The 55,606-nt window shown below is 65.5% G+C and carries 56 protein-coding genes and 1 tRNA gene (2 of these 57 cut by a window edge); 23 read left to right on the top strand and 34 right to left on the bottom strand.

Annotated features, from left to right (window positions below; all coding sequences use genetic code 11):
- The 6 genes in view from M8312_RS08455 to M8312_RS08430 are tightly spaced (at most 31 nt apart) and all read right to left on the bottom strand, a layout consistent with a single transcriptional unit that may run on beyond the window.
- Nucleotides 1-299: the 5' portion of a disulfide bond formation protein B gene (locus tag M8312_RS08455; protein ID WP_250117277.1), read on the bottom strand. The gene continues 196 nt to the left of window position 1, outside the view; 299 of the gene's 495 nt are visible here — the first part of the coding sequence; the start codon lies at nt 297-299; the stop codon falls past the left edge of the window.
- A 10-nt stretch (nt 300-309) separates the two neighbouring features.
- Nucleotides 310-1,653, bottom strand: coding sequence for a S41 family peptidase (locus M8312_RS08450; protein WP_250119743.1), 1,344 nt, complete (start codon nt 1,651-1,653; stop codon nt 310-312).
- Between the two features lie 31 nt (nt 1,654-1,684).
- A complete protein-coding gene (locus M8312_RS08445) occupies nt 1,685-2,839 on the bottom strand; it encodes a murein hydrolase activator EnvC family protein (protein WP_250117276.1) in 1,155 nt (384 codons plus the stop codon).
- A gap of 4 nt (nt 2,840-2,843) precedes the next feature.
- A complete protein-coding gene (locus M8312_RS08440; RefSeq protein WP_250117275.1) occupies nt 2,844-3,266 on the bottom strand; it encodes a 23S rRNA (pseudouridine(1915)-N(3))-methyltransferase RlmH in 423 nt (140 codons plus the stop codon).
- 9 nt (nt 3,267-3,275) lie between these two features.
- Nucleotides 3,276-3,656: a ribosome silencing factor gene (gene rsfS, locus M8312_RS08435; RefSeq protein ID WP_250117274.1), complete on the bottom strand. Its 381-nt coding sequence runs from the start codon at nt 3,654-3,656 to the stop codon at nt 3,276-3,278.
- Nucleotides 3,637-4,299 (bottom strand): nicotinate-nucleotide adenylyltransferase, encoded by a 663-nt coding sequence (locus tag M8312_RS08430; RefSeq protein ID WP_250117273.1) that lies wholly within the window; start codon nt 4,297-4,299, stop codon nt 3,637-3,639. The genes rsfS and M8312_RS08430 overlap by 20 nt, the downstream gene beginning before the upstream one ends.
- A 58-nt stretch (nt 4,300-4,357) precedes the next feature.
- Here M8312_RS08430 and M8312_RS08425 point away from each other — a divergent pair, with 58 nt between their 5' ends.
- Nucleotides 4,358-5,338, top strand: a complete 981-nt coding sequence (locus M8312_RS08425) for a DUF3667 domain-containing protein (protein ID WP_250117272.1) — start codon at nt 4,358-4,360, stop codon at nt 5,336-5,338.
- On the opposite strand, the gene M8312_RS08420 is transcribed toward M8312_RS08425, so the two are convergent.
- The 3 genes from M8312_RS08420 to ftsH all read right to left on the bottom strand — a co-directional run bounded on the left by M8312_RS08420 (nt 5,339) and on the right by ftsH (nt 8,202).
- On the bottom strand, nt 5,339-5,713 hold the full coding sequence (locus M8312_RS08420) for a hypothetical protein (protein ID WP_250117271.1): 375 nt from the start codon (nt 5,711-5,713) through the stop codon (nt 5,339-5,341).
- Nucleotides 5,714-5,801: 88 nt separating this feature from the next.
- On the bottom strand, nt 5,802-6,179 hold the full coding sequence (locus tag M8312_RS08415) for a hypothetical protein (protein ID WP_250117270.1): 378 nt from the start codon (nt 6,177-6,179) through the stop codon (nt 5,802-5,804).
- Nucleotides 6,180-6,249: 70 nt separating this feature from the next.
- Nucleotides 6,250-8,202, bottom strand: coding sequence for an ATP-dependent zinc metalloprotease FtsH (gene ftsH, locus M8312_RS08410; protein ID WP_250117269.1), 1,953 nt, complete (start codon nt 8,200-8,202; stop codon nt 6,250-6,252).
- Nucleotides 8,203-8,400: 198 nt separating this feature from the next.
- Between ftsH and M8312_RS08405 the strand changes: the two genes are divergently transcribed.
- Nucleotides 8,401-9,255, top strand: a complete 855-nt coding sequence (locus M8312_RS08405; RefSeq protein ID WP_250117268.1) for a serine hydrolase — start codon at nt 8,401-8,403, stop codon at nt 9,253-9,255.
- Between the two features lie 37 nt (nt 9,256-9,292).
- Here the strand turns inward: M8312_RS08405 and M8312_RS08400 are convergent, their stop codons facing one another.
- From M8312_RS08400 to ptsP, 5 genes are all read right to left on the bottom strand, one after another.
- A complete protein-coding gene (locus tag M8312_RS08400; protein WP_250117267.1) occupies nt 9,293-9,958 on the bottom strand; it encodes a hypothetical protein in 666 nt (221 codons plus the stop codon).
- A 28-nt stretch (nt 9,959-9,986) separates the two neighbouring features.
- The gene (tilS, locus tag M8312_RS08395) at nt 9,987-10,973 is read right to left on the bottom strand and encodes a tRNA lysidine(34) synthetase TilS (protein ID WP_250117266.1); all 987 of its coding nucleotides are present in this window, start codon (nt 10,971-10,973) and stop codon (nt 9,987-9,989) included.
- Nucleotides 10,964-11,857, bottom strand: coding sequence for a tetratricopeptide repeat protein (locus tag M8312_RS08390; RefSeq protein WP_250117265.1), 894 nt, complete (start codon nt 11,855-11,857; stop codon nt 10,964-10,966). Before M8312_RS08390 ends, tilS begins: the two co-directional genes overlap by 10 nt.
- A 64-nt stretch (nt 11,858-11,921) precedes the next feature.
- Nucleotides 11,922-12,746, bottom strand: coding sequence for a helix-turn-helix domain-containing protein (locus M8312_RS08385; RefSeq protein ID WP_250117264.1), 825 nt, complete (start codon nt 12,744-12,746; stop codon nt 11,922-11,924).
- A 93-nt stretch (nt 12,747-12,839) separates the two neighbouring features.
- A complete protein-coding gene (gene ptsP, locus M8312_RS08380) occupies nt 12,840-15,104 on the bottom strand; it encodes a phosphoenolpyruvate--protein phosphotransferase (RefSeq protein ID WP_250117263.1) in 2,265 nt (754 codons plus the stop codon).
- Nucleotides 15,105-15,165: 61 nt separating this feature from the next.
- Between ptsP and M8312_RS08375 the strand changes: the two genes are divergently transcribed.
- Nucleotides 15,166-16,419, top strand: coding sequence for a glycoside hydrolase family protein (locus M8312_RS08375; RefSeq protein ID WP_250117262.1), 1,254 nt, complete (start codon nt 15,166-15,168; stop codon nt 16,417-16,419).
- 4 nt (nt 16,420-16,423) lie between these two features.
- Here M8312_RS08375 and M8312_RS08370 read toward each other — a convergent pair whose 3' ends face one another.
- The 3 genes from M8312_RS08370 to M8312_RS08360 form a co-directional block, all read right to left on the bottom strand.
- Nucleotides 16,424-17,344 (bottom strand): J domain-containing protein, encoded by a 921-nt coding sequence (locus M8312_RS08370; RefSeq protein ID WP_250117261.1) that lies wholly within the window; start codon nt 17,342-17,344, stop codon nt 16,424-16,426.
- 71 nt (nt 17,345-17,415) lie between these two features.
- Nucleotides 17,416-18,426, bottom strand: a complete 1,011-nt coding sequence (locus M8312_RS08365; protein WP_250117260.1) for an NAD(P)H-dependent flavin oxidoreductase — start codon at nt 18,424-18,426, stop codon at nt 17,416-17,418.
- On the bottom strand, nt 18,423-19,667 hold the full coding sequence (locus tag M8312_RS08360; RefSeq protein ID WP_250117259.1) for an aspartate kinase: 1,245 nt from the start codon (nt 19,665-19,667) through the stop codon (nt 18,423-18,425). The genes M8312_RS08365 and M8312_RS08360 overlap by 4 nt, the downstream gene beginning before the upstream one ends.
- 58 nt (nt 19,668-19,725) lie before the next feature.
- On the opposite strand from M8312_RS08360, the gene ubiG reads away from it, so the two are divergent.
- Nucleotides 19,726-20,445: a bifunctional 2-polyprenyl-6-hydroxyphenol methylase/3-demethylubiquinol 3-O-methyltransferase UbiG gene (gene ubiG / locus M8312_RS08355; RefSeq protein ID WP_250117258.1), complete on the top strand. Its 720-nt coding sequence runs from the start codon at nt 19,726-19,728 to the stop codon at nt 20,443-20,445.
- On the opposite strand, the gene M8312_RS08350 is transcribed toward ubiG, so the two are convergent.
- Entirely contained in the window at nt 20,426-21,703 is a 1,278-nt protein-coding gene (locus M8312_RS08350) for an MFS transporter (RefSeq protein ID WP_250117257.1), read from the bottom strand. The genes ubiG and M8312_RS08350 overlap by 20 nt on opposite strands.
- A gap of 200 nt (nt 21,704-21,903) precedes the next feature.
- On the opposite strand from M8312_RS08350, the gene M8312_RS08345 reads away from it, so the two are divergent.
- Nucleotides 21,904-23,385: an ATPase domain-containing protein gene (locus M8312_RS08345; RefSeq protein ID WP_250117256.1), complete on the top strand. Its 1,482-nt coding sequence runs from the start codon at nt 21,904-21,906 to the stop codon at nt 23,383-23,385.
- A complete protein-coding gene (locus tag M8312_RS08340; protein WP_250117255.1) occupies nt 23,382-25,415 on the top strand; it encodes an ATP-binding protein in 2,034 nt (677 codons plus the stop codon). The genes M8312_RS08345 and M8312_RS08340 overlap by 4 nt, the downstream gene beginning before the upstream one ends.
- Nucleotides 25,416-25,419: 4 nt before the next feature.
- On the opposite strand, the gene M8312_RS08335 is transcribed toward M8312_RS08340, so the two are convergent.
- The 4 genes from M8312_RS08335 to M8312_RS08320 form a co-directional block, all read right to left on the bottom strand.
- Complete coding sequence (locus M8312_RS08335; protein ID WP_250117254.1) at nt 25,420-26,091, bottom strand: glutathione S-transferase family protein; 672 nt, start codon at nt 26,089-26,091, stop codon at nt 25,420-25,422.
- A 62-nt stretch (nt 26,092-26,153) separates the two neighbouring features.
- The gene (locus tag M8312_RS08330; RefSeq protein WP_250117253.1) at nt 26,154-26,597 is read right to left on the bottom strand and encodes a hypothetical protein; all 444 of its coding nucleotides are present in this window, start codon (nt 26,595-26,597) and stop codon (nt 26,154-26,156) included.
- 71 nt (nt 26,598-26,668) lie between these two features.
- Nucleotides 26,669-27,469 (bottom strand): undecaprenyl-diphosphate phosphatase, encoded by an 801-nt coding sequence (locus tag M8312_RS08325; protein WP_250117252.1) that lies wholly within the window; start codon nt 27,467-27,469, stop codon nt 26,669-26,671.
- Between the two features lie 3 nt (nt 27,470-27,472).
- Nucleotides 27,473-28,447, bottom strand: a complete 975-nt coding sequence (locus M8312_RS08320; protein ID WP_250117251.1) for a complex I NDUFA9 subunit family protein — start codon at nt 28,445-28,447, stop codon at nt 27,473-27,475.
- 125 nt (nt 28,448-28,572) lie between these two features.
- Between M8312_RS08320 and M8312_RS08315 the strand changes: the two genes are divergently transcribed.
- Nucleotides 28,573-28,659: transfer RNA gene (locus M8312_RS08315), tRNA-Leu, on the top strand.
- A gap of 160 nt (nt 28,660-28,819) precedes the next feature.
- Nucleotides 28,820-31,339 (top strand): cation-translocating P-type ATPase, encoded by a 2,520-nt coding sequence (locus tag M8312_RS08310; protein WP_284070166.1) that lies wholly within the window; start codon nt 28,820-28,822, stop codon nt 31,337-31,339.
- A 77-nt stretch (nt 31,340-31,416) separates the two neighbouring features.
- Here the strand turns inward: M8312_RS08310 and M8312_RS08305 are convergent, their stop codons facing one another.
- Nucleotides 31,417-32,514 (bottom strand): alpha/beta hydrolase, encoded by a 1,098-nt coding sequence (locus tag M8312_RS08305; RefSeq protein ID WP_250117249.1) that lies wholly within the window; start codon nt 32,512-32,514, stop codon nt 31,417-31,419.
- Between the two features lie 648 nt (nt 32,515-33,162).
- Between M8312_RS08305 and M8312_RS08300 the strand changes: the two genes are divergently transcribed.
- Nucleotides 33,163-34,512 carry a hypothetical protein gene (locus M8312_RS08300; RefSeq protein WP_250117248.1) on the top strand — a complete coding sequence of 450 codons (1,350 nt, stop codon included), beginning with the start codon at nt 33,163-33,165 and terminating at the stop codon, nt 34,510-34,512.
- Between the two features lie 185 nt (nt 34,513-34,697).
- Here M8312_RS08300 and M8312_RS08295 read toward each other — a convergent pair whose 3' ends face one another.
- Nucleotides 34,698-35,651 (bottom strand): LysR family transcriptional regulator, encoded by a 954-nt coding sequence (locus M8312_RS08295; RefSeq protein ID WP_250117247.1) that lies wholly within the window; start codon nt 35,649-35,651, stop codon nt 34,698-34,700.
- Nucleotides 35,652-35,665: 14 nt separating this feature from the next.
- Here M8312_RS08295 and M8312_RS08290 point away from each other — a divergent pair, with 14 nt between their 5' ends.
- The 5 genes from M8312_RS08290 to M8312_RS08270 all read left to right on the top strand — a co-directional run bounded on the left by M8312_RS08290 (nt 35,666) and on the right by M8312_RS08270 (nt 38,961).
- Nucleotides 35,666-36,670, top strand: a complete 1,005-nt coding sequence (locus tag M8312_RS08290) for a zinc-dependent alcohol dehydrogenase family protein (protein ID WP_250117246.1) — start codon at nt 35,666-35,668, stop codon at nt 36,668-36,670.
- 102 nt (nt 36,671-36,772) lie between these two features.
- Nucleotides 36,773-37,156, top strand: a complete 384-nt coding sequence (locus M8312_RS08285) for an SDR family NAD(P)-dependent oxidoreductase (RefSeq protein WP_250117245.1) — start codon at nt 36,773-36,775, stop codon at nt 37,154-37,156.
- A gap of 56 nt (nt 37,157-37,212) precedes the next feature.
- A complete protein-coding gene (locus tag M8312_RS08280; RefSeq protein WP_250117244.1) occupies nt 37,213-37,779 on the top strand; it encodes an SDR family NAD(P)-dependent oxidoreductase in 567 nt (188 codons plus the stop codon).
- A gap of 90 nt (nt 37,780-37,869) precedes the next feature.
- Nucleotides 37,870-38,709: an alpha/beta fold hydrolase gene (locus M8312_RS08275; RefSeq protein WP_250117243.1), complete on the top strand. Its 840-nt coding sequence runs from the start codon at nt 37,870-37,872 to the stop codon at nt 38,707-38,709.
- Between the two features lie 144 nt (nt 38,710-38,853).
- Complete coding sequence (locus M8312_RS08270; RefSeq protein ID WP_250117242.1) at nt 38,854-38,961, top strand: DUF2474 domain-containing protein; 108 nt, start codon at nt 38,854-38,856, stop codon at nt 38,959-38,961.
- A gap of 6 nt (nt 38,962-38,967) precedes the next feature.
- On the opposite strand, the gene M8312_RS08265 is transcribed toward M8312_RS08270, so the two are convergent.
- Nucleotides 38,968-39,990 (bottom strand): S1C family serine protease, encoded by a 1,023-nt coding sequence (locus M8312_RS08265; RefSeq protein ID WP_250117241.1) that lies wholly within the window; start codon nt 39,988-39,990, stop codon nt 38,968-38,970.
- Between the two features lie 28 nt (nt 39,991-40,018).
- Nucleotides 40,019-41,776 (bottom strand): chloride channel protein, encoded by a 1,758-nt coding sequence (locus tag M8312_RS08260; protein WP_250117240.1) that lies wholly within the window; start codon nt 41,774-41,776, stop codon nt 40,019-40,021.
- 18 nt (nt 41,777-41,794) lie between these two features.
- On the opposite strand from M8312_RS08260, the gene M8312_RS08255 reads away from it, so the two are divergent.
- The 3 genes from M8312_RS08255 (at nt 41,795) to M8312_RS08245 (ending at nt 45,045) form a co-directional block, all read left to right on the top strand.
- Nucleotides 41,795-41,953, top strand: a complete 159-nt coding sequence (locus M8312_RS08255) for a hypothetical protein (protein WP_250117239.1) — start codon at nt 41,795-41,797, stop codon at nt 41,951-41,953.
- A gap of 298 nt (nt 41,954-42,251) precedes the next feature.
- Nucleotides 42,252-44,396 (top strand): TonB-dependent receptor plug domain-containing protein, encoded by a 2,145-nt coding sequence (locus M8312_RS08250; RefSeq protein WP_250117238.1) that lies wholly within the window; start codon nt 42,252-42,254, stop codon nt 44,394-44,396.
- A gap of 232 nt (nt 44,397-44,628) precedes the next feature.
- Nucleotides 44,629-45,045, top strand: a complete 417-nt coding sequence (locus M8312_RS08245; protein WP_250117237.1) for a hypothetical protein — start codon at nt 44,629-44,631, stop codon at nt 45,043-45,045.
- 50 nt (nt 45,046-45,095) lie between these two features.
- On the opposite strand, the gene M8312_RS14515 is transcribed toward M8312_RS08245, so the two are convergent.
- Nucleotides 45,096-45,371, bottom strand: coding sequence for a DUF6894 family protein (locus M8312_RS14515; RefSeq protein WP_502957398.1), 276 nt, complete (start codon nt 45,369-45,371; stop codon nt 45,096-45,098).
- A 97-nt stretch (nt 45,372-45,468) separates the two neighbouring features.
- Between M8312_RS14515 and M8312_RS08240 the strand changes: the two genes are divergently transcribed.
- From M8312_RS08240 to M8312_RS08220, 5 genes are read left to right on the top strand one after another with little or no spacing between them, the layout of a single operon-like run.
- Nucleotides 45,469-45,714 carry a MoaD/ThiS family protein gene (locus M8312_RS08240; protein ID WP_250117236.1) on the top strand — a complete coding sequence of 82 codons (246 nt, stop codon included), beginning with the start codon at nt 45,469-45,471 and terminating at the stop codon, nt 45,712-45,714.
- A 3-nt stretch (nt 45,715-45,717) separates the two neighbouring features.
- Nucleotides 45,718-46,182: a molybdenum cofactor biosynthesis protein MoaE gene (locus M8312_RS08235; RefSeq protein ID WP_250117235.1), complete on the top strand. Its 465-nt coding sequence runs from the start codon at nt 45,718-45,720 to the stop codon at nt 46,180-46,182.
- A complete protein-coding gene (gene moaB / locus M8312_RS08230) occupies nt 46,182-46,721 on the top strand; it encodes a molybdenum cofactor biosynthesis protein B (RefSeq protein WP_250117234.1) in 540 nt (179 codons plus the stop codon). Before M8312_RS08235 ends, moaB begins: the two co-directional genes overlap by 1 nt.
- Nucleotides 46,718-47,191 (top strand): cyclic pyranopterin monophosphate synthase MoaC, encoded by a 474-nt coding sequence (gene moaC, locus M8312_RS08225; protein ID WP_250117233.1) that lies wholly within the window; start codon nt 46,718-46,720, stop codon nt 47,189-47,191. The genes moaB and moaC overlap by 4 nt, the downstream gene beginning before the upstream one ends.
- On the top strand, nt 47,188-48,375 hold the full coding sequence (locus M8312_RS08220) for a molybdopterin molybdotransferase MoeA (protein ID WP_250117232.1): 1,188 nt from the start codon (nt 47,188-47,190) through the stop codon (nt 48,373-48,375). The genes moaC and M8312_RS08220 overlap by 4 nt, the downstream gene beginning before the upstream one ends.
- Here the strand turns inward: M8312_RS08220 and mobA are convergent.
- Nucleotides 48,364-48,942, bottom strand: coding sequence for a molybdenum cofactor guanylyltransferase (gene mobA / locus M8312_RS08215; RefSeq protein WP_250117231.1), 579 nt, complete (start codon nt 48,940-48,942; stop codon nt 48,364-48,366). The genes M8312_RS08220 and mobA overlap by 12 nt on opposite strands.
- A gap of 118 nt (nt 48,943-49,060) precedes the next feature.
- Between mobA and M8312_RS08210 the strand changes: the two genes are divergently transcribed.
- Nucleotides 49,061-50,269, top strand: coding sequence for an alginate export family protein (locus M8312_RS08210; protein WP_250117230.1), 1,209 nt, complete (start codon nt 49,061-49,063; stop codon nt 50,267-50,269).
- A gap of 77 nt (nt 50,270-50,346) precedes the next feature.
- Here M8312_RS08210 and M8312_RS08205 read toward each other — a convergent pair whose 3' ends face one another.
- The 6 genes in view from M8312_RS08205 to M8312_RS08180 are tightly spaced (at most 18 nt apart) and all read right to left on the bottom strand, a layout consistent with a single transcriptional unit that may run on beyond the window.
- Nucleotides 50,347-50,634: a hypothetical protein gene (locus M8312_RS08205; RefSeq protein ID WP_250117229.1), complete on the bottom strand. Its 288-nt coding sequence runs from the start codon at nt 50,632-50,634 to the stop codon at nt 50,347-50,349.
- Between the two features lie 2 nt (nt 50,635-50,636).
- Nucleotides 50,637-51,392, bottom strand: coding sequence for a peptidylprolyl isomerase (locus tag M8312_RS08200; RefSeq protein WP_250117228.1), 756 nt, complete (start codon nt 51,390-51,392; stop codon nt 50,637-50,639).
- Between the two features lie 13 nt (nt 51,393-51,405).
- On the bottom strand, nt 51,406-52,182 hold the full coding sequence (narI, locus tag M8312_RS08195) for a respiratory nitrate reductase subunit gamma (RefSeq protein WP_250119742.1): 777 nt from the start codon (nt 52,180-52,182) through the stop codon (nt 51,406-51,408).
- Nucleotides 52,182-52,874 (bottom strand): nitrate reductase molybdenum cofactor assembly chaperone, encoded by a 693-nt coding sequence (gene narJ / locus M8312_RS08190; protein ID WP_250117227.1) that lies wholly within the window; start codon nt 52,872-52,874, stop codon nt 52,182-52,184. Before narJ ends, narI begins: the two co-directional genes overlap by 1 nt.
- On the bottom strand, nt 52,871-54,406 hold the full coding sequence (gene narH / locus M8312_RS08185) for a nitrate reductase subunit beta (protein ID WP_250117226.1): 1,536 nt from the start codon (nt 54,404-54,406) through the stop codon (nt 52,871-52,873). The genes narJ and narH overlap by 4 nt, the downstream gene beginning before the upstream one ends.
- A gap of 18 nt (nt 54,407-54,424) precedes the next feature.
- A protein-coding gene (locus M8312_RS08180) for a nitrate reductase subunit alpha (RefSeq protein ID WP_250117225.1) crosses the window boundary here: on the bottom strand, nt 54,425-55,606 show its 3' end. 2,547 nt of this gene lie beyond the right edge of the window; 1,182 of the gene's 3,729 nt are visible here — the last part of the coding sequence; its start codon lies beyond the right edge, outside the window — the gene reads right to left on this strand; the stop codon is at nt 54,425-54,427.

Below are 55,606 nucleotides of genomic sequence, written 5' to 3'. Positions count from 1 at the left end.
TCGACGCCAGCGTGGTAGACGCCGATGGCGCCCGAGGCGGCGATCCCGAGCGCGGCGAGCAGCAGCAAGGGACGGCGTGCCGACGGAAGCAGCAGCCCCAGCGTTGCCGCTGTCAGCCCGGCGAAGTGGCCGTAGCGCTGCCACCAGCACATCTCGCACGGATGCAGGCCGCCAAAGATCTGCGAGCCGTAAGCGCCGGCGAGAAGCCCGGCGGGCACCAGCAGCGCCAACCACAGCGCTCGATCAAGGGAGCGCTTCTGAAGCTCGCTCATGCCAAGGCTTCCGGTGTGCGCGTCCATTCGCAGGCGCCTAGCGGGATCGCACAGGAGCGCCGCCCGACGCCACCCGCTGCGTGGTCGCCGTCCCCAGCCGCTTCAGCGTCTGCAGCGCATAATAGAGCTGGAAATCCTTGACTCCACGCTTTTCGAGTTCGGCCTTGGTCAGGCTGAACCGCGGATCGGGCGCATTGTCGCGCTCGAGCAATTTGTCCTCGACGTTCGCCTGAGCGATCAGGTGACGGCGAAGATCGGCCTCGCGCACGACGCGGCGGTCCTTGTAGTCTTCGTCAGTCAGCTGGGGAACGACGATGTCGGGCGTGATCCCGCCCGCCTGCACCGAGCGGCCGGATGGCGTGTAATAGCGAGCCGTGGTCAGCCGAAGCGCGCTGTCCTGGCCAAGCTGGATGACGCTTTGCACCGAACCCTTGCCGAAGCTCTGCTCACCCATCACCAGTGCCCGGCGCTGATCCTGTAGCGCACCGGCGACGATCTCCGCCGCCGACGCCGAGCCGGCGTCCACCAGCACGATGACCGGACGCCCGTGCGCCATGTCGCCCGGCTTGGCATAGAAGCGCTCGATATCGTCCTTGGCGCGACCGCGCTCGGACACGATCTCCCCGCGTTCAAGGAAGGCGTCGGAAACCTGGATGGCCTGATCGAGCAGCCCACCTGGATTGGAGCGCAGGTCAACAACGTAACCGAGCGGCTTGCCGCCGGTCGCCTTGTCGATGGCGGTGAGCGCGGCTTCGGTTTCGGAGCCGACGTTGCCCGAGAAGGTGTTGATGTTGATGACGCCCACGCCATCGCGGACTTCCCACTTGACGGGGCGGAGCACGATCCGCTCACGGGTCAGGGTCACGTCGAAGGGCTTGTCACGCCCGGGACGAACAATGGTCAGCTTTATCGTGCTGCCGGGCGGGCCCCGCATCTTGTCCACGGCCTCGTCGAGCTTCAGCCCGTAGAGCAGCTCGCCATTGATATGCGTGATATAGTCGCCGGCCTTGAGACCCGCACGCGCCGCGGGCGTGTCTTCGGTCGGGGCGATCACCTTTACGGTGTCGTCCTCCATCGTGACCGACAGGCCCAGCCCACCGTAATTGCCATCCGTGGTGGTTTTCAGCTGCTGAAAGTCCGCGCCTTCCATGTAGCTGCTGTGCGGGTCGAGCGAGGCGAGCATTCCGTCGATCGCGCCCTTGATCAGCGTGTGATCGTCGACCTTGTCGACATAGTTGGCGCGCACCCGCTCAAAGACCCCCATGAAGGTCTCCAGCTCCTTGTAGGTGTCGACATCCGCCGCCGCGACGGTCGAGGTGGTCAGCGGCACCAGCGCAAGCGCGCCGACCAGAGCGAGAGGCGGAAGAAGCTTGGCGAGCATGCGCGAATCCTTGTGGGCCATTCGCCCACTCCTAGCTGGGTTGTCTGTCCTTTGACAGCAAGGGAGATGAACCGGCGATGAGGGCCGCCGGCTGTGGCTGGCCATTCCGGCTGAGCTCCACCGTGACGTTGCCGAGGCTGCGGCCGAGCGGATCGCCGGCCGACAATCGGGTGCCGCGAGGCACGGTGGTGCGCACCTCCGTCAGCAAGGTCATCCAGCCACCGCCGTGGTCCAGCACCAGCACCGACAGATGGCGCCTGAACGGACCGGCGTAGACGACGGTACCGGCGGCGGGCATCACCACCGGTGCACCGGCAGGGGTGGCGATGGTCAAGCCGCGCGCACGAACCCCACTGGCGCTGACCTCGCCCATGCCGCCGACGATGGGGCCGGTGAGCGGTAATTGCCAGGCAAAGCTGCTGGCAGGAGTGCCGCCGGCCGACGGGCTGGGTCGCGAGGGCGCAGAGTCAAACCTGGCAAGTTCAGCGGCCGTGCGCCGGGCCTGCTGCTGCACCGCCGCGCGCTCGGCCGCCGTGTCGGCGGCGGCATCTCGCGCAAGTGCAACGTCACCGGCACCCAGCACCGCGCCACCTAGTTCGGCGAGGCGGTGATTGAGCCGACTTTCAAGAGCCGCGAAGCGCTGCTGACGGGCGGCCAGTTCCTGCTGCTGGCGCTCCGCCGCCAGCCTTGCACCGTCCGCCCGCGCGGCCTGGCCCCGGCTGGCGTCGAGTTCGGTACGAAGGCCGGCAGTGCGGGCCTGAACCACCGGCAGAGTGGTGTCGATCAGCGCGCGAAGGTGGACGATGTCGGCGACCGAGTTGCCCGACGCGAGCGAGAGAAGCGGCGGGCGGCGGCTGTATTGCGCCAGCCCGGCCAGCAGCAGGGCAGCAGGGCGCTGTTCTGCATAGAGACGGGCGCGGGTCGCCTCCAGCCGCTGCTTTGCCGCCGCGGCCTGATAGCGGGCCACGGCAAGCTGCGCCTCGGCGGCGATGATGCCTTGCGCGGCCGCCGCCTGCTCGGCTTGGAGTCGCGCCTGCGTTCCGCCGGCTGCCTTGATCAGCGCTTCGAGTCGCTGCTGCTCACGAGTGGCGGCCGCGGCATCGGCCCGCGCGGCGGTCAGCGGATCCGCCGCCGACAGCACGGCGGGAGTTGCCAGCAGCAGGGTCATGACCCGAAGGAAGCGCATCAGCCTAGCCTTCCCGATGGTAGGGGTGGTTGGCAAGGATGGAGGTGGCCCGGAATAGCTGCTCTGCCAGCATCGCCCGTGCGAGCAGATGCGGCCAGGTCGCCGCGCCAAAGCTTAGCAGCAGGTCCGCGCCGCGGCGAAGGGTCTCGTCATGCCCGTCGGCAGCCCCGATCAGGAAGCGCGCTTCCCGCTTGCCGTCGTCCCGCCATCGCTCAAGCTGGCGGGCGAATGAAAGTGAGGGCAGTGCCTCGCCGCGCTCATCAAGCAGAATGGTGACGATGTTCGGCGGTACCGGCGGCATCGTTCCGCCACGATCGGGCAATTCCGTTAGCCGGGTCGGCCAGCTGATGCGCTTCAGATAACGGTCGACCAGCTCCGCCTCGGGCGAACGGCCGATCTTGCCGCGCGCAATGATGTGGAGAAGCAAGGCGCGGCTTTACGCGCCCGCGGCCTGCCGTGGCTGCTCGTCGCCAAAGGCCCACATCCGCTCCAGATTATAGAAGGAGCGGACCTCGGGCCGGAACAGGTGAACGATCACGTCGTCGGCGTCGATCAGCACCCAGTCGGCTGCGGGCAGACCTTCGATCCGGACCAACCGGCCATAGCGTTGCTTCAGCTTGTCGGCGAGCTTGTTGGCCATGGAGGCGACCTGCCGGGTCGAGCGACCGGACGCGATCACCATGTGATCGGCGATGCTGGACTTGCCAGCCAATGGAATGGTGACGACGTCCACCGCCTGGTCGTCGTCGAGGGACTCCAGCACGCTGCGGTGAAGCTCATCGACGGACGGAACCGTCTTAACGCTGTCGTCGGCCAAGAAATCTCCTGTTGCTCTTGATTGGTGCAACGTCCGAGCCCCGGCCATTGTTGCCGGAGCCTTCATAGTGGTGCCAGTCGGGTTTGCGCGCGCGAAGAGCGGTGGCCGATGTCCTGTCGGGCGGAAGCGACAAGAAAACGATTGCCGGTGCACTCCAACGCGTCCACGCATTCGCCTGGCTGCTGGGCCGGACGAAGCGCCGCAGCCAACCCATCGCGCGGTTCGCGCGGGCATCGGCACCATAGCCCGGGCGGGAGAGCACGGCAATCGGCAGCATCGCGGCCAACCGCCGCCAGTCCTTCCACTGGTGGAATTGCGCCACAGTATCTTCGCCCATGAGCCAGACGAAGCGGTCGCTGGAATAGCGGCGGAGAAGAAGTTGCAGGGTGTCGACGGTATAGCGCGTGCCCGCCCGCCGTTCGAAATCGCTCACGCGAATTCGGCTGGCGCGAGCGAGCCGGCGCGCTGAGGCAAACCGCGCTTCATAAGGCGCCATTCCAGCCTTTGGCTTGAGCGGATTGCCCGGTGAGACCAGCCACCAAACCTCGTCCAGACCGAGGATCGCCGCGGCAGCAAGGCTCATTCGGCGATGACCGTGATGCGCAGGATTGAAGCTCCCGCCGAGAAGGCCGATGCGCCGCATGGATGCGGGGGCTAGCAGCCCGGCGCAGGCTCTGCCACTCTGCCCGGGGGATGAGCGCATGAACGTTGTCGAGAGGATCGCCGGCAGCAGGCCGGGCAAGCAGCGGCCAACGACCTGCCTCAATTGCGCCGCGCCGCTCACCGGGCCTTATTGCGCGCAATGCGGACAGAAGGGCGAGGTCCACCGCAGCATCCGTGCCTTTCTGGCCGACTTCGTCGCCGGCATGGTCAATTTTGAAGGCCGACTGTGGCACACGCTGCCGCTGCTCGCCTGGAAGCCTGGGGAACTCACCCGGCGCTATGTCGACGGCCAGCGCGCGCGCTTCGTCTCGCCGATTGGTCTTTACCTGTTCACGGTCTTCCTGATGTTTGCGGTGCTCGGCTTCACCGGCAGTCTCGATCATCTGACCATCAACAAGGGCTTCGACCAAGCGCTGACCAACAACCGCCAGGAATTAGCGAAGCTCCAGCAGCAAAGGGAAAATGCCGGCAAGCAGGGGCGGGGCCTCGCCATTTACGATCGGAAGATCAAGGAAACGCAGGCTGAAATCGCGGAACTTGAGCAGGTACAAAGCGGCGCGCTCTTTCAGAGCGACCCCGGTGACTCGAAGAAGGTGCCGCCATGGTTGCGCGATGTGATCAAGCGGGTGGCCTCGGACCCGCGAGGTGCGGCTCGGGGCGTTCAGGATGCCGCATCGAAGTACAGCTGGCTGCTCATTCCCTTGTCGGTGCCCGTCATGCGGCTGCTGTTTCCGCTACGCCGCCGCCGCCTCTACGACCACACGGTGTTCGTCACTTACTCGCTGTCGTTCATGATGTTTCTGGTGATCGCCGGCGGGCTACTGGTGCTGGCCGGTGCGGGTTCTGCGGTGGGCTGGCTGGCGCTGATCCCGCCGTGGCACCTCTACCGCCAAATGCGCGGCGCTTATCAACTTGGGCGGCTGGACGCGGCGTTTCGAACGTTCCTGCTACTTAATCTGGCGTCGATCGTGCTGGTCCTCTGGACAGTTGCTATCGCGGCGCTTGGTCTCCTCGAGTAATCAGCAGGGGTAGTTGCGCACAAGGATGGCATGCATCGCCTGCTTGATATTCATCCGCCGCAGTTCCGCTTCGCCAATCCGGTGCAGCCCATCGAGCAGCTCCTGTGGGCCGAGCACCTTGCGGTCGGGCGTGCAGTAGGCAAGCGGCCCGCCGGCGCGCTTGCTCGCGTCATGTTCCGCCTTGAGCTCGTCTCCCGCCGCCTCCGCCTCTGTTTGCAGTTGCTTGAGGTCGCTTGAGAACAACGCCAGCGGACCGCGGCGCTTCAGCGCGTCCGCGTGGGCGAGGAATACGGCAGCGTTCATGCGTGGCACGGCGTTCGCCGGAACGCTCAAGCCAGCAAGGATCAGTGCCAGTGCGAGCAGGCTCTGACGCACTCGTCATTCTCCCGACGTTCGTCGGCAAGATTTAGGTCAGCCTACCGTTACTCCGCAAGTCGTTACGCCGATTTAATCAGGCGTCTGCTTAGCGAGGGCAGGGATATTTCTTCTGGATGATCAGTAGCATGGCCTGCTTGAGGCTGATCCGTGCGCGCTGCGCCGCAGGGATTGCCTCCAGCCCCGCCAGGAACTCGTTCTGGCCAAGGCTCGCCTTTGGTTCAGGTGAGCAATATTGCTTCGGGCGGCCCGCCTTTTCGGCGGCCACGCGATCGGCGCCGATCGATTTTCCCGCGGCGATCGCTTCAGCCTTGAGCTTCCCGATGTCACCATCGAACAGCGCCAATGGGCCTTTGCTCTTCAGCCGATTGGCGCGATCAAGGAAGTTCTGCGCCGTGCCAGGTCCAGCGCCGAGCGCTGGGGTGGCCAAGACAAGCAGAATAGTCGCGGCAGTCAGTCGACGCATGCAAAACCCCTTCTCCGGCTGCGCCGGAGAAGGGGTCCAAGCAGTGAACGAGCAATGAATAGAAGGGCGCTTACGCTCCCGCGGGCGCCGCTCCGCCGATCCCGCCCAACGGTTTGCGGCTCTTGGGCACCGAGCTTCCGGCCGACGGAATGGTCGGCTTGCTGCTCGACGAACCGCGGTCGATCGTCCCGCCGGAAAGCAAGGTCTTGATCTCCTCACCGGTCAGCGTCTCATATTCGAGCAACGCCTTGGCGATCAGGTGCAGCTGGTCGATGTGGGTGCCGAGGATCTCGCGCGCCCGCTCCAGCCCGCCTTCGACGAAGCGCTTCACCTCGCTGTCGATCAGCTTGATGGTCTCACCCGACATGCGCTTCTGCTGGGGTGCGAAGTAGCCGGTCGGCGTCTCCTCACCCTCGGAGAAGTCCAAGGGACCGAGCGCGTCGGACATGCCCCACTTGGTCACCATGGCGCGGGCGAGCCGGGTCGCCTGCTGGATGTCGCTCGAGGCGCCGGACGACACCTTCTCGTGGCCAAAGATCAGCTCTTCGGCGACGCGGCCACCGAACGCCACCGCCAGGTCGGCGTGCATCTTGTCGCGATGATAGCTGTAGCTGTCGCGTTCGGGCAGCGGCTGCACCATGCCCAGCGCGAAGCCGCGCGGAATGATCGTCGCCTTGTGGATCGGATCAGCGGTCGGCTCATGCGCGAAGACAAGGGCATGGCCCGCCTCATGGTAGGCGGTCATCTTCTTCTCGTCTTCGGTCATCACCATGGACCGCCGCTCGGCGCCCATCATGACCTTGTCGCGAGCGTCGTCGAACTCCTGCGCCGCGACCAGCCGCTTGCCACGGCGGGCGGCCAGCAGCGCTGCTTCGTTCACGAGGTTGGCGAGGTCGGCGCCGGAGAAGCCGGGGGTGCCGCGGGCGATGACGCGAGCGTCGACGTCCGGCGCCAACGGCACCTTCTTCATGTGCACGCCCAGGATCTGCTCGCGCCCATCGATGTCGGGCCGAGGAACCATTACCTGCCGGTCGAAGCGGCCCGGGCGCAGCAGCGCGGGGTCGAGCACGTCCGGACGGTTGGTTGCGGCGATGATGATGATGCCTTCATTGGCCTCGAAGCCGTCCATTTCGACCAACAGCTGGTTCAGCGTCTGTTCGCGCTCGTCATTGCCGTTGCCGAGGCCGGCGCCACGATGGCGGCCGACCGCGTCGATCTCGTCGATGAAGACGATGCAAGGGGCCGACTTCTTGGCCTGCTCGAACATGTCGCGGACGCGGCTTGCGCCCACGCCAACGAACATCTCGACGAAGTCCGAACCCGAGATGGTGAAGAAGGGCACGCCCGCTTCACCCGCGATGGCGCGGGCGAGCAGGGTCTTGCCGGTACCGGGCGAGCCGACCAGCAGCGCGCCCTTCGGGATCTTGCCACCCAGTCGCGCGAACTTGCCCGGATCCTTCAGGAACTCGACGATCTCCTGAAGCTCCTCGCGAGCCTCGTCGATGCCGGCCACGTCGGCGAAGGTCACTCGGCCTTCCTTCTGCGTCAGCATGCGCGCGCGGCTCTTGCCGAAGCCCATGGCCCCGCCGCCGGCATTCTTCTGCATCTGGCGCATGATGAAGAAGCTGACGCCGAGGATCAGGATGAAGGGCAGGCTGTTATAGAGCAACAGCATCCACAAGCTGGACTGCTCAGGCTCCTTGGCCTGGACCGTGACGTTCTTGGCGATCAGCTTCTCGGTGACCTGCGCGTCCGCCGGAGCGGTCGTGCGGAAGGAACGCCCGTCGTTGAGCTTGCCAGCGATCGCCTGCATGCCCGTGGAGCTCGCCGCGGTGGTCACCGACTTGACGTTGCCCTCGTTCACCTGCCGGACAAAGTCCGAATAGGCCATCTGGTCGCCGGTTGCCGTGCGACTGCCGCCGTCGATCAGTTGGGCGAACAGAACCAGCCCGAACAGAACCGCGACCCAGATGAGCAGGCTCTTGGTCCAAGGGTTGCCGGGCTTCTTTTCCTTGTCGTTCATGAGGCGCGTGTCGCTTTGCGAAATTGGTCTGCCAGTAATGTAGGCTTTCAGCCTTTACATGCAATGCAACGTCCCGGCGTCGACTTGTCGACCTTCATGCACGGCTTGTCCCGGTTTGTGGCACGACTGGGGAGTCAAGCAACCATTCAGCAGCTAACGATATGATCCAACAGGCATTCTCATGTGATGGAGTGGCGATTGCGCCGGATTGCTGCCCTTTTTGCCTTCCTCGACCTGCTCGTCGCCGCGCCTGCGGTGGCGGCGGCTCCTCCTGAACTCCAGGGTCTCGAAAGCCAGCTTCGCGCCCTGGTGGCCAGCCGCCCTGGCGACATCGGCGTCGCCGCGCTCGACCTCGACAGCGGTAAGATGGTCTCAATTCACGGCGACAAGGCCTATCCGATGGCCAGCACGGTCAAGGTCGCGGTTGCCGCCGCCTACCTCAGCCAAGTGGATCATGGCCGGCGCTCGCTGGACGACCGCATCGGTACGCTGAGCGCGCGTTCACTGATGGAAGCGATGCTCATCCACAGCAACAACATCGCGACCGACATCCTGATCCGTAACTTGGGCGGCCCTGCGACGGTTCAGGAGTGGATCGACTTTCACAAGCTGACCGGCATCCGTGTGAACCGCACCATTGCTCAGCTGCTCGCCTCCCCGCGGGACCTGTTCGACGTTCGCGACAGCGCCACGCCGGAAGCCATGGTGACGCTGCTGCGGCAGATCGATCGCGGCAACGTCCTGACGCCGCAGAGCCGGCTTTATCTCCTCAGTGTGATGCGGCGCTGCGCCACCGGTTCGAACCGGATCCGGGGCCTGCTCGATCCGACCGTGCTGGTGGAGCACAAGACGGGTACGCTCAACAACTACACCAGCGATGTCGGTTTCATTACCATGCCCGACGGCCGGCGCATCGCCTTGGCGCTGTTCGCCCGGGGCGGCAGCGACCGCCCAAACTCGATCGCGCAGGCCGCCCGTACCATCTACGACGGCTTTCTTCGGATGATTCCGGGTACGATGGGCGGTGTCACTCCCGCTTTCGGCGGCCGTTAACGGCCCTTTGCAGTGACCGACTTCAAGGGCGGACGATCTAGTCTGCCAGAGCCGCCGAGGCCGCGCGGCGCAGGTCGGTGAGTCGAGCTGTCCCGGCCTGTTCGACGCCGCTCATCGCATCGAGCAATTGCTGCACCAGGTCCAGAAGCTGAAGCCCCGGGCCATGGCGGGCGACAAGCGCGGCATCGTCGGCCAATTGATCCGACAGACGGTGCAGCAAGGTTCTCGCGAGGCGCAGATCGTCAGCTGGAGTGCTCGGTGAAGGCGCAACAGGGCGAGGCCAGCTGGTGGGCCGGTCGCCGCTGCGTACCGCGGCGATCACCGCATCCACCTGTTGCTGCCCCTTGTGGAGGACAGGCGCCATCCAGTCCCGCGCCGAGATCGCATCCAGCAGCCGCAGTCCGGCCCGACCGGCGTGCGTCCAGGCGGTGACACCCATGGCGCCCAGCCGCCCCCTAGTCAGTTCCACCGGCGTACCGGGTGGTGGCAGCACGCCCGCCTCGACCAGCGCTCCGTGCTGGCTGAGGTTGCGAACCCGCACCGCGATCGTGTTTCCGCCCCAGCGCAAGCTCGCCGCGAGGTAAAGGTTGGTCCGCGCAAGCCCGCGCCGGTCCTCAACGGCAGCGCTGGATATCGGGCTTTGCGCGTTCATCAGCACGCTGTGGCCAAGCACCACTGAAACAAGGGTTGTGGTTCGCTCCATTCTGGCGTGCTGGGTCGCACGTGCCAGGCTACTTCCTTCCGCGTGGTGGGGCCGGCGCGAAGCTCCACCGGCCTGCCCGCGGCCGAATCACTACCCCGCCGATCGTCGCGACCCTGCCCGCGTCGAGCAGTCGCAAGGCGCGGGTTACACGATCGCTCCGTGGTGGCCCCGACGAAGCGTTGAAGCCACCAACCATCAGCAGCAGCAGGCGCCTCTTCAATTCACTTGGGATACCCTCAGGGTCCAGCAGCGGGGCCTCCGCCGGACCACTCAATCGCCGGGCAAGCAAGTCGGCGGCCGCCCAGTCCAGCGCCGCATCCGCCTCGCCGAGATACCGCGCACTGCTGGCCATTCTGGTGCGCGAGGGCCAGTCGGGCGAGCGCTCCAGCCACGCGCGGGCACGGCTGCGGTCGTGCGCTGGATCCGTGTTGGACGGGTCGGCAATGGTCGAAACGCCCAGTTCTGCTGGGACCGCCGTGAGTTCGGCCCGGCGCCACCCCAGCAGCGGGCGGATCAGCTTGAGCGCGCTGTTCCCGCCGGTGGCAAGGACGATCTCGGATCGCACGCCGGACAGCCCGGCAATTCCTGCGCCACGATCGAGGCGCATGAGCAGGGTCTCCGCCTGATCATCCAGGTGATGAGCCGTCGCGACGGCTGCCAGCCCACGCTCCGCTGCCCATCGGCCGAGCGCCACATAGCGTGCCTCTCGCGCACGGGCCTGTCGATTGGCAACCGGCGGCGTCCAGTCGAGGGTCAGCGTTGCGTGCGGAACGTCGATCCTGCTGCACAGGGCAGCAACCCCCAAGGCCTCGCCGGCGCTGCTGCCGCGGAAGCGGTGATCCACCGTCGCGGCCTCGACACGGTTTGGCAGGGTAGCCGCTGCGAGCAGCAGCAAGGCGACACTGTCGGGTCCCCCCGAAACGGCGATTCCGATCCGACCCTCATCAAGAGGGATCAATTCCGCAAGCGAGCGGCGGAACCGCTCGACCAGTGTCTCGTCGGGTCTTACCGGCACCCCGCCTTGGCCTTGGCCGGCGACAGCATTGCCTTGAGGTCCGGGCGAACCTTGTCGCCATACACCTGCTCGAGCTCGGCGTAGGCCTTGCAGGCCTGGGTCGGCTGCTTCAGTCCCATCAGCGCCTGGCCGAGGTAGTAAAGGCTATCGGCAGCTCGCTCGCCGCGCGGGTTGCCGCGGTAGTTGGCAAGCAGCGCCTCGGCCGCAGCGCGATACTCGCCCTTGTCGAGCAGGGCACGCCCCGCAAGGTTGTTGGCCCAGCTCACCCGGCGGTGGTTCGGGAAGGACGAAGCCATCGCGCGCAGCGCTGCGACCGCTTGGTCATACTTCTTCTGCTGCCATAGCTGGTAGCCGACGTCGTAGGCCGCCTCCGCATCGGCGTTGAGATCACCGGTCTTTGGCGGCGTCGTGACGGGCGGCGGGGCTGCGCGCGGCCGTTCGGCGACCTGCGGGGACGTGCTGGCCGGCCGGTCGTCGTTGCTCGCGGCGTTCGTGGCCGGACCGGTTGACGCGGGGGGGGCGGCATTCTCGATCGCACGGAGGCGCTGGTCGCTATCGGCTTTCAGCCGGGCGATCTCCGCCTCCAGCGTTCCGATGCGCTGGGCATTCTCCTCGTTGGTGCGAGTGATGTCCGTCAGCGACCGCTCGATGCTGTCCAGCCGATTGCTGAGCGCCGTGACCACCACCTGACTGGCGGCGGGTTCGTCAGAAAGGCCGGCTGTGTCGACCGGCTGGCCCTTGGGGAAGATCCGTCCCTGCAGCTGGCGGACCTGGCGCTCGAGGCGCTCGACCCGCTGCTCGGGCGTGGCCTGGCGCTGCTGCGCCGCGGCCGGACCGGTCACGGCGAGGAGCAGAATGGCAGTGGTGGCAAGCAGGCTACGCATGATTAATCCCGAGAGTCTGAAGTGATGATCCATCGTGCCCAGCAGCGTCTTGCGCCAGCATGAATCAGCGCGTCGGCGAAAGCGGGGCAGCCGGCGTTGCGGCGGTCGGAGATGCCGCGGGAGTGCCGCCACGCATCAGGTCCGCGGCCCGCAGCGAAACGTCGCGGACGGTCTGCCCAGCCGGTCCGACGGCCGGTGCGTCGGCGGTCCCGACGGAAATGCGCAGCGCCTCTGGCTTGCCGGTTTTGAGCACTGGCGCTTTGGCGGCGGCGGGCACTTCGTAGCTCTGGCCCGACTTGAGTTCGCCCTGGAACAGGTTCGCGCCGCCCTTTTCGCTGACCTGAAGCCAGACAGGCTCGTTGGCAGTGAGCACCACCGGCCCTCCGATTGCTGGCGCGGCGGGTGCCGGCGCGGCGTCGTTGGACGATGGGTGCGCTGCCACTTCCGAGGCCGGCGCACTCGCCGCCTGACCGTCGTCCCCGCTCAACTCACGCTTCTGCATGAACATGAGGCCGGCGATCACCGCAATCACGGCGACCACTGCCAGCAGCACCAGCCACTTGGGCATGACGCGGGCCGGATCAGCCGGTTCGAACACCTCAACGGTACTGCTTTGGCGCGGGTTGTACCCGCTCATCTCGAGCCGGAGCGCGTCGCCGATCTCATTGCGATCCAGCCCGATGGCAGTGGCGTAGGACTTGGCGAAACCCATCGAATAAGTGCTGGCAGGAAGTTTGTGCCATTCGCTGGCTTCGAGGCTCTGCAGATGGCGTGTGGGAATGCGGGTGCGGGTGGCAACGTCCTCCAGGCTCATGCCTTGAGCCTCGCGGGCGGCGCGCAGACGCTCGCCTACGGTCGCTTCGCCAGTCGCTTCCACTTCGTCAGCCATGCTGTTCCCCGCCGCTACGCTCGCCGGCTCTTGTTCAGGCGGCCCGTTCTTCTTCTAGCTGAATGTCGGCAAGTCAACGCCGAAGGGAGACACTCACCCCAGCATCACGCCCTGTCGCCGCGCCCACTCGGTCAGCGTCTTGCGCATGTCGCGGGGCGGGCGCGCGAGCAGCTGTTCCATCCGCTCGCGAATGGCGGCGGAATCCAGCGAGCGAACCATCGCCTTGACGGCCCCGACCGCGGCCGGCGTGATGGAGAAATTCTCGATCCCGATCCCAATCAGCGCCATCGCTTCCAGCGGGCGCCCGCCCATTTCGCCACAGACGCGGACCGGTACGCCAGCGGCCGTCGCCTCTCGCGTAACCCGGCGGAGGAAGCGGAGGATGGCTGGGCTCAGCCAATCGTACCGGTTGGCGAGGCGCGGGTCGGCGCGGTCCGCCGCGAAGAGGAATTGGGTGAGGTCATTCGTCCCAATTGATAGAAAATCGACGCGGGGCAGCAGCAGGTCAAGGGTTTCGGCGAGGCTCGGCACTTCGAGCATGGCGCCGAATTCGACCCGCGCCGGCTGGAGACGGCGGTGCTCGCGCGCCCAGGTCAGCTGCTCCTCGAACAGGGCACGCGCCTGCTCATATTCCCACGGCTCTGACACCATCGGGAACATCACCCGCAGCACGCGGCGGTCGGCGGCCTCGATCAGCGCGCGAGCTTGCGCCTTCATCAGGGCGGTGCGCGAGAGCGACAGGCGCAGCGCCCGCCAGCCCATGGCGGGGTTCTCGCTCTCGTCTCGTTCGTCGGACAGGTATGGCAGTGCCTTGTCGCCGCCGATGTCGACGGTTCGGAACACCACCGGCTTGTCACCTGCCGCGTCGAGAACCTGGCGGTAAAGCCGCAGCTGGCTGTCGCGGCCGGGCAGGGTGGCAGAGACCAGGAACTGAAACTCGGTGCGGAAGAGGCCGATCCCGTCGGCACCCGCTGCCTCGAGCTGGTCGACATCGTCGGCCAGTCCAGCATTGACCATCAGCGTGCAGCGGCGGCCGTCGCGAGTGATCGGCGGCTCGTTGCGGATGGCCGCGAACTCGGCCCGCCGGCGAAGGCTCATCGCCATCCGCTGATCGAAGCTCGTCCCAACCTGGCTCGTCGGGCGGACCACCAGGCTGCCCTGATCACCGTCAACCAGGATGCTATCGCCTTCGTTGGCGATGTGGCGGATATCGGTCACGCGGCCGATCACGGGCACGCCGATCGCGCGGGCGACGATCACCATGTGACTGGTGAGCGAACCTTCTTCGAGCACCACCGCCTTCAGCCGCCGCCGGTCATATTCAAGCAGCTCGGCCGGACCCATGTTGCGGGCGATAAGGACTGCATCGCGGGTCAGGCCCGTCTGGGCGGCGGTGCCGATCCGGCCCGAGACGATCCGCAGCAGCCGGTTGGCGAGATCTTCGAGGTCGTGCATCCGCTCTTTCAGCAGCGGATCGTCGATTTCCTGCATTCGCGCCCGGGTGCGCTGCTGCACCCGCTCGATCGCTGCCTCGGCCGTCAGGCCGCTGTCGATCGCCTGGTTGATGCGGCGAACCCAGCCCTCGTCATAGGCGAACATCTTGTAGGTCTCGAGGATCTCCTGATGCTCGCCGGCGACGCCGAACTCGGCCTCGCGGGTCATGTGCTCGATCTGCTCACGCATGCGGCGGAAGGCGGCGATCACCCGCGCCCGCTCGAGTTCGGGATCGTCTGCCACCGTCTGTTCGACCACGATCCGGGGCTCGTGGAACACGGCGGTGCCGCGCGCCATGCCGGCGACCAGCTTAAGGCCCGCCAGGCGGATCATGCCTTCCTTGCTTCGCCGCCGCTCCTGGCCATCGGCGAGCCTCGCGCCCGCAATCAGTTCGGCCAGCACCATCGCGACCGTCTGCAAGGCCTCGATCTCGACATCTTCGTAGCGCCGAGCCTCGGCATGCTGGACCGCAAGCACGCCGATCGCATTTTCGCGGCGGACGATCGGCACTCCGGCGAAGCTGTGGAAGCTCTCCTCACCCGTCTCCGGCCGGTAGGCGAAGGCCGGATGCGTGTCCGCCTCCGCGAGGTTGAGGATTCGACCCTGCGCCGCGATGGTCCCTACCAGCCCCTGGCCAAGCTGCAGCCGGGTGACATGCACCGCTTCCTTGCGCAGGCCATGGGTGGCGAACAATTCCAGCGCATTGTCGCGCAGCAGATAAATGGAGCAGACTTCGCTCTTCATCGCCGCTGCGATGAGGTCCACGACCCGATCGAGCTTGGCCTGCGCCGACCCGCGTTTGGCCATCACCTCGTGGAGACCGGTCAGAATCTCCCGGGCAGCGTTGGCGGCGGTCAGCGGCATCCGCTTGGGCTATCAGGAAGACTGCACGGTTCCAAGCGGACCGATGGCGCGTTAACGCACCATGGCCAACAACCCCGGAATTTTCCCAACTTTCTTCCTGAGCGGCTTCGAATGTTCGACCTTCAAGTGGAAGGACGTCGGCCGCCGCGACCTCTGCGAGGAAACGCAGCACCGGGTCCATGCCGACGAGGACTATCGCCTGCTCGCCTCCCTTGGCATCGGCGTGGCGCGAGAGGGCATTCCCTGGCCGCTGGTCGACAAGGGCCACGGCACCTACGACTTCAGCTACATCGAACCTTTCCTCACCGCGCAGCGCCAGACGCAGGTCCTACCGATCTGGGACCTGTGCCATTACGGCTACCCCGATCATTGCGACCCGTTCGACGACGGCTTCGCGGAGCATTTCGTCCGCTACGCGGTCGCTGCCGCCAAGCACGTTGCTGCACACGCGCACCACGGTCCGCCGATCTTCACGCCGATGAACGAGATCACCTTCTTCGGGTACATGGCCGGTGAGTGGGCCTGGGCAGCGCCGTTCGGCCGTGACCGGGAGACGCGCCGGCGGCTGACGCTGGCGATGTGCAAGGCCGACATCGCGGCGGTGAAGGCGATCCGGGCCGAGCTGCCGGACGCGCGCTTCGTCCACATTGATCCGCTGATCCATGTGGTCCCGCCGCGCGACCGGCCCGGCCTTGCCGAAGCAGCGCAGCGGGAGGAATGCGAGGACGCGTATATTGCCTTTGATGCGATCTCCGGCCGCGGCTGGCCGGAGCTCGGCGGGAGCCCTGAGATCCTCGATATCGCGGGCTTCAACAACTACAGCTTCGGGCAGATGGAATATCGCGAGCAGGGGCCGCACGCCGCGCTTGAGCCCGGCGACGATCGCATCCTGCCGCTGGCCGACCTGATCGAGCGCGGCGCCAAGCGTTACGGACGCCCCTGCATTATTGCCGAGACATCGGGACTCGAGGGCGGCCGCGACGATTGGCTGCGTGACGTGGCGTGCGAGGCGCTCGCAGCTGTGAACCGCGGTATCGACCTGCAAGGTATCTGCCTGTTTCCGGGCGTGGACATGCCCGACTGGCACAAGGGCACGATGCTCAATAACGGCATCGCGGACCTGCAGAAGCTGCCTTCCGGCGCACTGATGCGGGTACCGTTCCAGCCCTATGTCGACGAACTACGCCTGTGGCAGACACGATTGAACCGGGTGCAGGAGCTCGACGACGATCCCTTCGACAGTGCCGTGGAACTCGACGACGTTCGCAAGGCTGCGGCGGAATTGCGCCCGACGGCTGACGCCGACTGGCATTGAGCCGTCAGCTGCGCATGAGGTCGGCGATCTCTCGATTGCGGTCGAGATAGGCATCGCGCTTGCACACCGCCGAAGCGCAACGGCCGAGCCGCGCAATGAAGCTCGATCGGGTGCTCAGCAGCCGCGCCTGTTTGGCTGGAGGTGCGTTGGCCAGGCTTTGATTGTAGAGCAGGGTCTGCATTCGATCGAGAGCGGCCAGGTCGATGCGCGCGCAGGTGGCGGCGGTCTCGCACTCATCGGTCGCGGGCTTGGCGAGTTGCGCAGCAGATGCGGGTAGAGGCTTGCCTTGAATGTCGGTCGGGGCTGGCAAGGGACTGGGGGCATGCTCGCGGAACGCGGGCGCGGGTTGCCGTCCCGTTTTTGGCAGGGTCAGATCTGGTGCCTTGATTGAAAGGGTGATCGGCGGCGGCGGCGAAGGCGCGACGGAAATCGGCGCCGATGCCGTGCGCGCAGCGCTATTGTCTCCCGGTCCGGCGATGACCGCTGAGGGCGGGACCGCATCAGCGAGTTGCTGCTCGGCATCGGCACGAGGCGAGGCCAAGGCAGGTCGTACGGATGGCGCCGATGATGCCTGGGGCATGGGGCCGTTCAGTCGAGTAAGCGCAAAGCCGACGATCCCGGCGCTCAGAACAACGAGCGCCAACCCGCCGAGCCGTCCGCGCGGCGCCGACCGTGGTGTTGGCGGCGGTGGCGGGGCGATGACCTGCTCACGCATCGCCTGCTGGCGATCGTAGCGGGCGCGCTGGTCGGGGTCGCTGAGCAACCGGTAAGCGGACGCGACTAGGCGGGCCTTGTCGGCCGCGTCGGGGGCGGCATTTTGATCGGGGTGGAAGCGCTTCATTCCCGCCCGGTAGGCGGCGCGGATGGTGGCATCGTCGGCGGCTGGGCCAATTCCCAGGATCTCGTAGGGATCAGTCGCCGTCAATGAAGCCTGCCAGGTCAAGGGTCATTCGTCCGGCTCGTTGTGCCACCTTCGGCCGCCTTCGCAACCGGGTCTTAGGACCGCCGCGCCAATGCTGTCGCCGCCTCCTCGACCAGCTCGGCGATGATCTCGGCCGTGGGCTGCTCCTTGGTGACCATGCCGACTGACTGGCCAGCCATGACGCTGCCGGTCTCGACATCGCCGTCGATCACGGCTCGGCGAAGGGCACCTGCCCAATAATGTTCGATTTGAAGCTGCGCCTCGGCCATCTCCAGCCGCTTGCCGTCGAGATGCTCGGCGATCTCGCGTTGCTTGGCGGCGAAGCGCTCGGTTTCCTTGTTCTTGAGCGCGCGCACGGGGATGACCGGCAGGCGCGGATCGATCTGAACGCTGGGCACCGCATCGCGGGCGGAGGCGCGTATGAACGCTTTCTTGAAGTTGGCGTGCGCGATGCTCTCGGTCGCGCAGACAAAGCGGGTGCCGAGTTGCACTCCAGCCGCGCCCATCTCCAGATACGCCGCGATCGCCTCGCCGCGGCCAATGCCCCCCGCGACGAACACCGGGATGTCCGCGGAGACATGCGGCAGGATCTCTTGCGCCAGCACGCTGGTCGAAACCGGTCCGATGTGACCGCCCGCTTCCATCCCTTCGATGACGATGGCGTCCGCGCCCGAGCGCATCAGTTTCTTCGCGAGGCTGAGCGCCGGCGCGAAGGCGATGAGCTTGGCGCCGGTCGCCTTGATCTTGTCGATCGCGCCGCCGGGTGGAAGTCCGCCGGCAAGCACGATGTGGCTGACCCCATGCCGACCGCAGACCTCGATCAGCTCGGTCAGCTGCGGGTGCATGGTGATCAGATTGACACCGAACGGCCGCTCCGTACGCGCCTTGGTCTCGCGGATTTCGTTGTCGAGCAGTTCCGGGTTCATCGCGCCGCAGGCGATCACGCCAAAGCCGCCGGCGTTGCTGATGGCGGAAACGAGGTTGCGCTCGGAAACCCAGCTCATCGCCCCGCCGAGGATGGCGTGCTCGCAGCCGAGGAAGTCGGTCCCGCGGGACCATAGTTCATTGAGGCGCTGAACGCTCACGCGGCACTCTCCTGGCGGGCATCGAGGCCGAAGGCGGTGTGGAGCACGCGAACCGCAAGCTCGGTGTAATCCTCGGGGATGAGCACGCTGACCTTGATCTCCGAGGTAGTGATGGCGAGGATGTTGATGCCCCGTTCGGCGAGCGTGTCGAACATCTTGGCGGCGATCCCGGCGTTGGATCGCATGCCGACGCCGACCGCGCTGACTTTCACCACGTCCGTGTCGGTGAGGATGTCGGTGAAGCCGACCTTGTCGCGCACCTTCTCCAGCTCGGCCACCGTGTGCGGCAGGCTGGCTCTGGGAACGGTGAAGGTGAGGTCGCTCGGAGCCCCGGCTCGCGGCACCGACTGCACGATCATGTCGACGTTGATGTTGGCGGCCGCAAGCGGAGCGAACACGGCCGCGACCGCACCGGCCCGATCAGGCAGGCCGGACAGGGTGACGCGCGCTTCGTTGAGGTCATGGGCGATGCCGGTGACGACGTTGCGTTCCATTTCTTTCCCTTCGAGCGCATCTTCGCTCACGATCATGGTGCCCGGCCGGTCCTCGAATGAGGACAGCACCTGAAGCGGCATGTTGAAGCGCATGGCGAGGCCGACTGAGCGGGTCTGCAGCACCTTGGCGCCAACCGAGGCCAGCTCGAGCATCTCCTCGTAGGTGACGGTGTCGAGCTTGCGCGCGCGCGGTACGATCCGCGGATCGGTCGTGTAGACGCCATCGACGTCGGTGTAGATGTCGCAGCGGTCGGCATTCATGGCAACGGCCAGTGCCACCGCCGATGTATCCGAGCCACCGCGACCAAGCGTCGCCAGCGCATTGTCGCCAGTGACCCCTTGGAAGCCCGGAATGACGGCAATGCCGCCCTCGTCGAAAACCCGGTTCAGTACGGCGACGTCGATGCCTTCAATGAGTGCGCTGACGTGGCCCGAGGCGCGGATCGGCAGCTGCCATCCCATGTAGGAGCGGGCCTTCAGCCCCATGCCCTGCAAGGTGATGGCAAGAAGGCCGCTGGTGACCTGCTCTCCGCTGGCGACCACCACGTCATATTCGCGCGGGTCGTAGAGCGCGGCGGCTTCCCGGCAGAGCTGCACCAGCCGGTCGGTTTCGCCGGCCATCGCGCTGACCACCACGGCGACCTCGTTGCCCGACGCCGCCTCACGCTGCACCCGTTCCGCGACCGAGCGGATGCGCTCGATCCCGGCCATGGAGGTGCCGCCGAATTTCATCACGATGCGGGCCATTAAGGGTCGGGCCAAGGTCCTGATGGTGGAAGAAGCGGCGCCCTGTTAGGAGGCGCGCATGGCAGAGACAAGCATCGTGGGCCGCGAGGCCGCGCACTTCGGCGCCATGGCGGGCGACTGGTGGGACCCAACGGGTGCGTCGGCCATGCTTCACCGGCTGAACCCCGTGCGCCTCGCCTATATTCGCGATCGGATTGACCAGCATTGGCAAAGCGACGAGCGCGCGCTGCGGCCGCTGGCGGGCCGGTCGGCCCTGGACATCGGCTGCGGTGCGGGGCTGCTGTGCGAGCCGCTGACCCGCCTGGGCGCTTGCGTCACCGGAATCGATGCGGCGCCGGAGTTGATTGCTGCCGCGCGGACTCACGCCGAGGCGCAGGGGCTCGCCATCGATTATCGTGCGGGAGGGGTCGAGGAAGTGGAGGGTCGGTTCGACTTCGTCACCGCGATGGAAGTGATCGAGCATGTCGCCGATCCGGCCGCCTTTGTCCGCTCGCTGGCCGATCGGCTTGCGCCCGGCGGCCTGCTGATCATGTCGACTCCGAACAAGACTGGCTGGTCGAAGCTGCTGACCATCACGCTGGCGGAGGGCTTCGGGCGAATACCGCACGGAACGCACGACTATGATCAGTTCATCCCACCCGATCAATTGGGTGAGCTGCTGAGAGGCGCGGGGCTGAAGCTGTGCGACACGGCCGGGATCGCGGTGTCGCCGGGGCGTGGGCTGCACCTCAGCGACGACCTTCGCCTCAATTATCTGGTCAGCGCCGTTCGGGCCTAGTCTCCGGCAGCCGCCACAGCACCGGCAGGACGCAAACCGCAACCACGGCGATCATCAGCCCGGGTGCGCTTGGCCAGCCGCTCGCCGCGCTTAGCCTTTGCGCGACATAGGGCGTCAGGCCTCCGAAGATGGCGGTCGATACGGTGGCCCCCAGCGCCAACCCGGTGAGGCGCCCCTCGCCCGTGAATTGCTCGGCCGTGGCGACCGCCCCGACCGCGCTGACTCCGCCCGCCAGACAGGCGAGCACCAATGTTCCGCCAAGCGCCAGCACCGGTGAGCCCCCGGCCATCAGCCAGAACATTGTCCCGGGCAGCAAGGCGCTCAGACACGCCAGGACGAGGAGCGGCGGCTTGCGTCCGAAGCGGTCGGCAGCGATGCCGACGAACGGCGTCACCGCGATCACCGCGACGGCGGCGGCGGTTGACCACCACAGGCTGGTCGTCTCGCTGCGAGAGCCGATGGAGGTGAGGAAGGCCGGTACGTAGGAAATGCCGACGTAGTAGGTGATCGAACCCAAGGCAGAGATGGCAAAGCCTCGCAGGATGCCGGCTCGGTGGTATCTGAGGGCGTGAGACAGCGGTTCGGATGGTACCGTGCCGGCCGCCTGCTGCCGCTCGAACTCCGGGCTTTCAGCCACCGTCGTTCGAAGCGCCCAGACGCCCCCCGCCAGCGCCGCGCCGAACAGAAAGGGCAGGCGCCAGCCCCAGGTTTCCAGCGCTCCGGCCGGTATCAGGCTGACCGTCAGCGCCGACAGGAAGACGGCGAGCAATCCACCGACTTCGCTTGCGGCCGCTGCCAGCGAAGTGACGAACCCGCGCCGATGCACCGGCGCGCCTTCGAGCAGATAGGCGACCACGCCGGTATATTCGCCGCCCACCGCGAATCCCATGACGCAGCGCAGCGCCACCATCAGTAAGCCGGCGCTCGGCCCGACTTGGGCGTGGGTCGGAAGCAAGGCCATCGCCAGCATCGCCGCCGTCATCAGCGCAACGCTGAGCAGCAGCGACCGTCGCCGGCCATAACGGTCGCCGACATGCCCGAAGAAGAGCGCGCCCAAGGGACGCAGCAGATAGGCCAGTGCGAAGCTGGCGAGCGCCGTCAGCAGTCCCTGCTCGCCCCCTCCGAACATCACCCGCGAAAGGACGGTCGCGAAATAGAGGTAAAGGGTGAAGTCATACCATTCGACCACGGTCGAGAAGGCAGCGATGGCCAGCGAGCCGTTGGCGACCGGGCGGTGGCGTTCATTGTGCGTGACCATGCCGGCAACCTGTCGCAGCGGGCCGAGCTTGACTAGTCTTGGCTGGTCATGAGTGGCTAAGCCGCTGCAAAAGCGAACAGTTTTGTGCAAACGACGTTGTGCAGGGGCGGCACATGCGTCAGGAGCCTCGTTGCGGAGGGCGACTTATTTTGCCTTCGTTCGTTGAAGGTCGAAGCGAGCTGAGTGCGAGGGAGTAAAAGATGCCATCACCGGCCGATGCGGCGACCGGAATTACAGGACTCGATGACGTTCTCGCCGGCGGGCTAGAGCGCGCCCGGGTGTTCCTGTTCGAGGGGAGCCCAGGCACAGGCAAGACCACCGTTGCCATGCAGTTCCTCCGGGCTGGCGCCGACGCGGGTGAACGCTGCCTCTACATCACCCTGTCAGAGACCGAGGATGAGTTGCGCGCCACCGCGCGCTCGCACGACTGGAAGATGGACGGGATCGACATCTTCGAACTGGTCCCGCCCGAAAGTCTGCTCGACGAGGATCAGCAGCAGAGCCTGCTCTATTCCTCGGACCTGGAGCTGGGAGAGACCACCAAGCGCATCTTCGAGACGTTCGAGCAGGTCAGGCCCGATCGGGTCGTACTCGACAGCTTGTCGGAAATCCGCTTGTTGGCGCAGAGCTCGCTTCGTTACCGGCGGCAGATCCTATCTCTGAAGCATTACTTCGCTCGGCAGCGGGCCACGGTGATGCTGCTCGACGACCTGACCAGCGATGCCAACGACAAGACCGTTCATTCAGTCGCACACGGCGTGGTCCGGCTGGAAGAATTGTCGCCTGAATATGGCGGCGAGCGCCGGCGCCTGCGGGTACTCAAGTATCGCGGACGGAGATTCCGCGGCGGCTATCACGACTTCGCCATTCACACCGGCGGCGTACGCGTGTTTCCGCGGCTGGTCTCGGCCGAGCATCGGGGCACCATTCCCCGCGACATTTCACGCACCGGCATCCCGCGGCTGGACGACCTGCTCGGCGGTGGTGTGGAGCGCGGGTCAAGCCTGCTCATCCTGGGTCCGGCCGGCACGGGCAAATCGATCCTCAGCCTCATCGTTGTCACGGACGCAATTCGGCGCGGCGAGAAGTGCGCGATGTTCGTCTTCGACGAGGAACTCGGGCTGCTAATCACCCGCGCGCTGGCGCTTGGAATCGACCTTCAGGCGATGGTCGCTTCCGGCGCACTGGTCATCGAGCAGGTCGACGCGGCCGAGCTTACGCCAGGGGAATTTTCCGAGCGGGTGCGGGTCTCCGTCGAGGTCCATGGCGCTCGAACGGTCGTGATCGACAGCCTGAATGGCTACCAGTCGGCGATGCCCGGCGAGCATGCTCTGATCCTGCACATGCACGAGCTGCTGCAATATCTGAATCGGCGCGGCGCCACGACCATCCTGACGGTTGCCCAGCATGGCCTGGTTGGCGACATGAGGGCGCCCGTGGACATCACCTACCTGGCCGACACGGTGGTGCTGCTGCGCTATTTCGAGGCGCTGGGCCGCGTCCGTCGCGCTATCTCCGTCGTCAAGAAACGGACGGGCGCCCACGAGGACACGATCCGCGAATATCAGATCAGCAAGGATGGGGTGAGCCTCGGGGAACCGCTCGTCAATTTTCAGGGCATCTTGCGCGGGGTTCCGATGCTGGTCGGCGAAGACGCCTTGCTTGGACAAGAGAACGGGTGAAGCGCACTACCCTATCCGAACGCGCACTGGTACTCGCGCCGCACGGCCGGGACGCGCTCATCGCCGCCGCCATGCTGCGCGAGTCGGGCATCGAGGCGGCGGTCTGCGCCGGCCTCGCTTCCCTGCTGGCCGAGCTTGATGCCGGTGCCGCCTTCGTCGTGATGACCGAAGAGGCGATCAGCGCCGCCGACCTCCACCCGCTCGCCAACTGGCTTGGCGACCAGGAGGAATGGTCCGACCTGCCCTTCATCCTCCTGACCAGCCGTGGTGGCGGGCTGGAGCGCAACCCGGCGGCAGTGCGCTACCTCGACGTGCTGGGCAACGTCACCTTTCTCGAACGGCCGTTCCACCCGACCACACTGGTCAGCCTTGCCCGTTCAGCCCTGCGCGGGCGTCGCCGCCAATATGAAGCCCGTAGCCGGCTCGAGGACTTGCGTGAAAGCGAGCTTCGCTACCGAACGCTGTTCGACACGATGGACGAGGGCTTCTGCGTCATCCGCTTCATCGACGGGCCGGAGGGCCCGCTGTCAGACTATGTGCTGGTGCAGGCGAACCCGGCTTACGAGCGGCACACGGGCGAACGGCAGCAACTTGGCCGCACACTTCGGCAGCGCTTCCCCGGCGAGGCAGACTTCTGGATCGAGCGCCACCGTTCGGTGCTGTTGACCGGCAAGCCGGAGCGCTTCGAGGCGGAGATCGGCCATAACGGCCGCCTGCTGGAGATGGCTTCGTTCCGGATCGAACCGGCCGAGCGCAACGAGGTCGCGCTGATCTTCCAGGATGTGACCGCGCGCAAACAGGCGGAACGGGAATTGCGCGACCTCAATGAAACGCTGGAGAAGCGCGTGGAGGAAGCCGTGCACGAACGCGCGGTCGCCACCGCGCAGCTGCACGAGGCCCAGAAGCTTGAGATGATCGGGCAGCTGACCGGCGGCGTGGCGCACGACATCAATAATCTGCTGACGCCGATCACTGGCGCGCTGGACGTCATCAACCGCCGCTATGCCAGCAGCGATCCGCGGGCGGCGCGTCTGCTCGATGGCGCGCTGCAATCGGCCGAGCGAGCCAAGATCTTGGTCAACCGCCTGCTCGGCTTCGCCCGCCGGCAGACGCTCGAGACACGGGCCGTGGACATCGGCGCGCTGCTGGACGGAATGGGCGATCTGGTAACGAGTTCGGTCGGTGCCAACGTTGAGGTGCGGACCGCCGTCGACGGCGGCCGATTGACCGCGCTGGCCGATCCCAATCAGCTTGAGCTCGCCATCCTCAACCTGTGCGTCAACGCCCGCGACGCCATGCCGGGCGGCGGCCGGCTGACGATTTCCGCATCCGCATTGAAATGTGGCCAGAGCACTGACGACGGTCTCCAGCCGGGAGAGTATATTCGCCTGACCGTGTCGGACAGCGGCGTCGGCATGGACGGGCCGACCCTCGCGCGGGCGGTGGAACCCTTCTTCTCGACCAAAGGTATCGGCAAGGGGACGGGCTTGGGCCTGTCAATGGTCCACGGTCTTGCTGCCCAGCTCGGCGGCAAGTTCGAGTTGAGCAGCACGGTCGGGCAGGGCACCCGCGCCGCCCTTTACCTGCCGGTGGCGGAGCAAGCGGCGCACCCGCTCAAGGCGCGACGCTCGCCGCAGCTCACCGAGCTTCGCCCGCTCGATGTCCTTCTCGTCGACGACGAGGATCTCGTTCGCAAGGGTACCGCTGAAATGCTTCGCGAGCTCGGGCACCAAGTGCATGAGGCGGGTGGCGGAGCGCAGGCGCTGGCGATGCTCGCGGAAGGCCTGAAGATCGATGCGCTCATCACTGATTACGTGATGCCGCGGATGAGCGGCGCGGAATTGGCTGAGCGGGTCCAGGTCGATCGGCCCGACCTGCCGATCCTGGTGGTTACCGGTTATGCCGGGGGCGACCTCCAGCTGAGCCTGCCGCAGCTTGCCAAGCCCTTCCGGCAAAGCGACCTGGTGGCGGCGCTGGCTCGGCTGCTGCGCAAGGCCGACGCCCGCTCCCTCGCCAAGGCGGCGGTCTGAGCAGCTAGAAGTCGACCTTGTCGTAGTGATTGGGCGGGACGATCACGTCCATCCGCTCAGCCAGCAAGGGACGGAAGCTCGGCCGCGACTTCATCACCGCATACCAGTCCTTGGTCTGCTTGTGCCCGCGCCAGTCGAGCGCGCCGAGATAGTCGATGACGCTCAGCTGCGCGGCGGCGGCGAAGTCGGCCAGGCTGATTGCTGGGCCGGCCATCCAGCGGCGGTGGTCGAGCAGATAGTCGAGATAGTCGAGGTGATTGTTGCCGACCCGCATGGCGTCCCGCAGCACCCTGGTATCAGGGCTTTCCTTGTTGACGAGCCGCTTGCGCATCCGCTCCACCATCAGCGGCTCGACCACTTCCCGGAACAGCTTCTCGTCGAACCATTCCACCAGCCGGCGGATTTCGGCGCGCATGGCGGAGTCGCCGATAATCAACGGCGAGCGCTGGACCGTCTCCTCGAAATATTCGGCGATCGGCTGCGAGCCGATCAGGGTCAGGCCTTGATCTGGTTCGACCAGCACCGGGGTTTCCCCGGCGGGGTTCAGATCGACGAACTCATCGCGCCGCTCCCACGGATATTCGCGGATCAACTCCACCGCGACGGCCTTCTCGGCCATCACCAGGCGGACCTTGCGGGAGAAGGGACAAAGCGGAAATTGGAGGAGCTGCCACATCGACCCGTGGCTTTAGCGGTTCGCTCCCTCGCGTCCAGCCACCGGATAATCGCTGGCGGAGATTACATGCGCGGGTAAGCGGGCGAAGGCAGGTTGTCGATCGCGCGTGCGACCTGGTCCCCGGCCTCGTTGAGCGCGCGCTGGATCACCGGCAGGGCACGTACCATCGACTGTGTTCCGGAACGGACCTTTTGTCCGTTCGCCGAGATTTCTCGATCAAGCTGTCGTTCGTCGACCCCAGCGACATCGCCCAGCCGCTTGCGACGATCGTACGGCGTGACCGGCCGGCCTTCGACAGCCGCTTCGAGCTCGCCCACCGGCATGTCGAGCAGTGCATGGCTTAAGGCCCGCACCACGGGCTGCATCCGGTCGACGAACTCGCCGCTCGCGATCTCCGGTGGCAGCTGCGCCGCACCGGGAGGTGGGGGTGGCGGAGCATAGGGGTAGGGTTGCGCGAGTGCCGGGCTGGCGATGCCAAGGGTGGCGAACAGGATGGGCAAACGCATGACAGTTCCTCGCGCCGACTCACGAAAGAATTGCTTGTAACACAACGCCCTGAGCCCTGCCTGAACGGCCCCTAGCGGAAGGCTAGCCAGGCCAGTGCCGCGCCGCCAGCAATGATGCGATACCAGGCGAAGGGCGCGAAGCCAAAGCGGGTGATGATCGCCATGAAGCTCTTGACCACCACCACCGCGACCAGGAACGACACCAAGGCGCCGAGCAGGATATAGCCACCCATGCCGCTTTGCAGCTGATCGTGGTGCTTCGCCAGCTGGAGAACGGTGGCTCCGGCAAGCGTCGGCACGGCCAGGAAGAAGCTGAACTCGGCGGCAGTTCGGCGATCGACCCCGAAGCTCATCGCGCCGAGAATGGTCGCCCCAGAGCGGCTGACGCCGGGAACCATCGCTAGGCACTGCACCAGGCCGATCATCGCCGACTGCTTCAGGCTAACGCCGGTGATCCCACCGGTCTCCGTCGTCTTCGCAAAGCGCTCGACGACGAGGATGGCAACGCCGCCGATGATGAGCGCCCAGGCAACGACAACGGCGCTGCCCAGCATCTCCTCGATATATTTGTTGAAGGCGAGGCCGAGCACCACGGCGGGAATGAATGCCACCAGCACGTTGCGGACAAAGATCAGTGGTCCATGTTCAAGGCCGAACAGGCCCTTCGCCACCGTCCAGAACGTCCGCCAGTAGAGAAAGACGATCGCCAGGATCGCCCCCGGCTGAATCGCCACGTTGAAAAGCGCCCAGCGGTCGGCATTGAAGCCCATCAGCTCGGTCGCGAGGATCAGGTGTCCGGTCGAGCTAACCGGCAGATATTCGGTCAGCCCCTCGACGATGCCGAGGATGATGACGAGCAACAGGATGGGCATGGCTCAGCCGGCGCTCGGCTGGCTGTTCCGACGCTGGCTGCGTTGGAAGCGTCCACCATCCTCAAAGCGGCCAAGCCATTCAGGCGCGACGCTGGCGAGCGGCGTGGGCTCGATCCCGAAGGCCGCGAGACCGGCCGCTCCCTCGTGAACGACATTGTCCTGCGCCAGCATAAGCCACTGGTCGCGGGTCAGCGGCGCACCGGGCAGGAAGCCCAGCCGGCTCATCGCCGCGCTGACGAAGTCGGGCAAGTCGATGATCTCGGGCGATTGCCCCGCCGCGCGGGCGATGGCGGCGTTGAGCTCGTGCATGGTCATGACTTGCGGGCCGCCGATCTCAAACGTCTCGCCGCCAAACTCTTCCGGATCCTGCGCAGCATCGGCAATCGCCTGGGCAAGATCGCGGACGTAGACGGGCTGGAACCGCCGTCGAGCCGCCAAAACAGGAAGGAATGGCAGCCGCGACAGGGAAGCAAAGCGGTTGGTCAGCTGGTCCTCCGGACCGAACACCAAGCTGGGGCGCATGATGGTGGCGTTCGCAAATGCGGCACGCACGGCCTGCTCGCCCTGGCCCTTGCTTGAACCGTAGTAGCTCGGGCTCTCCGGGTCGGCATTGATCGCCGACACGTGGACGAAGCTTTCCGCACCGGCCGCGCTGGCCAGCTCCGCCGCTTTTCCCGCGCTGTCCGCATGAACCTGCGTGAGATTGCCTGTGAACGCGCCAACCAGGTTGATCACGCCCCAAGAGCCGGCGACCGCGCGCTCCAGGCTGTCCGGCTTGTTCATATCGACCGCAACCAGGTCGAGTTGTCCAACCGCCGCCAGCGGCTGAAGAAAGAAGGCACGCCGCGGATGGCGCTGGGCCACTCGCAGGCGGACGCCCGTCTTGAACAGCTGCTCACAGACATAGCGGCCGATGAAGCCGCCGCCGCCCAGGACGGTAATGACGCGCGTGCGCCAGTCGATTGCCGGATCGATCATGCGAGCGCCCTAGCGCCGGCCCGGGCGGCGAACAAGGCAGCTGCAAAACCGTGGTGCAAAGCCGTTGACAGCCGCCGCCGCGCTCCCCTAAGCGCCGCCGCCTACCACTGATACGAAGCTCCTGTGCCCAGGTGGCGGAATTGGTAGACGCACCAGCTTCAGGTGCTGGCGCTCGCAAGGGCGTGGAGGTTCGAGTCCTCTCCTGGGCACCACTCTCGGTCAAAACTGGGCACTACGCCTTTGGCCGCGCGATCACCCATAACAAGCGCATGTTACTCGCAAATCGCGCTTTTTTGGCGGATGGCGGGTCGCGATGTCTGTCCGGAATGATCCATAGATAGCTCTTGCCCGGAACAACGCTAGATCAATGCCATGTCCTCTCCACCTACTCTCGTCGGGCTTAACAGCGAGGAGGCCTTGGCCAGACTTGCTCGTGTTGGGCGTAACGAGGTTGATCGGCGGAAAACTCGCAATGCCCTGAGTATTGTTTCTGAAACGGTGCGCGAACCGATGGTCCTGCTGCTCGCTGCCGCGGCGGGCTTGTACCTCATCCTCGGCGACCTCACCGAAGGGTTGTTCCTGGGTGCCGGAGCCTGCGTGTCGGTGCTCATTTCGGTCGGCCAGCAGGTGCGCAGCGAGCGAGCGCTGGAAGCGCTACGGACATTGGCGGCGCCTCGTGCAGAGGTGCTTCGCGACGGCAGGAAGCAAACGGTTGCCGCGGCCGAGCTGGTGCCTGGCGACATCATCTTCATCTCCGAAGGCGCGCGCGTGCCAGCGGATGCCGTGCTGGTCGCCGGTGATGCCCTGGAGGTCGACGAGTCGACGCTTACCGGTGAGGCCGCAGCCTGTACCAAGATACCTGCCAATGATTTTGATCGGACGCTCGTCCGCCCGGGTGAGCCGACGGGATCGTCGATCTTCGCTTCAACGCTCGTTCTGCGCGGACACGGAGTGGCGGAGGTCGCCCGAACAGGAACAGCAACCGAGATCGGGCAAATCGGCTCGGAATTGGGCCTTTTAGAGGAGGAGCCGACCCGCCTGCAAAAAGACATTGGGAGGCTGGTGAAGCGCGTCGGCGCTTTGGCGGTGATCTTCTGTGTTATCGCGGCGCTGATCATCGGCCTGCTTCGCGCTGACTGGTTCGGGGGAGCACTCACCGGTCTCACGCTGGCAATCGCATTGGTACCCGAGGAATTTCCGATGGTACTGCTTATCTTCCTGGCGCTGGGCGCCTGGAGATTAGCCAACCGAAAAGTGCTGGTACGTCGTTCGGCCATCATCGAAACGCTTGGCGCGACAACCTTGCTGTGTGTCGACAAGACCGGAACGCTCACCCAAAATCGAATGCGCCTCCACGCACTTTGGCGAGAGGGGCGACGCCAGGACGTCCAAGACGGTTTGGGATCCTCCTCCGAGACGTTGCTGAAGATGGCGCAGCGGGCATCGGCCGTTAATCCCAATGACCCGATCGACCTCGCAGTTCACGCCGTTGCGGGCGCCGCGCCTGAAGGGTCGCCGCTTCGCTCTTATCCGCTGCGGCCGGAATTTCTTGCCTTTGTTCAGGCCTGGCCATGCGACGGAAGCAGAGTGACCTACGCGGCGAAAGGGGCGCCGGAGACAATCCTCGGGATGTGCCATCTGGACGAGGAACGGCGGAAGGACGTTGAGCATGCCGTGCAGCAATTTGCTGGCGAAGGCCTGCGCGTGCTCGGCGTCGCAAGCGCGCAGGCGGCCGGTGCGGACGTGGACCCCGCAAGCTTGGCTTATAACTTCGAGGGGTTGCTCGGCTTCGTTGATCCGGTGCGAGAAGATGTTCCGGAGGCATTGGCCCGAGCCCGGAAGGCAGACATCGAAATCGCGATGATCACCGGCGACTATCCTGCAACTGCCCTGCATGCCGCCGCTGAAGCCGGAATCGATACGGCGCCTGGAGTTCAGACTGGCTTCGAACTCGCCGAGAAGGGGCTGGTCGACACTCGCGTCCGGGTATTCGCCCGCATCGCTCCCGACCAGAAGCTTCTCCTCGTCCGCAGTTTCCGGGAGGCAGGACAAGTGGTTGCGATGACCGGTGATGGAGTGAACGACGCTCCGGCTCTCGCTGCGGCGGACGTGGGAATCGCCATGGGCCAGCGCGGCACGGACGTCGCACGGCAATCATCCGACTTGATCCTGCTCGACGACCGCCTGCTGTCCATCGTGGACGGTATCGCGCTCGGCCGCCGCATCTTCGCTAACCTGCGTGCCGCCTTGGTCTATATTACCGCCGTGCACGTCCCAGTAGCTGGACTGGCGCTCGCACCGCTTCTGCTTGGCCTGCCGATGCTTCTTACCCCAGCGCACCTTGTACTGCTCGAGCTGCTGATCGATCCGCTCTGCTCGGTGGTGTTCGAAGGCCGCGCGAGCGAGCGTGATTTGATGCGGCACTCGCCGAGATCCGTCGGCGAGTCGTTGTTCGGAGCCAGGGAGTTGGTCTTAGCCGCGATTGAAGGATCAGTGATCCTCGGCGTGGTTCTCGCCCTCTACGTTTGGGCAAGCCATGTCGAGCCTTACGACGGCACCGCGCGCTTTGCCGGCTTTCTTGCGCTTGTGTCGAGCCATCTCGCACTTGCGTTCCAGTCAGTGCGAAGCGGCCCGGACGCACCCAACCGCTACCCCAAACTGGTCTGGCTGATCGCAACAGTGACGGGACTAGTGCTCGTCGCTGCCGGCTTCCTTGAGCCGTTTCGGAGCCTGCTGCAGTTCGATCCGATATCTCTGCAGTTGGCGCTCGGATCCGTTCTGTTGGGAATGTTGACCGGGCTGCTGCTGGCGCCTTTGGCCGGATGCCTGCTGCGCCCGATCAGAGCGCCGTCGGCGGCTGGACCGGGTGGTCGCGCCACCGTGTCTTCGTAGCGCAGGACAAGTCCAACTCTTCCATGCGTCGGCCGAGGTTTCGCTAGTCAAGCTGGTCCGGCGCCTTCGCATTAAACCTACGGCGCGCTGTCGCCGGCAGCGACGGCGATTGGCCGGGCGTAGGTGACGAGGCTGTTAAGCAGCTTGCCCGGTTCCTCGCTGGTGATCTGGTGCGCTGAGTGCTCGAACCAGACCAACCGCTTTTTGGGCGCACGCACTTTGGCAAACCACTCGGCCGCAACCTCGCTCGAAACGTTGACGTCGTGGCGACCGAGGAACAGCAGGAGCGGTACGTGGAGAACGCGAATTCCTGACAGATCTGTCGCCAGGACTTGCGGTAGCATGTTCTCGGTCACGGCGGGCTGGCCCTTGAAGGCATTCCGGAAGTCGTCGTCGCTATAGTCGGGCGAGAGGTTCAGCGCAGCAGCCTCGAAATCCGCTCCGGATCGATGCCAGGCGGCGCCGCCATAGTAGTTGAGCCACTTGCGCTGGGTAAGGATCGCCTTGACCGGCATAGGTCGCTGATCCGGCGCATATGGCGCCAGAGCACGTAGCTCGCGGACGGCCAAGGCGTTGTGATCGGCCTCGGCCTGCTTGAGGGTCCAGGCCCAGCCTCGGCGTTCGCTTTCTGGGACATTCGTACCCTGACCGAGGCCTATGTATGCATGAAGCCACTCGGGATGCTCGGCGGCGAGCCGCAGCCCCATGATGCTGCCCCAGCTATGGCCAAGCACGAAGACCTTGCGCTTGCCGAAGCGATGGCGAGCCCATTGCACGACCTCTTCCGCGTCGCGCTGGAAGCGATTGATCGTGAGTTGCCCGGGGGGGTTCGGTCCGCTTGCCGTATAGGTCTTCCCGGCATTGCGTTGGTCCCAATGAACCACGGTGAAGTACTCGTCCCAGCCGCGATCCCACCACCAGTCGAGCGGCGTCTCGATGTACCCAGGGCCACCATGGAAATAGATTAGCACCGGGTTGCGCAAGTCCTGGCTGCGGATGGTCAGGACCTGCTTGATGCCGCCGATTTGAACTGTCTCGCTAGCCTGCAATCCATCGGGGCTGACGATCTGGCGGAGCCCGGCAATAATCTTGAGCGCCTCGCTGCGGTTATGCGGACCGACGGCTGTCTGGGCATGGGCGGCGGCGGGCAGAAGTTCCAGCAGAATCGCGATCAAGGCAGTGCGGAAGGATAACATGAGGCGCGTGTCCGTGAACCATGAAGGGTGACCAACGATAGCTCGGGTTGTCTCGTCGGCAACCGTCGCGGGGTGCCATGAGGCGGTTAGCCTCGCTAACGTCTTCAGAAGAGGCCAACGCCCCAAGACGGACTCTTCGTGGTTGCTATGGCAGCACCTTCAGCGGATGCTCGTTCAGCCAGGTGTCCCATGTCCGCTCGACGAACTCGTGCCGAACGCGGCCATCTGCTTACGACGGCTGGAGAGGCGCTTCGCTGCAGCCGATAATCGACGTATAGCGAGAGTGAAAGCACGCAGAAGGCGAATTAGCTTGGCAAGCTGGTGCTGGGCTGATTGTTCGAGACATGCTTGGGGGGATGAAACATGCTTAGAGCCGGCGCTCTGCTCGTTCTTTTGGCAAGCTCGACGTCGATCGCTGCCTATAGCGAACCTCCAGCGACGGCTCCAACCGGCGTGCATGCGGGCATGAACCACGCGGACATGACGGCGCCGAAGTCGCCAGCCATCATGGCGGGATATGGTACTGGCGGGTTCGCGATCACTCCGGCGGTCCCGTCCGCACAGGCTTTCTTCAATAACGGCATGCAGCTTGCGCATGCTTTCGCGCACAAGGCCGCGATCAACGCGATGGCCGAGGCCGTTCGTTTGGATCCGAAATGCGCCATGTGCCTGTGGGGTCAGGCGTGGGCGTCAGGACCCACGATCAACTTCGGCAAGACTCCCGATGAGATAAAGACGCTTGCAACGATGGTGGATCGAGCGGCTGCGCTTGCAAGAACTGCAGGCACTGACCGCGAGCGCTCTCTCATTCGCGCACTACAGCTACGTTATCAAAATGGCGGTGGGGGCAAGCCGGGCGACCTTGCCTTCGCCAAAGCTATGGCGACGCTCGCAGAGCGTTATCCAGAGGACAGCGAGATCGCCATCCTTACGGCCGATGCCTGGTTGATGACCGAGGCGAAAACGCCGGCTGATGAAAAGCTGAATGGCGAATTGGCAATGCCGTTGCTCGAAGCCGTGCTGAAGCGCAGCCCGGAAAACACGGGAGCAATTCATTTCTACATACATGCAACTGAGATCGCGGGCGTTCCCGGCCTGGCCGAGCGATATGCCGATCGTCTCGCCAGCTTGGCCCCCAAGGCCAGCCACCTGGTGCACATGCCAAGCCATACTTACTATTGGGTGGGCCGCTATCAGGATGCAGCGAACGCAAACATGCGCGCGGTGGAGCTAGGCATTGAGAATGCGCGTGCTCTGGGTCTGCCAATGCCAGATGGTGTATGGGGCCTTCCCTATCATGCGCACAACGTCACTTATGGACTGGGCGGTGCGCTTGAAGCCGGAGACGCCAAGACCGCGCTTGCGCTTGGCAGACCGCTCGTCACCCGAGCTGCAAAGCAAGATGACAGTCCACCGTTCCTCCAGGTGATTGCGTCTAACGGGTACTTCGCGATGGCTCAGTTCGCAGACCCTTCCGAGGTCTTGGCGCTGCCAGAGCCGAAGCTCCCGACCTTGGCCACCGCATGGCACTACGCGCGGGGCGAAGCATTCGCGAAGCGCGGGGATAGTGCAGCCGTCAGGGCCGAGGCAGCGGCCATCCACACGTCAACCAAGAAGCCCGACGGGGAGGATGGTTCGAGGCAAGCGCAGCAGCTCGCCTTGATTGCGCGCAGCGTGCTTGCCGGCAGAGCAGCAATGCTTGATCACCGTCCGACGGACGCAGCAGTCGCTTTCGAACAGGCAGCGGAAGTTCAGGAGGGCGAAGAGTTCTCAGTGCTATCCGACCCGCCGGGCTGGTATTACCCTGTTCGTCGCGACCTGGCCGAGGCACTGCTCGCGGCCGGCAATCTCGAGGGCGCGCGGAAGCAAGCGCAAGGAGCGCTCGCTTATCGAGCGAAAGAACCACGAACCTTGGCGCTGATGAAGCGGATCGAGGAAACTGCTGCCCTCTCTTCGACCTCTAGCCGGCGACCGTGACTTCAGCACGGGACGATCACGATTGCACTCGAGCCGTCTTAGCGAAGTGCATCTAGAGCAAACTCCCAAAGCTTAGCCGCTTGGTCCTCGCGGGAACCCAGATATGATCGGACACGAGCGTGCGTCCGACGTTGGCCGGAGGCAGCCACTTGCCGGCGTTTGCGGTGGGCGTTTCCAACTGTCTGTCAATCATCTTGCAGGCGCTCGACCAAGAGGTCCAACAACGCTCGGAGTCGAGGCAGGCGCTTGAGATCCCTGTGGAAGCCAAGCCAGTTGTCGCGGCTCGGGGGATCAGAGCCGAGATCCACTACTTCAATTCCTGACGTGGCTTCGCCAAGCGGTCTGGGCAGCACAGCAAGCCCGGTTCCAAGCGCACATAGCTGTGCCTGCATGTCCCGACTATTGCTGCGCATCGCGATGTGCGCGTTGGGCAGGATGCGAGTCAGCCACGGGACGTCGGGCATCGAACCGAAGGCGGTGTCCATCACGATCAGCGGGCAGCCTGTTCCGTCGCCCGGTGCGGGCCTCCACTGGCCGGGCTTCGCATAGACCGCATATCGCACGGTAATTAGCCGACGAGCGATCACCTCGGGCTCGTCGAAGGCGGCGATGCGGATGACGAGGTCGGCCTCGCGGCGGGCGAGGCTGTAGACCCGCGCGTCGGTGAGTGTTTCGACAATCACGGCGGGGTGAAGCTGCGCGAACTCGGCCAGGACCGGCGCGACCATGATGCGACCGAACCAGTCCGAACAGGTCAGGCGCAACATGCCTTCGAGCGCTCCGCCTCGGCCCGTGAGCTCGCGCGCCAGGGCCAATGCTTCCGCCTCCATGCCCTCGGCATGACGAAGCAGGATTTCGCCTTCGTCGGTGAGGACATGACCTGCCGCCGAGCGCTGGAACAAGGTCGCGCCGACCGCCTCTTCGAGTGCACGCAGGCGCCGCCCCATCGTCGGCTGCGACTGTTTCAGCCGGCGACCGGCCGCGCCGAGCGTTCCTTCCCGCGCGATCGCGAGAAAGACCTTCAGATCACTCCATTCGATCGGCGGGTCGGACACCATCGATCCATTCAAAAGTGAATGGCATCGATGCGGATTTCGCGAGTTCATGTCAAACCCGAATGAGCGCATCTCCTTCTCCATCAGGAGGTCACGCCATGCCGAGTTCATCCATGATCGCCGCCGTCGTCGAGCAAGAAAATGGCCCGTTCGTGCTGCGCGAACTTGCCCGGCCCACGCCGGCGCCAGGCGAGGTGCTCGTCCGGATCGAGGCGAGCGGGACAAACCCGCTGGACACCAAGATCAGGGCGGGACAGGCGGCGCACGCGCGGCAGCCGCTGCCGGCGACGCTCGGCATGGACCTTGCCGGAACCGTCGTCGCCTTGGGGGCGAGTGTGGACCGCTTCGCGGTCGGCGAGGCCGTCTATGGCTTTGGCGGAGGCGTCGGCGGGCTGCAGGGATCGCACGCGCAATATGGCGCCTTCGATGCGCGGCTGCTGGCCAGGAAACCCGCGTCGCTGTCGATGGGCGAGGCCGCCATCTTGCCGCTGGTGGTCATCACGGCGTGGGAGGGTCTGGTCGACCGCGCGCGGATCAGGGCTGGGCAGACCGTGCTCATCCAGGGCGGTGCAGGAGGCGTCGGTCAGGTTGCCGTGCAGATCGCCCTCGCTCGCGGCGCGAAGGTGTTTGCAACCGACGTCGGCGCCGAACTCGACTTCGTTCGAGCAATGGGCGCGGTCGCTATCGACGCGAAGCGGGACGTGGCGAGCTACGTCGCCGAGCACACGGAAGGGCAGGGCTTCGATCTCGTCTATGACACGGTGGGCGGTCCCGTGCTCGATGCCTCGATCGAGGCCGTCCGCCGCTTCGGGCATGTCGTGAGCTGCCTTGGGTGGGGGACGCACAAGCTCGCCCCCCTGTCATTCAAGCAGGCCACCTATTCGGGCGTCTTCACACTGCATCCGCTGATCGCGAACGAAGGCCGCGCCCATTTCGGCGACATTCTCGAGGAAGCCCGCAAGCTCGTCGACGCGGGCAGGTTGGTGCCGCGCCTCGACCCCCGTGCCTTCACGCTCGAGGACCTCGGGGCCGCCTACGACGCCGTGCTTGGCGCCAACGGCGCTCCCCGCCAGCGGGGAAAGATCGCCGTCACGATGTCGTGAGGGGCCACGCCGGCCAAAGTCGCTGCCCCGGCCGGAAGACGCGTGAGAAAAATTAGATTTCCATCCGCTCGCCGGCGCCTGTCCGGCGGCTACAGGAGAAGCATGATGAGCAAGACATTCGGAGCAACCTCCACGACCGACGATGTCCTCGAAGGCATGGACCTGTCCGGAAGACGGGTGCTGGTGACAGGCGTGTCGGCTGGGCTCGGCCTCGAAACCGCCCGCGCCCTCGTCGCTCATGGAGCCAAGGTCGTCGGCACCGCTCGGGACCTGACCAAGGCGCGCGACGCCCTTGCCGGGATCGGCATGAGCGAGACTACGCTCGAGCTGGTCGAGCTGGATCTTGCCGATCTGGCAAGTGTGCGACGAGCTGCCGCGGCACTGCGCGGCCACGGTCATCCGTTCGACCTGCTCATCGCCAACGCGGGCGTTATGGCGACGCCCTTCGGCCCGGCTTCGAGACGCAGTTCGGGACCAACCACCTAGGCCATTTCGCCTTCGTCAACGGCATCGCGCCGCTGATGCGAAGCGGAGCGCGGCTGGTGGTGCTGGCGTCGTCGGGGCACCGTTTTGCCAATGTCAGTCTCGACGATCCCAATTTCGAACGCAGCACCTACGAGCCGTTCATCGCCTACGGCCGATCGAAGACCGCCAACATCCTCTTCGCGGTCGAGTTCGATCGCCGCTACCGTTCGCTCGGCCTGCGGGCGACGGCGGTCCACCCGGGCGGCATTCATACCGAACTGTCGCGTCACGTCGGCAACGGCCGGCTCCAGCAACTGATGGACACGATCAATGCCGAACTCGCCCGCGAAGGAAAACCGCCCTATGCCTGCAAGACGCCCCAACAGGGCGCGGCGACGACGCTCTGGGCGGGATTGGTCGCGGATGCCGACGCGGCAGGCGGACACTATTGCGAGGATTGCCAGATCTCTCCGGTCATCACCGACGAAATGATCGGCTTCGGAAGCCCGGGCGTGCGGCCCTACGCGATCGATCAGGACCTCGCGCGGGCCCTCTGGGCGAAGAGCGAAGAGATGGTCGGCGAAGTCTTCGACCTCAGAACCGACCGCCACGCCGTTCAATCGGAGCCCCTCGCAACCGCGTGAGGCCTGGCCGCGGGCTGATTCCCTTGCCAGTCGGCTGACGCGCGCCGCAGCCGGGGCAGCTCCTTATCCGGCGCGAGCAGGAGACCTTCCATGTCCACCATCACCATGCGCGACGGCACCGAGATCTTCTACAAGGACTGGGGCGCCAAGGATGCGCCGGTCATCGTCTTCCATCACGGCTGGCCGCTCAGCGCGGACGAGTGGGACAACCAGATGATGTTCTTTCTCGAGCGGGGTTTCCGAGTGGTCGCGCACGACCGGCGCGGACACGGCCGTTCGACCCAGGCCGACCACGGCAACGACATGGACACATACGCGGCCGACGTGATCGAGATCGCCCGCGCGCTCGATCTCCGGAAGGCGATCCATATCGGCCATTCGACCGGCGGCGGCGAGGTGGCGCGCTACGTCGCCCGCGCGGAGCCAGGCCGGGTCTCCAAGGCCGTGCTGATCAGCGCCATCACGCCGGTCATGATCCGTAAGGACAGCAATCCCGGCGGCCTGCCGATCAAGGTGTTCGATGGATACCGCACCGCCGTCGCCGCCAATCGCGCGCAGACCTATCTCGAGATTGCGTCCGGGCCGTTCTACGGCTTCAACCGCCCCGGCGCGACGCCGAGCGAAGGGGCCATTCGCAACTGGTGGCGCCAAGGCATGATGGGCGGGATCAAGGCTCATCATGACTGCATCCGGGTCTTCTCTGAAACCGACCTCACCGAGGACCTGAAGGGGATCGCCGTCCCGGTTCTGGTCATGCACAGCGAGGACGACCAGGTCGTGCCCTATGCTGCGTCTGCTCCGCTTGCGGCCAAGCTCCTGAGACAGGGCACCCTCAAGACCTACCACGGCCTGCCGCATGGCATGCCGACGAGCCATCCGGACATCATCAATGCGGACCTTCTTGCCTTCATCGGCGCAGCCTTGGCGTAGCACAGGTGCATGGCGAGGGCGGTAGACAAGCGATCGGGAAACTACCGACGACAAAGGAGGTCGATGTGATCATCGCTCAAGGCCTACACGGGCTGGGCCTACTGGGTATTCCGGGGCAAGATCGAGGAAGGGTATCACTAGGCCATGGCGGAGCCGCTCTGGAAAAGGCTCGAATGGATGGTCCTGATCTGGACCGCCAGCGTTGCCGCGCTCGGTACCGTCCCCTTCGTGCTCCGCCTCTGGCTCTCCTGATCGCGATCAGCTCGCGGGCGTCTGCCGGCTTGCGGTCAGCGTAAGCTGCCGGTCGCGCCGCTGGACGGTCAGCCTGGCGGTGGCGCCCGCACGGTCGAGCGCACGGCTGAGCTCGGACGCGCCTGACACCGGAGTGCCGTCCGCGCTCGTCACGATGTCGCCGGCGCGCAAACCGGTCTTGGCGGTCTTCGAGCCCGGCTCGACCAGCGATACGCCGGCGCCCGCGCGAACGTCGCCCAGGCGGGTGGCCAGCGATCCTTCATATTCCACGGCGCGAAAGCCAAAGGCCGTTGTCGGCGACAGCGAGTTGCGCATGAGTTCGTCGACGATCCCGCTGACGGTGCTCGACGGCAGTGCAGTGCCGCTCTGGTCGCTGCTGGCAATGACACCAAGGATTCGTCCGTCGCCGGCCAGAATGGGCAGGCCGGCCGGCCAGTCGGCGGCCGTCGGCTGCAGGCGAAAATAGCCGCTCTGCGCACCGCCATCGGCTACGAAATCGCTTTCCACCATGGCAACGGCGGCGCTGCAGCCGAGCCCCGCGGGCGTGGCGACCGCCAACCCGAACTGGCCCGCGCGGGGCGGGGGTTGGTCGCTCAGCGAGAGGGAGCTCCCCTGTGGATTGCCAACCTTGGCGAGGGCCAAGCCGGACACCGGATCGGTGCGGACCTCACCCACCGGGGTGCGCTGGCCATTGCCGAAAACTGCCTCGAGATCTCCTTTGGGCAGCGCGGAAGCAGCACTCAGCAGCCACCCGTCGTCCGAGAGGAGAACTGCCGGCGCGGCAGTCGCGGGCCCAGTCAGCGGCAGTTCCGCGCCCGCGGGCACGATCAAGGCCACCGACGGGCACGTCCGGTCGACGACGTCAGACAAATCGGGAAGGCCAGTCTGCTGGCGGACGATCTGGATAATCGGCCGTGTCGGCCGCTGCACGTCCGCCGGCCGCGGATCCGGCGGCGACCACCACCGGTTGACGGCCGCCCCGCCAAGCGCCGCCAGCAGCAGTCCACCTGCCAGAAGGATCGTGCGCAACACATGCGGCCGCGGAAGGACAGGCGCGTCACTCACCGAACAGGTCCCGCTGCGCCTTCTCGACCTCGTCCGCGTAGCGGCGGTGGACAAAGCGTTCGGACAAAGTGCCGAGGACTTCACCATCCGTGCTGACCACCGCCAGGTCGTCGGCTTCCGTGCGGTCGAACGCCGCAATGACAGCGCGAACACCGGCCGACGGGTCGAGGGCGAAGTCGCTGAGCGAAGCCAGGGTCCCCACCTCCGTGTCGTCCGTCAGCCCTGGAGCGTAGAGCTTCGCCGTCTCCACGATACCGGCGTACCGCCCGGCTGCGTCGAGAAGCACCACGCTGGTTGTTGCACCCAGGGGGAAGCGCCGGCGGAACTCCGCGACCGAGGCGGAGCCCGCCAGCGTCTCTACCGAGCGCCGCATCATCTTGCCCGCGGTCAGCGCGCGGGCCCAGCCCACGTCCCGGGCACTGCGGATGTTCTCGCCACGGGTGTGGAGGCGCCAGGTCGAGAAGCTGTAGCCGAACAGCTCTCGCACAAGGGTGCTGGCGCAAAGCGCCGCCGTTACAGCGGCACCCGTCAGCACGAAGTCATGCGTGACCTCAAGCACCAGCATGGACATCGTCATCGGCCCGCCGACGATCGCAACCGCCATGGCGGCCATACCGATCAGCGCGGCGTCACCGGGGTCGACCGTCGGCAGAAACGACTGATGAGCAAGCGCGCCCGCGAACAACTGCCCGACGAGCGAGCCCATGAATAGCGAAGCGAAGAAAAGGCCGCCCCGGAAACCGAATCCCAGGGAGATGGTCGAAGCCGCCACCTTGATCACCAGCACCAGCAGGATGAGGCGCAGGCCCACCTCGGCGCCAAGGTCCATGTGGAGGGCGCCGTGCCCGGCGGACAGCGCCTGGGGCGTGATGAGCGCCAGCGGGATCAGCAGCAGCCCTCCGACCGCTGGCCGCCAGGCATCCGGAATGGCCAGGCGTCGGAAGTGGGCTTCGCAGAAGGTGACCCCGCGCATGATGGCAATTCCAATCAGCGCGCAAATGATCCCGAGCGCGGCAAAGAGCAGATAATCGGCAGTGGTAATCGCCTTCGCGCCGGGCAGGGCGATGATGTAAGGCTCCACGCCGACCAGCCGGCCAAGCAGCGTTGCGGCGATGCAGGCCGCCGCGACAGGCGCGATGGCCGCCGGCGTATAAGCGCCGATCACGATCTCGAACGCATAGAAAGCACCGGTGAGCGGCGCGCCGAACGCCGCCCCGACCGCCGCCCCCGCGCCGGCCCCGACAAGAACCCGTAAGCTGGCGCGGCGGAGCCGAAGCCATTGTCCGATCACCGACGCGAAACCGCCCCCGGCCTGAGCGTAGGCCGCCTCGAGGCCGACCGACGCACCCGCCCCATTGGAGACGATGGTCTGCGCACAGACTACCAGCGTGTCACGTACGGGAATGGCGCCGCCGTGAAGGGCGTTCGCCTCGACCACGTCGATCGGGGTCCGCCAACGCCTGCTGATCGCCCGCGTCGCATAACCGAGAAAAAGCCCGAGCAGCGGCAGCGCGAGCAGTCGCCACGGGTCGATGGACGCGGCGGCGCTGAGGCTCGCCCCGCTCAGTCCGTAGAAGAAGGATTGCAGCGAATGGGCCAGCCCGCGCTGCACCAGCATCAGCAGCCCGGCGGCGACGCCCACACCCACCGCAAGCAACACCAGCGCCGCCTCGCTCGACCGGAATATCCGCCGGAAGGAAGCGACACCCCGCTCATAGACGGGGGTGAAGGATAAGGCCGGCAGACTCACGATCGAGGCAGCCACTCCATGACGATCATCGCCAAGACGGCCAGTCCGCCGATCGCAATGGGGATGAAGCCGAGCCTGCTGCTGGGGAGGATGCTTACGCCCAAGAACATCAATCCCACGCTGCTTCCCGCCACGATGTCGCGCTTGCCGGTTCTGGTCATCTGCTGCCCGAAGTAGGAATGCCGTTCGCCCATAGGGCCAGCCAGGCGGCTCGCCAATGTCGCTGTGCGTTTCACGTTCGCTTTAGGCCGAAGCCGAACGTCCCGGCTTAAACCTAGTTCGGAGGCGCTCATTTGCAGCTTTCTGAATGAACGGCGGCTTTCGCCTACAAAGCGCCCAGGAGCGGACGGTCTGCTTCCGGCCATTTCGAGCCGGTTAGATGCGCCCAGCGCTGAGTGGCTGGAAGGGTAGAAAGCTGACGAGAGACCAAGAGGGTGCTGCTTGTCGTTGCGGCCGCTTTCGCTAAGCCGCCGCGATGCTACTTGCCGCCTTGCTTCTTGCCAGCCTGTCTCCGGCCCGTGACCGCGACGATGACGATGATCGCGAGCGTGCCAAGCCTGCGCGGGTGCATGGGCCGAAGTCGGCCGCGCCTACGGCGACCTCTGCCCGGACGCGTGACGATGATGATGACGACGACCAGCCGAAGGCCGTGCCGACACCTTCGGTCACGCTGCCGATGCAACGTCCGGCGGTTGCGCCGTCCCGGCGCCCTGACGATGATGATTCCGCAATGCCCGGTGTATCCGCCGCCGCACCGAGCAAGCCGGAACGTGACGACGAGCATGACGATGAGGAGGATGAAGGCGGCGCTCAGCCGACCACGGAAGTGGTGGTCACCGCTCGGCGGTTAGACGCCGCGCGAACGCTGATCGACGTGGGGCTGGGCGCGACGGTCACCACCCTGTCGAACGACGCGGTCGAGAACCGGCCCGGCGGTGAGACTGGCAGCATTTCTTCCATCCTTCAGCAGGTGCCCGGCGTCGGCCTTTCCGGTCGTTCGCTCACCATTCGCGGGGGCCCGGCCAACCAGGTCCGGATCAACAATGTCATCGTGCCTGAAGCGATTGCCGATCCCGCCGACCTCCTGAGTTCGCGACTGGCCGAAACCACCCGGCTCATTACCGGCACTCTCCCGGCTCAGTTCGGCTTCGCGCCGGCTGGCGTGATCAGCATCACGACGAAGGACGGCCTCTACCAGCATGGCGGCGAAGCCGAGCTCATCGCCGGCTCGGACGGGATGGTTGAGCCGGCGCTTGAATGGGCAGGCTCGGCGGGACGGACCAGCCTATTCGCGTCTGGCAGCTTGGAGCGAAGCCGAGTGCAGGTGGTGGATGCAACGGGCGCGGAGACGCGCGACCCCGCGGTGCTGCTGGAGGGTTTAGGCTTTGCCGATCATGTGATCGACAGCGACAATCGAGTGTCCCTGATCCTCGGCGGGTCGCACGAGCGGCACCGCTTCGGGCCCACATCCGTTGGCCCGGGCGAGGAGAAGGCGGGCAGCGGCTATGGCGTTGTCGCCTTGCAGCATTCGGACGGTGGCTTCACCATTCAGGCCTCGCTGTTCTTCGGGGCAAGTGGCGATAAGGCAGCGTTCCTTTGCACCAGCGAGGAACGGCGGAGTTCGTGGGGTAGCCAGATCGACGGTTCGGCTAACGTCGGCACGGAGCATCTGGTGCGCTTCGGCTTGCTGGCGACGCGTTCCACGGTGCGTCAGACAGGGAGGAGTGAAACCGGTCGGATCGCACGGACGACACTCGGCCTTTATGCGCAGGATGAATGGTCGCTGGGCGGCGGAGTGACCCTCAATCCGGGGGCTCGCGTGGAGTGGCTTGAGGGTTTGCAGCACAGGGCGGCTGTCGAGCCGCGGGCGAGCCTCGTGTGGGCACCGACAACGGGGCTGACGGCTCATGTCGGCTACGCCCGATACGCCGCCGCACCGCCGCTGGACGAACTTGCGGCGCTACCCCCGCTCGGCCGCGAAACCGACAATCTGATCGACGCCGGGCTGTCGCGGACGTGGGGACGGCTTACGGTGACGGCGGACGCCTACTGGCGCGGCGCGCGCGGGCTGCTCGTCGCGCGGAGGGTCGTAGGCTCGGCCCTTCCTGAAAGTTTCGAATTCAGGCGCGGGCGGCTGCGCGGCATCGAATTGTCGGCCAGCTATGCGCGGCGGGGAACGACCGCCTGGAGCAGCCTGTCGCTGTCGCGGGCGGACGGAAGCGGCATCATCGGTGGGGCGATCTTCCCGGCCACGACACTGGCCGCGAAGGGTGGTGGCACCGTGCCGCTCGGCACCAATCGGCCGGTGCGCCTTGCCGGAGGCTTCACGCAGCGGTTCGGCCACTTCAGTCTAGGCGCCGATACCCTGCTGTCGAGTGGAGCGGTACGTACGCTAACGCCCACCCAGCCGAACGGGTCACGCCGACCTTTTCACGCAGAGGTCGGACTGGCCGGCGTTTATCACCTGACCGTGGCGGGCAAGCCGGTGGACCTTCGGCTCGACCTCACCAACCTCACGGACAGCCATGCGCCCAGCAACGACGCTACGGCGCTGGAGGGCGACTGGACGCGGTTAGCTCGGCGCCGCGCAATTACGGTGGGGATCGAGCAGGGCTTCTAAGCCGTCAGTAATTATCTGCTTTGGGTCGAATCCGGTCGTCCGCGGCCTGGCTGAACGAGTGTCCGGAACATCGACTTAACGTCGAAAAGCAGACTGTCTGCGTTCGGCCAGATCCTGACGATAGCTGCTTGGAGGGCCCGACTCAGTCGAGCGGCAGGTTGGGGTGGAGAGCTGACTTTTGGACCGGTTGGCGTAGATTGCCGACGTGGACGCGAAAGCGAAGCTCGATTCGATGATCGACAAGTACGCGCCAGCCGTTGCTGCCGACGCACGGCACGCAATCGCTTTTCTTGAAGCCCGGATGCCGTCGGCAACGCGGCTCGTCTATGACAATTACAACGCTCTCGCGATCGGCTTCGGACCGACGGACAAGGCTTCCCAAGCGATCGTGTCCCTTGCCGTGTACCCTCGCTATGTCACCCTGTTCCTGCTGAACGGAGCCAAGCTGGACGATCCGAACAAGATTATGGAAGGAAGCGGATCCAAGGCACGGCACATCAAGCTTCGTCCTGTGTCGCTGCTCGAAAGCCCGAACGTCCTTTCGCTAATTGACGCCGCCCTGGACCAGGCCGCATCACCTTTACCCGAGAGCGGGACGGGACCGCTACTTATCAAGTCAGTCTCCGCACAGCAGCGTCCGCGACAATAAGGCCAGTCCCCGGCGAAATGTCTGCAATGGGTGGGAAGCGGACGTTCGCGCTATGACTGAATCCATCCCGGACGGCTGGAAGCGACTTCTGCGGCCGTTGTGGGCCGTATGGCGGCTGAGTCTGTTGAGTTCATTTCCACCGTGAAAAGCGTTAGCCCAACATCGTCGGTAACGGTGACACGGTAGCAATGGTGCTCCCAGTACATCTCAGGTGAGTCACGCAGAACCTCAGCAATCATCCTAACAGCGTGGCAGCGCGCCATGGGGAGAGATGCCAAGTTTGTCCCATCAATACCGGTAGATCGCATTCCCACCCCGTTGTGCATGTTAGGCCTCGGTGTCGCGGAGAGTGGATCGGTGTTGTTCCTTAGTTGACGTTTGGCGGGTTGCGGCTGACGAGCGCTGCCAAAAGCGAGGCTGAATATGGACGTGCGCCTTTACGGCCGTTTGGGGGATCTGCTCGGCAAGCAGGTTCAGCTCGATCCTCCGCCAGGCGGTTGCTCCATCGCGGAGCTGCGCGTGGAACTCGCGCGCTATTTTCCGCAGGCCGAAGCACAGTTCATGAGCCCGGGCGTGCGGGCGATCGTCGGCGACACGGTGGTGAATGAAGACAGGCACGTGTCGGTTGCCGACACGGTGGAGTTCTTCCCGCCCGTGTCCGGCGGCTGAACGATGTGGAAGGCACGTCTGGTGCTGGAGGCGTTCCATGCAGCGGACGCGCTTGCCTCCTTCGAACGGCGGCTTGGTTCGGGCGCCGGCGCGGTCGTGACCTTCACTGGCCTGGCGCGCGGGCAGGATCGCGGCGGCTCGGCCGTGCAGCGCCTGTTCCTGCAGCATCATCCCCGGCTGACCCAGCAATCCCTGGACGAGATCGCGGAAGCCGCGACACGCCGGTTCGATGTGCAGGCGGTGGAGGTGGTTCACCGCGCCGGCGGCATCGCGCCCGGCGAAGCCATCGTCTGGGTCGGTGCAGCGTCGGCTCATCGAAGGGCGGCATTCGAGGCGGCTGATTATCTGATGGACCGGCTGAAGACCGAAGCCATGTTCTGGAAGCGCGAGGATGGCCCCGGAGGCTCGACCTGGATCGAACCGACCGACCAGGATCATCAGGAACGCGCACAATGGAGTAGAGAATAGTGCCCGGACGAATAGACGAAAGCCTCCCCTTCTACCCGCTGCGCATCGCCGTCCTGACCGTGTCGGACACGCGCACCGAGGCGAACGACACATCGGGTGGTACGCTTGTCGACCGGCTGACGGGGGCAGGGCACGAGCTTGCCGGAAAGGCCATCGTCAGCGACGACGTGGACGCCATCCGGCACCAGGTTCAGGCCTGGGTGGCGGATGAAAGTGTCGACCTCATCCTCTCGACCGGGGGAACCGGCTTCTCTCCGCGCGATGTCACGCCCGAGGCGGTCAAGCCATTGTTCCGGCGCGAGATGGACGGTTTTGCTATCGTCTTCCACCAGGCGAGCCTCGGCACCGTTGGCGTGTCGACGCTTCAGTCGCGGGCCTTCGCCGGGCAGATCGAGAACACCTTTATCTTCTGCCTGCCAGGCTCCACCGGCGCTTGCCGGGACGCATGGGACCTGGTGCTGGGACTGGAACTCGACAGCCGCTATCGGCCCTGCTCCCTCGCAGGGCAGATCCCCCGGCTGCGGCACGTGTGCGCATGAGCGAGCTGACCCACCTCGACGAAAGTGGACGGGCGCGCATGGTCGACGTGTCGGGCAAGGTGCCGACCGAGCGGGTGGCGATTGCGACCGGCCAGCTCACTTGCCTTCCTGAAACGCTGGCCACGGTGCTGGCCGGTACTGCTCCCAAGGGTGCGGTGGTCCAGACGGCCGAACTTGCCGGGATCATGGCGGCCAAGCGCACTTCCGATCTCATCCCACTGTGTCATCCGCTGCCGCTCGCCAAGGTCGAGCTGCGGATTAAGGCCGTCGAGGGCCTGCCCGGGTTCAGCGTCGAAGCGGAAGTGAAGACCGTCGGCGTGACAGGCGTCGAGATGGAGGCGCTGACCGCCGTGTCGGTCGCCTGCCTGACGCTGTTCGACATGCTCAAGGCCATTGACCGCACCATGGTGATCGGTGCCGTGCAGGTCGCCAGCAAGACCGGTGGCAAGTCCGGCAGCTGGCAACGATGATCGGATTCGACGAGGCCTGGGCGCTGGCGGCCTCCGCTGGTCGGCTGCTGGGAATTGAGCGGGTTCCACTCCGGCGAGCGCACGGCCGCGTCTTGGCCGAGGCCGTGATTGCGCAAGTGCAGTCGCCGCCGGCGGACGTTTCGGCCATGGATGGCTATGCGGTGCGCGATGGCGACCTCGCCGCGCTCCCGGCCACACTACCGATCGCCGGAGAAAGCTTCGCCGGACGCCCGTTTGCGGGCGACCTTCCCCCGGGCAGCTGCTTACGCATCTTTACGGGAGCGCAGGTGCCTGCCGGGGCGGACCGGGTGGTCGTTCAAGAAACGGTGGAGCGGGACGACGACCGTGCCCGGTTTCGCAGCCCCTTATCCACGGCGCGCCACATCCGCCGCGCTGGCTCCGATTTCGCTAGAGGCGAACAATTGCTCGCGCCAGGCATGGTGCTGTCGGCGCGCGCGCTGGTGGCGGCCGCGGGCGCGGATCTGGACCGGCTGGCCGTCGCGCGGCAGCCGAGAATCCTCTTGCTCAGTACCGGTGACGAGCTGGTGGAGCCCGGAACCGCCCGCAACAGCAAGCATGCCATTCCCGAGAGCGTCAGTTTCGGGGTCGCGGCCCTGGCCGAGGAATGGGGCGGTCATTGCGAAGGCGCCATCCGCCTGCCGGACGACCTGCAGGTCATGGAAGAAGCCGCGCCAGGCGCACTGGCCCAAGCCGATCTGGTCGTGGTCACCGGTGGGGCTTCGGTTGGCGAGAAAGACTTCGCCAAGACGATGTTCGCCGCCTCGGGGCTGGAGCTCATCTTCTCGAAAGTGGCGATCAAGCCCGGCAAGCCGGTTTGGCTGGGCCGCGCGCGAGGCCGGCTGGTGCTCGGTCTGCCCGGCAATCCCACGTCCGCACTGGTGACGGCGCGGTTGTTCCTCGCCCCATTGCTGTGCGCTCTGACCGGACGCGACCCGGCGGACGCCCTCGCCTGGCGAGGGATGGCCTTGGGCCATGAGCTGGAGGCCACAGGCGATCGCGAGACCTTCTCACGCGGCTTCGCAAAAGGCGACACCGTGCACCTGTTCGGGCATCAGGACTCGAGCGCGCAGCACGTGTTGGCGAAGGCCGATCTCCTGGTCCGGCGCCCGCCCGGGCGCGATCCGATTGCGTCAGGCAGCCGGGTCGACGTTCTAGACTTCTGATCGAAGCCGGCGCTCGGCCTCGGCCAGGTCGGCCGGCGTGTTGACGTTGACAAAGGCCTCCTCGGGCCAGTCGACGAGCACCATGCCCGCGTCCTGCGCCAGCCCCTTGAGCGAGCGACGGCCCGCCGCGCGGTAGGATGCTAAACGGTCGAGCACGCCCACCGACCACAAGGCGCAGACCGGGTGCAATTGCCCGTCGCTCTCCGCCATCGCGACCGCTTCGTCGCCAATCGCGGCCTGGAGCCGGGACAATAGGTCGTCAGGCAAGAACGGGACGTCGCAGGGCAGTGTCAGGACATGCGTCCGACCGGTTCGGCGCGCTTCGCGAAGGGCGTTGGCGAGGCCTGCCAACGGACCCCAAACATCCGGGTCGTCGAGCAGGATCGGTACGCCCGGATTGGGCACCTGCTCCGGCGTGCGAAGGGCAAGCCGGACCTCGTCCGACCAGTGCCGTGCCCGGCGCAGCGCACGATCGACCAGCGTCTCGCCGCCAAGCAGGCGGAGCGGCTTCTCCCCGCCCATTCGGCGCCCCTCTCCGCCGGCCAGCACTACGATCAACGGCGCCATCGGGCATTCTTTTCCTTGCACGGAGGGGCTGCACTTTGAGGCAGATCATCAGCCTGCCGCTGCATCACCTCTAGGACGGGCTCACCAACAACATAACAGACCGGGTGGGGACCCCAACATGCCAGAGTTCAAGAGCGTCATGGTCGCCGGGTTTCCATTGCTCATGTTCGCCACCGCAGCCACCGCGGCACCGGCGGTGCAGGTCAAACCGATCGTGGACGCCCGATTGCGCTACGAGGATGTCGATCAGGGAACGCTGAACGCTGATGCGCTCACTCTTCGCGTGCGGGCGGGTGTCGAGGCCAGGGCCGGGATCGTCAGCATTCTGGCCGAAGGCGAGAGCACAATTGCACCCATCGCCAAGTACAACGCCTTTCCATTCGCCATCGCCGACGAGCAGCGGCGCCCGCAATATGCCGGCATTTCGGATCCGAGGAACCTGGAGCTGAACCGGCTGCAACTGCAGCTTAAGAAAGACGCCAACGCGCTGACCATCGGACGGCAGCGGATCAACCTCGACGACCAGCGCTGGGTGGGTTCGGTCGGGTGGCGGCAGAATGAGCAGACCTTCGACGCGGTCCGAGGCGAGGCCAAGCTTGGGCCGGCCAACGTCGACGTTACCTATGCGACAAAGCAGCGGACGATCTTCGGAGGGGACGCGGGTCCACGAACGGCTTACGACGGTCACTTCCTCTTCGCTGGTGCTGGCGGCAAGGTCGGGCCCTTGCAGGGCAAGTTGTTTGCCTACCTGATCGATTACGACGAAGCCTTTTTCTTCGCCAACTCGAACCAGACCTATGGCGGTTTCCTGACGACCTCAGTGCCGCTGAGCCACAAGGTGAAGCTCAATCTGCGCGCCAGCTATGCGCGGCAATCGAACTACAAGTCGAACCCGTTCCGTTATGCCGCCGATTACGTCGCGGTGGAGGCAGGCACCACGCTGGCCAAGTTCAACCTCGCGGCGGGTTATGAGAAGCTGGGCAGCGACAATGGCTGGGCGGTTCAGACCCCGATGGCGACCCTGCACAAGTTCAATGGCTGGGCCGACCTGTTCTTGACCACGCCCGCCAACGGGCTGCAGGACGCCTACGTGACCGTCGCACGCAAGTTCGACGGGGTGAAGGCGCTTCCGGGGCTGACCCTCGCCGCCGCCTACCACCGCTTCGACAGCGACCAGGGCAGGCTACGCTACGGGCATGAGTTCGACGCCTCGCTGGGCTTCAAGCTGGGCAAGGTGGGCCTGCTGGCGAAATATGCCAATTACGACGCCCGCGACTTCGGCGTCGATACTCGCAAGGTCTGGCTTCAGGCGGAATGGGCCTTCTGACGGAAGGCAAGCGAGCCGGCGAGGGGCGGTGGCGAAAGCGACGATAGCGATCGATCAGCCCCTCGAACGACACGCTCTCAATGGGCGCACTGGTGACTGAGCCGCTTGCGCATTACCGTCTCGATGAACGCATAGCCGGGATCATCTGCCCGCTGCATGTTGCCGACAATGCTGGTCCAGCTTTCGCCGTCCTCGGCTGACATGAAACGCTGGATGGTGTCCGCGATGTAGTCGGGGGAGGACATGCCCTTCGCTTCCGCGTCGGCGGCAATCCGTGCCGCAAGCTCCGGGTCCTTGCCCGCGATCTCGTCGGCGAACGGGCCTTGCGCGTGCATCACCTGCTTGACGAGGGTCCCAAGCAGCATGGCTATTGCACCAGCGGGCTATCGGCGCCCGCAAGCTCGATGCCTTCGATCCGTGCCTGCCCGGCAAGCAACTGAAGATATTGCGCCACCGCCCGACGCTTGGAGGTCTTGCGCAGGTGAGCGCGAACCCAGGCCTCGACCTGCTCCAGCGGCAGGGTCTTGCCGGGCGCCCGGCGGTCGAGCCGAAGGATGTGAAGCCCATGGCGGCTGGCGATAGGGGCAGGGGCGATCGTGCCGGGCTCCATGGTGCTCAGCGCCTGTTCCAGCTCAGGGTTGGTGTCGCCGCGGCTGACCTGGCCAAGCAACCCGCCACTGTCCTTCGAAGAGCAGGACGAATGCGCCCGGGCCAGGTCGCCGAACCGGGACGGATTGGCCAGCACCTCGGCCAGCACCGCTTCCGCCTTGATGCGCGCCTTCTCCCGTGCCGGCGCATCGTCCTTCCGCGCCGGGAAGAAGATGTGCGCGGCCTCGTACAGGGCGGGCGTGGTGAAGCGCAGTCCGTTGCGCCGATAATAGCGTTCCACTTCCTCGTTCGTGGGATCGGGCGAGCGGACCTCGGTCTCGATGAGTCCGGCGAGCAAGGCCTCTTCCTCCTCGCCGGCGAGCCCCAGGCTGGCTGCGCGCTGCAGGAGCAATTCACGGACGACCAGGGCGGTCGCGGCGGACTGCTCCGCTTCCTCTTTGGTAGGAGCGGGGTGATGCTGGATTTCACGAGCGACGGTATCGTCGCCGATCGAAACTCCGTTGACGCGGATCACTGCTTCAAACTCCTCAGGCGGCCTTGCGCCGGGCAGGCGCGGGCGCATGGCGGCGGGGTTGCGGGGGCACATAGGCGGGCAGGTCGCCATCCTCCTGCTCCACTACCTGCCGCGCCTTGGTGCGCACGACCTGGTAGCGGCGGCCTGCATAGCTCAGCGGGGCGCTCCACACGTGCACGAGGCGCGTGAAGGGGAAGACGAGGAACAGGGTAAAGCCGATGAACATGTGCAGCTTGAACACCACCGGCACGCCGGCAATCAGGGCCGGGTCCGGCCGAAGCGTCACGATGCCCTGCACGTAGTTCATGAACTGCACCATCATGTGCCCATCCATGTGGCCAAGGCTCAGCGGGATGGTCAGCAGGCCAAGCGACAGCTGCACGAACAACAGGCCAAGCACCGCGATATCGCTGAAGCTCGAGGTCTTGCGGATGCGCGGGTCGGTCAAGCGGCGATGCAGCAGGAGCAGAAGGCCAATCATCGCGGCCGTGCCGCAAATGCCGCCGGCGACGATCGCCAGCCCCTGCTTGAAGCTGTGGCTGACGCCCATCGCGTCGAACACGGCGACTGGGGTCAGCAGGCCGACAGCATGGCCGCCGAGGATGCCCAGGATGCCGACGTGGAATAGGATCGAGCCCCATACGAGCTGCTTGCGGCGGAGGAACTGGCTCGACTTGGAGCGCCAGCCATATTGGTCGACGTCGAAGCGGATCAGGCTGCCGAACAGGAACACCGCCAGCGCGATGTACGGGTAGACTCCGAACAGCGCATTGTGAACATAAAGACCCATCACGCAGCTTCCCTTCCAATCTCGGCCGCACGCTTGCGGGCCAGATCGCCGGCATAGGCGCAGTCGTTCATGGCCGCTCCCGCACCGAAGGTGACCGGGTCTTCCGCCCATTGGGCGTCAAGCTCGTCGAGGGTCTTGGGGTCCTCGGGCTCGCCGACCAGGATGGCGTCGACCTCGGCCGTGTCCGCGGCCTTGGTCGACAGCGATACCAGCGCGCCGAGCAGCGCGGCATAAGGGGATTCCCGCTCTTCGAGGCGGATGCGAAGCGCTTCGACGATTTCCACCGCTTCGCCGAGATAACGGCGAGCGGCGGCCTCGGGCACCTGGCTCAGGAATTCGCAGAACAGCGGCAGATAATCCGGCATCTCGGAGGCTGCGAGTTCGAACCCGTTCATTCGATAGGTCAGCGCGAGGTCGACCATCGCCTGACCGCGATCACGGCTTTCGCCATAGCTATGCTCGTGCAGGTGAAGCGCGAGCCGCTTGGAACGGTCGAAAAGGGACACCCAATATTCCTGCAGGTCCATGATGTCGGTGGTCCGCAGCCTCTCGATGAACGCGCCGACATCGATGAGGTCGGCGGCTGGCAAGGCTTGCTCCGCGATCAGCGCCTGCTCGATCTCATCCGCGGCCGCCTGCATCTGCTCGGTCGGATAGTCGAGCAGTGCGCCCAATGCCTTGAAGCTGATCATGCGGCCCTCCGCGGGTTGGGCAGGCCACCATTGCCGGCCTTCTTCGGCTTGCCGAAAAGATTGAGGGTGGTCCGGCTGTCGCCGCAGCCGTCGCCGAAGCTGAAGCCGCAGCCGCCCTTCATCTCGTAGGCGTGTTCGCTGATTTCGCGATGCGCCGTCGGGATGACGAACCGGTCCTCGTAGTCGGCCAGCGCAAGATAGCGATACATCTCGAGGACCTGCGCCTCGGTCAGGTCCGCCTGGTCCAGTACGTCGGTGTTCGTGCGATGCTCGACCTCGCGGTCGCGCATGAAGATGCGCATGGCGAACATCTTCTTGAGCGCGGAAACGACCGGCGCTTCCTTGCCCGCCGTCAGCAGGTTGGCGAGATATTTCACCGGCACCCGCAGGCTTTCGATCTCCGGGATCTGGCGGTCGAAGCCGATGTGCCCGCGCTCCGCTGCATTCTGGATCGGCGACAGCGGCGGCACGTACCAGACCATCGGCAGCGTGCGATATTCCGGGTGGAGCGGGAAGGCGATCTTCCAGTCGATCGCCATCTTGTAGATGGGGCTGATCTTCGCCGCCTCGATCCAGTTGTCCTGGATGCCATCCTTGCGGGCCTGAGCGATCACGGCCGGATCGTTTGGATCGAGGAACAGCTCCAGCTGCTTCTCGTAGAGATCCTGCTCATCCTGTGTGGACGCCATCTCCTCGATGCGGTCAGCATCGTAGAGGATGACACCGAGGTAGCGGATGCGGCCGACGCAGGTTTCCGAACAGACGGTCGGCTGGCCGGCCTCGATCCGCGGGTAACAGAAGATGCACTTCTCCGCCTTGCCCGACTTCCAGTTGTAATAGATCTTCTTGTAGGGGCAGCCAGAGATGCACATCCGCCAGCCGCGGCACTTGTCCTGATCGATGAGGACGATGCCGTCCTCTTCCCGCTTGTAGATCGACCCGGACGGGCAGGCCGCCACGCAGGTCGGGTTGAGGCAGTGCTCGCACAGCCTCGGCAGGTAGAACATGAAGGTCTTCTCGAACTGGCCGTAGATGTCCTTTTCGATGTCCTCGAAGTTCTTGTCCTTCTTCCGCTTGTCGAACTCGCCGCCCAGGATCTCCTCCCAGTTTGGGCCCCATTCGATCTTCTCCATCCGCTCACCGGTGATCAGCGAGCGCGGTCGCGCGGTCGGGAAGGTTTTCATCTCCGGCGCGGACTGCAGGTGGTCGTAGTCGAAGGTGAAGGGCTCGTAATAATCGTCGATCTCGGGCAGGTCAGGGTTGGCGAAGATGTTCGCCAGCACCCGGAAGCGCGAACCGATGCGGGGTTCGATCTTGCCGTCGGCCTTGCGCTTCCACCCGCCGTTCCACTTGTCCTGGTTCTCCCATTCCTTGGGAAAACCGATGCCCGGCTTGGTCTCGACGTTGTTGAACCAGGCGTATTCGACGCCTTCCCGGCTGGTCCAGACGTTCTTGCAGGTGACAGAGCACGTGTGGCAGCCGATGCACTTGTCGAGGTTCAGGACCATCGCGACCTGGGCACGAATCTTCATGATGCTTACTCCCGGAGCTCAGGCAGCGACCGACGGCGAGGCGGGCTCGTCCATCCAGTCGACCTTCGCCATCTTGCGGATCACGACGAACTCGTCGCGGTTGGCACCGACAGTACCGTAGTAGTTGAAGCCGTAGGCCTGGTGGGCGTAGCCGCCGATCATGTGCGTCGGCTTGGTGATCGTGCGGGTCACCGAGTTGTGAATGCCGCCGCGCGCTCCGGTGATCTCCGATCCGGGCACGTTCACGATCTTTTCCTGCGCATGGTACATCATGCACATGCCGCTGGGCACGCGCTGGCTGACCACCGCCCGGGCACATAGCGCGCCGTTGGAGTTGAACGCCTCCATCCAGTCGTTGTCGACGATCCCGGCGCCCTTGGCATCCTCCTCCGAAATCCACACCACCGGGCCGCCGCGGTTGAGCGTCAGCATCAGCAGATTGTCGGAATAGGTCGAGTGGATGCCCCATTTCTGGTGCGGGGTAATAAAGTTCAGCACCAGCTCCGAATTGCCGTTGCCCCTCTTGCCCAGCACGGGGGCGATGACCTTGGTGTCGATCGGCGGCTTGTAGGTGGTGAACCCCTCGCCGAAAGCCCGCATCCAGGCATGGTCCTGATAGAGCTGTTGCCGGCCTGTCAGGGTGCGCCAGGGGATCAGCTCGTGCACGTTGGTCCAGCCCGCGTTGTAGCTGACGCTCTCGCTCTCGATGCCCGACCAAGTCGGCGAAGAGATGATCTTGCGCGGCTGGGCCTGCACGTCGCGGTAGCGGATCTTCTCGTCTTCACGGGTCCGCGCCAGGTGGGCGTGCTCCCGGCCGGTGAACTCCGACAAGGCTTCCCAGGCCTTGACCGCCACTTCGCCGTTGGTCTCGGGCGCCAGGCTCAGCACGACTTCGCAAGCGTCGATGTCGCTGTCGATCCGGGGCATCCCCTTGGAGACGCCCTCTTCGGAAACCGTTCCGTTCAGGCGCCCGAGGAAGTCGAGCTCGTGGTCGGTGTTCCAGTTGATGCCCTTGCCGCCGTTGCCGAGCTTGCCGAGCAGCGGTCCAAGGGAGGTGAACTTCTTGAACGTCGCCGGATAGTCACGTTCCACCGTGACCACCGCCGGCATGGTCTTGCCGGGCAGGGGATCGCACTCGCCCTTCTTCCAGTCCTTGACGTCGAGCGGCTGGCCCAGCTCACCGGGCGTGTCGTGCTGCAG

The sequence above is a fragment of the Sphingomonas sp. KRR8 genome (genome assembly GCF_023559245.1).
GTDB lineage: Bacteria > Pseudomonadota > Alphaproteobacteria > Sphingomonadales > Sphingomonadaceae > Sphingomicrobium.
Note: the sequence above shows the minus strand (reverse complement) of the source record. Positions and strands in the feature narration are given on the sequence as shown.

Bases quoted from the DNA above. Each gene is read 5' to 3' on its own strand.
- M8312_RS08290 (WP_250117246.1), top strand. From the start codon at position 35,666: ATGCCGAGTTCATCCATGATCGCCGCCGTCGTCGAGCAAGAAAATGGC.
- M8312_RS08350 (WP_250117257.1), bottom strand. From the start codon at position 21,703: ATGGTCACGCACAATGAACGCCACCGCCCGGTCGCCAACGGCTCGCTG.
- M8312_RS08430 (WP_250117273.1), bottom strand. From the start codon at position 4,299: ATGCGGCGCATCGGCCTTCTCGGCGGGAGCTTCAATCCTGCGCATCAC.
- M8312_RS08255 (WP_250117239.1), top strand. From the start codon at position 41,795: ATGACGATCATCGCCAAGACGGCCAGTCCGCCGATCGCAATGGGGATG.
- M8312_RS08240 (WP_250117236.1), top strand. From the start codon at position 45,469: ATGGACGTGCGCCTTTACGGCCGTTTGGGGGATCTGCTCGGCAAGCAG.
- M8312_RS08335 (WP_250117254.1), bottom strand. From the start codon at position 26,091: ATGTGGCAGCTCCTCCAATTTCCGCTTTGTCCCTTCTCCCGCAAGGTC.
- M8312_RS08445 (WP_250117276.1), bottom strand. From the start codon at position 2,839: ATGCGCTTCCTTCGGGTCATGACCCTGCTGCTGGCAACTCCCGCCGTG.
- ubiG (WP_250117258.1), top strand. From the start codon at position 19,726: ATGGCAGAGACAAGCATCGTGGGCCGCGAGGCCGCGCACTTCGGCGCC.
- M8312_RS08250 (WP_250117238.1), top strand. From the start codon at position 42,252: ATGCTACTTGCCGCCTTGCTTCTTGCCAGCCTGTCTCCGGCCCGTGAC.
- M8312_RS08295 (WP_250117247.1), bottom strand. From the start codon at position 35,651: ATGGAGAAGGAGATGCGCTCATTCGGGTTTGACATGAACTCGCGAAAT.
- ftsH (WP_250117269.1), bottom strand. From the start codon at position 8,202: ATGAACGACAAGGAAAAGAAGCCCGGCAACCCTTGGACCAAGAGCCTG.
- M8312_RS08375 (WP_250117262.1), top strand. From the start codon at position 15,166: ATGGCCAACAACCCCGGAATTTTCCCAACTTTCTTCCTGAGCGGCTTC.
- M8312_RS08360 (WP_250117259.1), bottom strand. From the start codon at position 19,667: ATGGCCCGCATCGTGATGAAATTCGGCGGCACCTCCATGGCCGGGATC.
- M8312_RS08450 (WP_250119743.1), bottom strand. From the start codon at position 1,653: ATGCTCGCCAAGCTTCTTCCGCCTCTCGCTCTGGTCGGCGCGCTTGCG.
- M8312_RS08220 (WP_250117232.1), top strand. From the start codon at position 47,188: ATGATCGGATTCGACGAGGCCTGGGCGCTGGCGGCCTCCGCTGGTCGG.
- narI (WP_250119742.1), bottom strand. From the start codon at position 52,182: ATGGGTCTTTATGTTCACAATGCGCTGTTCGGAGTCTACCCGTACATC.
- M8312_RS08310 (WP_284070166.1), top strand. From the start codon at position 28,820: ATGTCCTCTCCACCTACTCTCGTCGGGCTTAACAGCGAGGAGGCCTTG.
- M8312_RS14515 (WP_502957398.1), bottom strand. From the start codon at position 45,371: ATGCACAACGGGGTGGGAATGCGATCTACCGGTATTGATGGGACAAAC.
- M8312_RS08325 (WP_250117252.1), bottom strand. From the start codon at position 27,469: ATGCCCATCCTGTTGCTCGTCATCATCCTCGGCATCGTCGAGGGGCTG.
- M8312_RS08235 (WP_250117235.1), top strand. From the start codon at position 45,718: ATGTGGAAGGCACGTCTGGTGCTGGAGGCGTTCCATGCAGCGGACGCG.
- narJ (WP_250117227.1), bottom strand. From the start codon at position 52,874: ATGATCAGCTTCAAGGCATTGGGCGCACTGCTCGACTATCCGACCGAG.
- M8312_RS08320 (WP_250117251.1), bottom strand. From the start codon at position 28,447: ATGATCGATCCGGCAATCGACTGGCGCACGCGCGTCATTACCGTCCTG.
- M8312_RS08345 (WP_250117256.1), top strand. From the start codon at position 21,904: ATGCCATCACCGGCCGATGCGGCGACCGGAATTACAGGACTCGATGAC.
- ptsP (WP_250117263.1), bottom strand. From the start codon at position 15,104: ATGCCGCTGACCGCCGCCAACGCTGCCCGGGAGATTCTGACCGGTCTC.
- M8312_RS08285 (WP_250117245.1), top strand. From the start codon at position 36,773: ATGATGAGCAAGACATTCGGAGCAACCTCCACGACCGACGATGTCCTC.
- moaC (WP_250117233.1), top strand. From the start codon at position 46,718: ATGAGCGAGCTGACCCACCTCGACGAAAGTGGACGGGCGCGCATGGTC.
- M8312_RS08275 (WP_250117243.1), top strand. From the start codon at position 37,870: ATGTCCACCATCACCATGCGCGACGGCACCGAGATCTTCTACAAGGAC.
- M8312_RS08300 (WP_250117248.1), top strand. From the start codon at position 33,163: ATGGCCGAGGCCGTTCGTTTGGATCCGAAATGCGCCATGTGCCTGTGG.
- mobA (WP_250117231.1), bottom strand. From the start codon at position 48,942: ATGGCGCCGTTGATCGTAGTGCTGGCCGGCGGAGAGGGGCGCCGAATG.
- M8312_RS08205 (WP_250117229.1), bottom strand. From the start codon at position 50,634: ATGCTGCTTGGGACCCTCGTCAAGCAGGTGATGCACGCGCAAGGCCCG.
- M8312_RS08425 (WP_250117272.1), top strand. From the start codon at position 4,358: ATGAACGTTGTCGAGAGGATCGCCGGCAGCAGGCCGGGCAAGCAGCGG.
- M8312_RS08415 (WP_250117270.1), bottom strand. From the start codon at position 6,179: ATGCGTCGACTGACTGCCGCGACTATTCTGCTTGTCTTGGCCACCCCA.
- M8312_RS08390 (WP_250117265.1), bottom strand. From the start codon at position 11,857: ATGCGTAGCCTGCTTGCCACCACTGCCATTCTGCTCCTCGCCGTGACC.
- M8312_RS08270 (WP_250117242.1), top strand. From the start codon at position 38,854: ATGGCGGAGCCGCTCTGGAAAAGGCTCGAATGGATGGTCCTGATCTGG.
- M8312_RS08210 (WP_250117230.1), top strand. From the start codon at position 49,061: ATGCCAGAGTTCAAGAGCGTCATGGTCGCCGGGTTTCCATTGCTCATG.
- M8312_RS08330 (WP_250117253.1), bottom strand. From the start codon at position 26,597: ATGCGTTTGCCCATCCTGTTCGCCACCCTTGGCATCGCCAGCCCGGCA.
- M8312_RS08385 (WP_250117264.1), bottom strand. From the start codon at position 12,746: ATGGCTGACGAAGTGGAAGCGACTGGCGAAGCGACCGTAGGCGAGCGT.
- narH (WP_250117226.1), bottom strand. From the start codon at position 54,406: ATGAAGATTCGTGCCCAGGTCGCGATGGTCCTGAACCTCGACAAGTGC.
- M8312_RS08245 (WP_250117237.1), top strand. From the start codon at position 44,629: ATGATCGACAAGTACGCGCCAGCCGTTGCTGCCGACGCACGGCACGCA.
- M8312_RS08400 (WP_250117267.1), bottom strand. From the start codon at position 9,958: ATGGAGCGAACCACAACCCTTGTTTCAGTGGTGCTTGGCCACAGCGTG.